Below are 54,968 nucleotides of genomic sequence, written 5' to 3' on the forward strand. Positions count from 1 at the left end.
CGCCAGGAATGGCATGCTCAGCAGCCCCAGCACTAACAGGACCCCCAGCCAGCGCAGAGGCCGCGGCGCGCGCTGCGCCAGCGTTAAGGTAATGGGTTGGCTCATCAGTCAATCACCCTCCCTTTCAACGCGAACAGGCCCTGCGGGCGTTTCTGAATAAACAGAATAATCATCACCAGGATCAGGATCTTGCCCAGCACCGCGCCCATCTGAGGTTCAAGAATTTTGTTGAAAATGCCCAGCCCAAAGGCTGCCGCCACGCTGCCGGCCAGCTGGCCGACGCCGCCCAGGACCACCACCAGGAACGAGTCGATGATATAGCCCTGACCCAGCTCCGGGCCGACGTTGCCAAGCTGCGACAGCGCCACGCCGCCCAGCCCGGCAATACCGGAGCCAAGACCAAAGGCCAGCATATCCACCCGCCCGGTAGGCACGCCGCAGCAGGCGGCCATCGCCCGGTTCTGCGTCACGGCGCGGACGTTCATTCCGAGGCGGGTGCGGTTCAGGATGAGCCAGGTGAAGCACAGCACCAGCAGGACGAACGCCAGCACCGCCAGCCGGTTCCACGGCAGGATCAGGTTCGGCAGGACCTGCACGCCGCCGGAGAGCCAGGCGGGGTTCGCCACCTCCACGTTCTGGGCGCCGAACAGCATCCGCACCAGTTGAATAAGCATCAGGCTGATCCCCCAGGTGGCGAGCAGCGTCTCCAGCGGCCGACCATACAGATGACGAATAATGGTGCGCTCGAGCGCCATGCCGATCCCGGCGGTGACCAGGAAGGCCACCGGCAGCGCGACCAGCGGATAAAAGGCCAGCCACTGCGGCGCGAGCTGCGCCAGGACCTGCTGTACCAGCCAGCAGCTGTAGGCGCCGATCATCAGCATCTCGCCATGGGCCATGTTAATCACCCCCAGCAGGCCGTAGGTGATCGCCAGCCCCAGCGCGGCCAGCAGCAGCACCGAGCCCAGCGACAGCCCCATAAAGGCCTGGCCCAGCAGATCGCCGAGCAGCAGACGATGTTTGATCTTTTGCAGGCTGTCGCTGGCCGCCTCGCGCACCGCCGCATCCGGCTCATGCTTGGCATCGGTAAAGGGGATCAGCAGCGCCTGGGTTTCCGGGTCTGCGGAATGGCCGAGCAGCGTCACCGCGGCCAGCCGCGCGCTGGCCTCAGGCTGAGTCAACTGCAGGCGCGCCAGCGCCACCTCCAGCAGGCCCCGCACATTATCATCGCTTTCCGCCTTCAGCCGCTGCCGCAGCAGGGCGGCCATGGCCGGGGTCGCTTCCCGCTGCAGGGTGCGCGCCGCGGACGCTCGATCTGTGACGTTGTCACTTAAAATAAGATGGCTGGCCAGCGCGCCGGCAGCCAGATTGCGCAGGCGGTTGGTCAGACGGACCGGCCGGGTGTCGCCCTGCGGCGCGGCGGCGGCGCCCAGCGGTTGTAAGCCGCCCTGTCGGGCGCGGAAGGCATGTTTTCCGTCGTCCATCACCAGGCTCTCGCTGGTTAACGCCCGCAGCAACGGCAGGCGATCCGCCTGCGGCGCTGCCGCCCACTGGGTCAACAGCTGCGCCTGCTGGCTGCGGCTGGCGGCGACGAAATCATCCGCCTCCGCGGCCTGCGCCCGCCATGGCAGCAAGCTCAGCAGCAGCGCCAACACACTCATGAGACGCAATGCGTTCATGTCGTTCTCCTCTGGTCAGCGGCCGACGGGCGCGACGCTCCCGCCCCGTCGGCCCTGGCGCTTACTGGCTGACGGTTTTCACCGGATGGTCAGGTTTCTTATCATTACCGGGGATCCACGGACTCCACGGCTGCGCGCGGACGGGCTCATCGGTCTGCCAGACCACATTGAACTGGCCGTTGCCTTCGATTTCACCGATCATCACCGGCTTATGCAGATGGTGGTTGGTGGCATCCATCGTCAGGGTAAAACCGGACGGCGCTTTAAAGGTTTGCCCGGCCATGGCGTCGCGCACTTTGTCCACGTCGGTGGTGCCGGCTTTGGTCACCGCCTGCGCCCACATATGCAGACCCACCCAGGTCGCCTCCATCGGGTCGTTGGTCACCACCGTATCGGCATTCGGCAGCTTGTGCGCTTTGGCGTAAGCGCGATAGTCGGCGACAAAGGCTTTATTGGTCGGGTTATCCACCGACTCAAAGTAGTTCCATGCCGCGAGGTTGCCGACCAGCGGTTTGGTATCGATACCGCGCAGCTCCTCTTCCCCCACCGAGAAGGCCACCACCGGCACGTCGGTCGCTTTCAGACCCTGGTTAGCCAGCTCTTTGTAGAAAGGCACGTTGGAATCGCCGTTGATGGTGGAGACCACCGCCGTTTTGCCGCCGGCGGAGAATTTTTTGATATTGGCGACGATGGTCTGGTAATCGCTATAGCCGAACGGGGTGTAGACTTCTTCGATATCTTTGTCCTGGATCCCTTTGGCATGCAGGAAGGCGCGAAGGATCTTGTTGGTGGTGCGCGGATAGACGTAGTCGGTTCCCAGCAGGAAGAAGCGTTTGGCGCCGCCGCCGTCCTCGCTCAGCAGGTATTCCACCGCCGGGATGGCCTGCTGGTTAGGCGCCGCGCCGGTATAGAAGACGTTGGGGGACATCTCTTCCCCTTCGTACTGTACCGGGTAGAACAGCAGGCCGTTCAGCTCCTCAAACACCGGTAGCACCGATTTACGCGAGACCGAGGTCCAGCAGCCGAACACCACCGCCACCTTGTCCTGGGCCAGCAGCTGGCGCGCCTTCTCGGCGAACAGCGGCCAGTTGGAGGCCGGGTCGACCACTACCGGCTCCAGCTTTTTGCCCAGCACCCCGCCTTTGGCGTTGATGTCGTCGATGGCCATCAGGGCGACGTCCTTCAGCGGCGTTTCGGAAATCGCCATCGTCCCGGAGAGCGAATGCATAATCCCGACTTTAATGGTGTCGGCGGCATAGGCCTGGAATGAGAGACCCATAGCCATTACAGAGGCGGAGAGTGCAAAAGCTTTTAATAACGTTCTTCGTTGCATGATTCACTCCTGAGTAGCGCAAAAATAAAGAATTAACAGCTAACCAGAGGTGATAAGGCAAAAACGGTGCCAGGTTGTGAGAACAGCGGGATGCGGCGCAGGCGGAGGGCGGAGACGAAGGAGATGGCAGCGTTGCCTCATCACGGTGCAACGCTGCGCTAAGAAAGGCATTACCAGACGTCGGCGGCGATGGCGGTCACAAGGCGAACTTTTTGCCACTGCTGGTCTTCGCTGAGGGCGTTACCCTCTTCCGTGGAGGCGAAACCGCACTGCGGACTCAGGCAGATCTGCTCAAGCGGAACATACTGCGCCGCCTCGGCGAGACGCGCTTTGACCCCCTGCGGGTTCTCCAGCTCGCCGTTTTTGGTGGTGATCAACCCGAGGACCACCTGCTGATGGCCGGGACGAATAAAGCGCAGCGGCGCGAAATCCCCGGAGCGGTCGTTGTCATATTCGAGGAAGAAGGCATCGACATTGACGCCGCCAAACAGCACCTCGGCCACCGGCTCATAACCGCCCTCCGAGATCCAGGTTGAGCGGAAATTACCCCGGCAGACGTGGAGGCCCACCGTCAGATCGGCCGGTTTGCCCTCCAGCGCCTGGTTCAGCACCCGGGCATAAATGCGCGCCAGCGCATCCGGATCGTCGCCGCGCTCGCGCACCTGCTGACGCTGGGCATCGGAGCACAGATAGGCCCAGACGGTATCGTCCAGCTGCAGATAGCGACAGCCGGCGTCATAAAAGGCGCGGATCGCATCGCGCCAGGTGGTGGCCAGGTCGTCGAAGTAGTCGCTGAGATCCGGGTAAACGGTGGCATCAATATCTTTCCGACCGCCGCGGAAGTGCAGCACGCTCGGGCTGGGAATGGTCATCTTCGGCTGCGCGTCGCCGCTGATGCTTTTCAGATAGCGGAAATCCTCCAGCATCGGGTGGTCGCCGAACGCCAGCTTGCCGGTAACGCGCACGCCGTGGGCTTTGGTCTGCACGCCGTTGAACTGGATCCCCTGCTCGGCATCGTAACGCTCAACGCCCTGCAGGCCGTCGAAGAAATCGAAATGCCACCATGCGCGACGAAACTCGCCGTCGGTGACCACGTGCAGGCCGCAGTCGCACTGCTGCTGGACCAGATGACGGATAGCGTTATTCTCAATTTCGCGCAGCTGACCGGCGTCGATCAGCCCCTCCGCCAGCTGCTGACGCGCCTGTTTGATACTGTCCGGACGCAAAAAACTGCCGACGATGTCTGCGCGGAACGGGGCCTGTTGACGTTGCATGCTGTCTCCTTAGCGGTGGGCGCGTTAGTTGCCCACCGTGATAGTTCATTATTTGAATTTTTAGACTTCTGGATGGCTATATGTCCAGATACTGGCATGCAGGTCGACGGGCCGCAAACGAGAATATTTCATGGTACATGAAATATATTCACTTACCGGCGACAAACGCATAACCTTCATCTTCCCAGCCGGTGATCCCGCCGAGCATCATTTTCACCGGCCGCCCCAGTTCGGCCAGCTTCAGCGCGGCAACGTCGGCACCGTTGCAGTGCGGCCCGGCGCAATAGACCACAAACAGGGTCTCCGCCGGCCAGGCCGCCATTCTCTCGGCGCTGATCTGGCTGTGCGGAAGATGCAGCGCGCCGGGCAGGTGACGCCTGGCGAAGGCCTCCTCGCTGCCGACCACGTGCAGCAGGACAAAGTCGACCTCGCCGGCACGCTGGGCGCTGTGCACATCGGCGCAGTCGGTCTCGAGATGCAGCTTATGGCGGAACCAGCGGATAGCCTCGGCGGAGGTGGCGGGGGTAAATTGGCTTACTACACTCATGGCGTCTTCTCCTTGTCTGTGATAACACTACTTTACTGACGCCCATCACCCTTATCTGCCGGCAACCATGACAGAAAACGCTAACATCCTGACAACCCCTTCGGTGACACCGTCACCTCACCGCGTGGTAGCCCTCGCCTACGATGGCCTGTGCACGTTTGAGTTTGGCGTGGCCGTGGAGATCTTCGGCCTGCCGCGCCCGGAAATGGGCGAGCGCTGGTACCAGTTCGCCGTCGCCGCCGTCGATGAAGGGCCTCTGAGAGCCACCGGCGGGGTCCGCCTGATGACCGACGGCGGCCCTGAGCTTCTCGCCCAGGCGCAGACCATCGTGGTCCCGGGCTGGCGCGGCATCGACGCCCCGGTCCCCGAAGCGCTGTGCGCCGCCCTGGCCGCCGCTCACGCCCGCGGATGCCGAATAATCTCCATCTGTTCCGGAGTGTTCGTTCTCGCCGCCGCCGGGCTGCTCAATGGCCGCCAGGCGACAACCCACTGGCGCTACACCGCGGCGCTGCAGTCCCGTTTTCCGCAGATCCAGGTGGTGGAGGATGTCCTTTACGTAGGCGATGATTTGCTGATGACGTCCGCCGGCAGCGCGGCGGGGATCGATCTCTGTCTGCATCTGGTGCGCGAGGATTTCGGCAGCGAGGCAGCGAATGTGGTCGCTCGCCGCCTGGTGGTCTCTCCCCATCGCGATGGCGGTCAGGCGCAGCAGGTCCTGCGTCCGGTGGCCCGCAGCCGGGAGAGCCTGCGCCTTGGCCAGCTGTTTGATTATCTGCACCAGCATCTCGCCGCCAGCCACACCGTCGCCTCCCTCGCGCAGCGCGCCGGCATGGGGACGCGCACCTTTTTGCGCCGCTTTGAAGAGGCCACTGGTAAAACCCCCGCACGCTGGCTGCTGGAGGAGCGTCTGCTGCGCGCCCGTCAGCACCTGACGGAGAGCGCGATGGGCATCGACCAGATCGCTGAGCGCTGCGGATTTGCCAGCGCTGGCACCCTGCGCCACCATTTTCGCCTGCGCTTCGCGCTAAGCCCGCTGCAGTACCGTAAACAGTTTGCTACTTCTCCGATTGCAAAATCCTCGCAGCCACGGACAATAGACGGCCACAGTAAACCGGTCGCCAGGATAGTCGATGATGAAGAAAGAGTGTCGGGTAGTGATCTATAAAGAGGGCCTGCTGGGCAGCCTGTTTTTTGGCGAAGCCAAAGCCGACCCTGACAAAATGAGCCAGTTTCTCAGCAGCTATACCCGCGAGGGCTGGGAGGTAAAAACCATGTCGGTGGAGCGCCGCCGTACCGCCCTGTTCTGGTCGCGGGAAGCGTATCTGTTTGTGCTTGAAAGGCCCCTGTAACGGCGCCTGCGCCTGGTTTACACGCTTAAGCCAGGCGTTGCCCGGCATCCGCGCTCAGGGCTGGCGAATATAGCCCTGCTCGTGCATTTTGCGCATGCCCTCATCGCCAGCGCAGACCATCCCGGTGGTCAGCATGGCAAAACCAAAACGCTGATAGAACGCGATTTTATCGGCCACCGCATAGATAAAGATTTTGCCAAAGGGCAGCAGCTGCTCCTGGACCGCCAGCATCAGCTGTTGTCCGTAACCCTGCCCCTGTCGGTCGGGGACGATCGCCACATCCGATAAGTAGCTGCTCCAGGTGCAGTCGCTGATGGCGCGCGCCACGGCAATCAGCTGACCGTTCTCATAGCCGAACCAGCAGAAGGTGCTCTGGCGAAACGCCTGCTCCAGTTGCTGAACATCACGTTCATTCAGCCCGGCCTCGGCGACGATGGTCCGCACCCGCCGCCAGTCTACCCGCGCCATCGCCTCTTTGCCCTCAATCACCATCATGACCTTGTCTCCCGCCGTGTTCGGCATCTATCCCGGAAGAAAGATGTAGCATGCCGCCGCCGGGGATGCCAGGCGAAAAATCCAACGAAAGAACGCGGAAAACGGGGGTGAGGCAAAAAAAAACCGCCATGTGACTGGCGGTAAATCAATGCTTGCATGGATAGATTGTATTTTGCATTTTTCGCAGGCAGAGGATCCTGACCTCTCTACGTTTGATCCCGAGGATAGCATGGTCAACCTCAATAAATCCTCAACGGCCTGCGGCTAAAGCTTCTCCACCAACGCTTTCAGCTGCGCCAGGGTCTGCTGCCGGTCCTCCGCGGCGGCGAGCGGCCACGCCGACTGGCGCACGATGAGCCGGGTCGGCAGCAGCTCGCGGATCCGCATCTGCGGGGCCGCCATCAGAGCAATCAGCCGCTCCACGGCTCGTTTGCCCAGCAGATCAAAGTCCTGCGCCACCGTGGTGAGCGGCGGCTGAAAGTAGAGACTGTCGGCGGTGTCGTCATAGCCGGTCACCGATACCGCCTGGCTGCCGCTGCGATTGAGCTGGGCCAGCGCGCTGAGTACCCCGAGCGCCATCTGATCGTTGGCCACCACAATGGCGCTGATCCGCGGCTGGAGGTGCAGCAGTTCGAAGGTTTTCTGCCAGCCGCTGGCGGCGCTCCAGTCACCGAACACCGTGGTTGAACGGGCAATGTTCAGGCTGTGCAGCGCCTCGCGCCAGCTGGCGAGACGCAGTCGGGCGGAAACCGAACTTTCCGGCCCCGCCAGCAGGCCGAATTCGCGATGCCCGAGCTCCCACAGATGGCGCACGCAGGCTCCGCAGCCGTCGCGATGGTCGAAGCGCACGCAGCAGACATCGGCCTCCGGGGAGACGTCAAGAAACAGGCAGGCCATATCCGGGTTCTCTTTAACCAGCCGCTCGGCGGTGGCGCTCTCCAGCGGCAGGCTGACGATCACCCCGCGAATATGCTGGGCGCGCAGTTCGTCCAGCCGGGCCTGCAGCGCGGCGAAGTCGGCCTGCGCTGGCATCGCTATCGCCACCTCCAGCTGGTGCAGGCTGGCATGGCTCTTTACCGCGGCGGCGATCTGCGAGGGGGCATGCAGGGTCAACGAGGCGGTAATCAGCCCAATGGAGGGCGCCGCTTTGCCGGCGAGCAGCTGCGCCGAGCGGTTAGGCACGTAGTGCAGCGTCTGCATTGCGCGGATCACCTGCTCGCGGGTGCGGGCTGACACCACTTCCGGACGGTTCAGGACCCGGGAGACCGTCTGTTGGGAGACGCCCGCCGCGCGGGCGACATCCTCCAGGGTTGCGGTACGACGCGGCATAGTTTCTCCTCATCGACAAAATGTCGTGCGCTAACATTTTATGTTTAACGCACGACAAAAAACAGCGTATTACCCCCGCTTTCGTGATCGTCTGTTAATTTCATTTCCGCCGTCGTTGCTGGAAAAAACAAATTACCCGATAACGTTCTTCATCCTGTTTAGCGATCGACATTTTTTGACTTACCGGGGATTACTATGCCAATAAGCGATACCAGTCGCCGCCACGCGCCTGACTTCCACGCCGTCCTCGCCCGCGAAGACTGGCAGAACCAGACCATTACCCATCTCAACCGCCTGCCGGCCCATCCTGCGTTCGCCAGCTGGCGCGATGAGCTTGCCGCCCGCGATAATCATCCTTCGCCCCATCGTCGTCAGCTGGACGGCGAGTGGCAATTTGCTTACGCCCGCAGCCCGTTTGCCGTCGATGCGCAGTGGCTGACGCAGGACCTGCCGGGCAGCCGCGGCACGCCGGTGCCCTCTAACTGGCAGATGGAGGGCTATGACGCGCCGATCTACACTAACGTCCGCTACCCCATCGACACCACCCCGCCGCGGGTGCCGGAGGATAACCCAACCGGCTGTTACTCCCTGCACGTTGCGATCGATGACGCCTGGCGCGCGGACGGGCAGACGCAGATTATTTTCGACGGCGTTAACTCGGCCTTTCATCTCTGGTGCAACGGCGCCTGGGTCGGTTACTCCCAGGATAGCCGCCTGCCGGCGGCGTTCGATCTCAGCCCTTTTCTGCGTCCGGGCGACAACCGCCTGTGCGTGATGGTCATGCGCTGGAGCGCCGGCAGCTGGCTGGAAGACCAGGATATGTGGCGGATGAGCGGTATTTTCCGCTCGGTGTGGCTGCTGAATAAGCCGCACCAGCGGCTGAGCGACGTCCAGCTGACGCCGACCCTTGACGCCCTCTGCCGCGACGGCACTCTGCAGGTCCAGGCGACCGTCGAGGCGACAGAGGCGGCGCTTGCCGGGCTCAGCGTCGGGGTTAGCCTGTGGCGCGGCGAGCAGCCTGTCGTTGCCCACCGTCAGCCGTTAGGCACCCCGACGGTGGATGAGCGCGGCCGTTACGCCGAACGGGTCGATTTCTCCCTGGCGGTGGCAGCGCCGGCGCACTGGAGCGCGGAAACCCCGGATTGCTACCGGGCGGTGGTCACCCTGTGGCGCGGCGAGGCATTGCTGGAGGCAGAGGCGTGGGATATCGGTTTTCGCCGCATCGAGATCGCCGACGGCCTGCTGCGCCTTAACGGCAAACCGCTGCTGATCCGCGGCGTTAACCGCCATGAACACCACCATTTACGCGGTCAGGTGGTCAGCGAGGCGGATATGGTGCAGGACATTCTGTTGATGAAGCAGAACAACTTTAACGCCGTCCGCTGCTCGCACTACCCCAACGCCCCGCGCTGGTATGAGCTGTGCAACCGCTACGGTCTGTACGTGGTCGATGAAGCCAATATTGAAACCCACGGCATGGTGCCGATGAATCGGCTGTCAGACGATCCGGCGTGGCTGCCAGCCTTCAGCGCCCGCGTCACCCGGATGGTACAGAGCAACCGCAACCATCCGTGCATTATCATCTGGTCGCTGGGCAACGAATCCGGCGGCGGCGGCAACCACGAAGCGCTGTACCACTGGCTGAAGCGTAACGACCCGACCCGTCCGGTGCAGTACGAGGGCGGCGGCGCGGATACCACCGCCACCGATATTATCTGTCCGATGTACGCCCGCGTCGAACGCGACCAGCCGATCCCGGCGGTACCGAAGTGGGGGATCAAAAAATGGATCAGCCTGCCCGGCGAGCAGCGGCCGCTGATCCTCTGCGAGTACGCCCACGCGATGGGCAACAGCCTCGGCAACTTCGCCGATTACTGGCAGGCCTTCCGCGAGTATCCGCGGCTGCAGGGCGGGTTTATCTGGGACTGGGCCGACCAGGCGATCCGCAAAATCTTTGACGACGGCAGCGTCGGCTGGGCCTACGGCGGCGACTTTGGCGATAAGCCGAACGATCGCCAGTTCTGTATGAACGGCCTGGTGTTCCCCGATCGCACGCCGCATCCGTCGCTGGTCGAGGCGAAGCACGCCCAGCAGTATTTCCAGTTCGCCCTGCTGTCGACTTCGCCGCTGCGGGTGCGCATCGCCAGCGAATACCTGTTCCGCCAGACCGATAACGAAGCGCTGCGCTGGCAGGTGCAGGCGGCCGGTGAAACCCTGTACCACGGCAACCTGACGCTGGCGCTCCCTCCTGAGGGCAGCGACGAGATAACGCTGCTCGACAGTCTGATCCTGCCGCCAGGCGCCCGCGCCGTGTGGCTGACGCTGGAGGTGGTCCAGCCCCAGGCGACAGCCTGGTCCCCGGCGGATCATCGCGTCGCCTGGCAGCAATATCCCCTGCCGGCGCCGCTGGCGCTGCCTGCGCCCACGGTGCCAGCCGGCGCCCCGGATCTTATCGTCAGCGATGAGGCCTGGCAGATCCGCGCCGGCACGCAGTGCTGGACCGTCGATCGCCGGACCGGTTTGCTGAGTGGCTGGTCGGTTGCCGGTCAGGAGCAGCTGCTGACCCCCCTGCGGGATCAGTTTATCCGTGCGCCGCTCGACAACGACATCGGGGTCAGCGAAGTGGAGCGCATCGACCCCAACGCCTGGGTGGAGCGCTGGAAAAGCGCCGGCCTGTTCGACCTTGAGGCGCGCTGCGTGCAGTGCGACGCCCAGCGTCTGGCGAATGAGACCCTTGTCGACAGCCGCTGGCACTACCTGCGCGGCAACGAGGTGGTGATTGTCAGCCACTGGCGTCTGCGCTTTACCGCGGACGGAACGGTGCGGCTGGCGGTGGACGGCGAGCGCGCGGAAACGCTGCCGCCGCTGCCGCGGGTCGGGCTGCACTTCCAGGTGGCGGATCAGCAGGCGCCGGTGAGCTGGCTGGGGCTGGGGCCGCATGAGAACTACCCCGACCGGCGGAGCAGCGCCTGCTTCGCCCGCTGGGAGCAGCCGCTGGCGGCGATGACCACCCCCTACATCTTCCCGACGGAAAACGGCCTGCGCTGTGATACTCAGGCGCTGGACTGGGGACGCTGGCACGTCAGCGGTCATTTCCACTTCTCCGTTCTGCCGTGGAGCACCCGTCAGCTGATGGAGACCGACCACTGGCACAAGATGCAGGCCGAAGACGGCGTGTGGATCACCCTTGACGGCCTGCATATGGGGGTGGGAGGCGATGACTCCTGGACCCCAAGCGTGCTGCCGCAGTGGCTCCTGACCCAAACGCGCTGGCAGTACGAGGTCTCATTGCGTTGCCTTTAATCCGTGGGGGCGGCAGCCCCCACCCTACAAACAGAATAACAAGGGATCATGGTGATGAAATTCTCTGAACTGGCGCCGCGAGAACGGCATAATTTTGTCTATTTCCTGCTGTTCTTTTTCTTTTACTATTTCATTATGTCGGCCTATTTCCCGTTTTTCCCGGTGTGGCTGGCGGACGTTAACCATTTAACCAAAACGGAAACCGGGATCGTCTTCTCCTCCATCTCGTTGTTCGCGATTATTTTTCAGCCGGTATTTGGTTTAATGTCGGATAAGCTCGGCCTGCGCAAACATCTGCTGTGGACTATTACGGTGCTGTTAATTCTGTTCGCGCCGTTCTTTATTTTCGTTTTCTCCCCGCTGCTGCAGATGAATATTATCGCCGGTTCGCTGGTGGGCGGGATCTACCTGGGGATTGTTTTCTCCAGCGGCTCCGGGGCGGTGGAAGCCTATATCGAGCGCGTCAGCCGGGCAAACCGCTTTGAATATGGCAAAGTGCGGGTCGCTGGCTGCGTCGGCTGGGCGCTGTGCGCCTCGATAACCGGCGTGCTGTTCGGCATCGACCCCAATATTACCTTCTGGATCGCCTCCGGCTTTGCGCTGGTGCTGGGTCTTCTGCTCTGGCTGTCGCGTCCGGAAAGCAGCAACAGCGCCCAGGTTATCGAGGCGCTCGGGGCCAATCGCCAGGCCTTTTCGCTGCGCACGGCGGCAGAGCTGCTGCGTATGCCGCGCTTCTGGGGCTTTATCGTCTATGTGGTGGGGGTCGCCAGCGTCTACGACGTGTTTGACCAGCAATTTGCTAACTTTTTCAAAAGCTTCTTCGCCAGTCCGCAGCGCGGTACCGAAGTGTTTGGCTTCGTCACCACCGGTGGCGAGCTGCTCAATGCCGTGATCATGTTCTGCGCCCCGGCCATCGTTAACCGTATCGGGGCCAAAAACGCCCTGCTGACCGCGGGGATGATCATGTCGGTGCGTATTCTCGGGTCGTCTTTTGCCTCATCGGCGGTGGAGGTGGTGATCCTCAAGATGCTGCATATGTTTGAGATCCCCTTCCTGCTGGTCGGGACCTTTAAATATATCTCCTCCGCCTTTAACCCGCGGCTCTCAGCCACCCTGTTTCTGATCGGCTTTAACCTGTCGAAACAGCTCTCAGGGGTGGTACTTTCCGCCTGGGTGGGCCGGATGTACGACACCGTCGGCTTCCATCAGGCCTATCTGATCCTCGGCTGCATCACCCTGAGCTTTACCCTGCTCTCGTTCATCACCTTACGCGGCGGCAAAAGCCTGCTGCCGGCAGCGGAGACGCAGACCCCCGCCTGACCGGGCGCGCCCGTCAGGGATGACGGGGTTCACTCCACAATGCGCGTCTCTCCGCCGCTATTCTCCAGCGCATAGCGCTGGCAGGCAGCCCCGGCGGCGATAAGATCCGCCAGCTCTGCCGAGTGGCTGGTCAGCCAGATCTGGCTGTAGCGGGAGGCCTCGACGATCAGCCTGGCCAGCGCCGGGAGCATGTCGCGATGCAGGCTGTTTTCCGGTTCATTGATCGCTAGAAAGGCCGGCGGGCGCGGGCTGAGCAGCGCGACGGCGAGGCAGAGAAAACGCAGCGTGCCGTCGGACATCTCCGCCGCCAGCAGCGGGCGGCGGATCCCCTCCCGGCGCATTTTCAGCGCGAAACGCGAGTGCTCGTTCTCAGAGTAAAACTGGCAGCCGGGAAAGGCGTCGGCGAGGATCTCGTGCAAAATCTCCTCCGCGCCGATCTCGACAATGGTCTGAAAGGCGGCCGCCAGATTATGGCCGTCGCTGTCGAGCACCGGCGAACGGTAGCCGACGGCCGGCTGGCGCAGCGGTGAGTGGCGGCCGATAGCGAATTCATGGTAAAACCGCCAGCGGCGCAGGGTCTCGCGCACCCGCGACACCTCAGGAAAACGGTGCGGCTCGCCAAGCTGACCGAACACCGACTCGTTTTCATAAATACTCTCGGTGAAGGTGCTTTTCTCCCCGGCGACATCGACGAGGAACGCCGCCTGATTCTTACGCTGCAGTACGCGGGAGGAAGGCCGACGGGAATAGCCCGCCAGCCAGATGTTCTCTTCTTTGACGATAGGATCGAGCATGAACTGCGTCGGATAGGGCAATTTTTCCGGGAAACCAACCTGCAGTTCATAATCAAAGCTCTCCGTCCGACAGGCGATTTGCAGCCGGCGGGGATGGCGATCGAGGGGAGAACGATCTCCGGACCACATCATATTTTCAAGGCCCCCCTCTTCGCTGATAAATCCCGACAGCCTGCCGTCGGCAGCCGCGGTCAACAGATGGATAGCGTTGTAAATATTGGATTTGCCGCAGCCGTTAGGGCCGAAGACAATGTTCAGCGGCCCCAGCTCCAGCGCGATATCCCTGACTGAGCGAAAGTTTTGAATACGGATGTACTGAATCATGATGCTTCCTGGCCCGGAGAGAGAAGGCTGCCACAGTAGCAAAGCCGCGGCAGGGATACTATCGCCCCCTCTCTTCGACCGGGTTTAACAAAACATTTTTTTCATTCCGCGGGTCAGCGCCACCCGCGTCAGCTTGTCGCTATCCTGATGGGCGTCACTGAAAACGCCAAAGAAATAGCGTTCATCGTCAATGGTTTGACTCACGATACGATAGCTGAGCGGCTGGCCGGACGGCGCACCGTATTGCGCAGGGGTCACTGAGACCTCGGTCGCATCGTCGGCGACGCTGACCAGCAGTCCATCCGCCTTACCGCCCACCAGCATGACCTTAATTATCGGGTGCACCAGTTCCTCCCGGGATGGCATAGATCATTGGCAAACCGCGCAGCGCGGCGGGCGTATCGTCAGCAAACAGCGGCGCCAGCCAGAGTGCGGTCTTAAGTACTTTCTTATAGTTCATTGCGGCCTTGAGTCAAAAAATAGCGTGCTTAGGCTGAGCTAAATATTGATTATTCGAAATAAAAGATGACAAATGATGAAGGAAAAAAGAGGAATTGTGAATCAGCAAAACGCCAGGTTATTCTATTTTATCACTCCTCTACTCGCCTTTAATGGCCCTGATTCAAGGAAGTATTGCGGTTATGCGTTATGTTCGCCTGTGCCTTATCTCCCTGATTGCCGCCCTGCCACTGGCGGTATTCGCCAGCCCTCCGCCGCTTGAGCAAATTACACGCAGCGAAAGTCAGCTGGCGGGCCGCGTGGGCTATGTTGAAATGGATCTGGTCAGCGGCCGCACGCTGGCCGCCTGGCGCGCCAATGAGCGCTTTCCGCTGATGAGCACCTTTAAAGTGCTGCTCTGCGGCGCGGTGCTGGCCCGGGTGGATGCCGGAGACGAACAGCTGGATCGGCGGATCCGCTACCGCCAGCAGGATCTGGTGGACTACTCCCCGGTCAGCGAAAAACACCTTGCCGACGGGATGACCGTTGGCGAACTCTGCGCCGCCGCCATCACCATGAGCGACAACAGCGCCGGCAATCTGCTGTTGAAGAGCGTTGGCGGCCCCGCTGGATTGACCGCTTTTCTGCGCCAGATCGGTGACAACGTCACCCGCCTTGACCGCTGGGAAACGGAGCTCAATGAAGCGCTTCCCGGCGACGTGCGCGACACCACCACCCCAGCCAGCATGGCCGCCACCCTGCGCAAGCTGCTAACCAGCCACACTCTGAGCGCCCGTTCGCAGCAGCAGCTGCTGCAGTGGATGGTGGACGACCAGGTAGCCGGTCCGCTGATCCGCGCCGTGCTGCCGGCGGGCTGGTTTATCGCCGATAAAACCGGGGCCGGCGAGCGGGGCTCACGTGGCATTGTCGCCCTGCTCGGCCCGAACGGCAAAGCGGAGCGCATCGTGGTGATCTATCTGCGGGATACGCCGGCGACCATGGCCGAGCGTAACCAGCAGATCGCCAGAATAGGCGCGGCGCTGATCGAGCACTGGCAGCGCTAGCCCGGTGAAGGCCGCATGCCTTACCCGGCGCGCAGCACCTCGCAAGCGTGCCGGGCGATATGTGTGGCGGCAGCATCGGAGAGATGCCGGTCGGTAATGATGGTGGTAAAGCGGGTCAAGGGTAACGCCATAAACGTGGCCACCTGATTGTATTTCGAACTGTCGCACAGCAGGATGCTTCTGGCGCTGACCTGGCTGACGGTCTCCTTGACGGTGACCTTGTTCTCATCAGGGGTGAAAATCCCGCGGCTGTCCCAGCCGCTGGCGGAGATAAAGGCCGTATCGATAGCCAGGTGGCGCAAGGTCCGCGCCGCCGACTCGCCGACGCAGGAGCGGTTCTCCCGGCACAGGGTGCCGCCGGTGTGGATCACGCCGCACTGGCTGGCATCGATCAGCAGCTGGGTTATCTCAAAATCGTTGGTGACCACCTGCAGGTCGTCCCGGTCGAGGATCGCCCGCGCCAGCGCCAGGGTGGTGGTGCCGGCATCGAGATAGATGCAGCTGTTTTTGGCGATGTGACTGGCCGCCAGCGCGCCGATGGCCTGTTTCTCTTCACTCTGTAGAGTGCTTTTCACCAGATGACTGGGCTCTGCGGCCAGGCGGCTGACGGCGCGCACGCCGCCCGAGACGCTGACCAGCAGCCCCTGTTCTTCCAGCTTACTGACGTCGCGACGGATAGTCATATGGGACACGCCGAGGATCTCCGTCAGCTCATTAATGCTCACCGCCCCACGCTGCTCCACCAGGGCTAAAATACGCTGATGACGTTCTATTGGAATCACCGCTCTCCCCTTACCATTTTTTCACACCAGAGCTTACCACTCACGCCGGGAACCTGAAGATCCCCTGTGCTGTTATCGCTGCTTGACCGCTGTTTTTACGCTATTTTAGGGCAAGAATCGCCGTCGCGCAGCCACTTTCCGTCTGTGAATTTTTTATATTCATGTGGGTTATTCGTGATAACTCTCACATAATTTCACATGACAACGCTTTATTCTATCATTAAATCACATTAATTAACGAATATTCACAAGGAGACCGGCATGACTGCACACACTAACGTCTGCGTGATTGGACTGGGTTCGATGGGCATGGGCGCCGCCCGCGCCTGCCTGCAGGCGGGCCTGAACACCTGGGGGGTGGACATCAATCCCGACAACTGCCGCGCGCTGCTGGAGGCGGGCGCCAAAGGCGCAGGCCCCAGCGCGGTGCCTTTCGCCGCTGAGCTGGAGGCGGTCGTGCTGCTGGTGGTCAATGCCGCCCAGGTTCGGGGGATCCTGTTCGGCGAAAGCGGCCTCGCCGGCCATCTGAAGCCGGGTACCGCGGTGATGGTGTCGTCAACCATCGCCTCCGCCGATGCCCAGGCGATTGCCGCGGCGCTGGCGGAATACCAGCTATTGATGCTCGACGCGCCGGTATCGGGCGGCGCGGTGAAAGCGGCCGCCGGCGACATGACGGTGATGGCCTCCGGGAGCGATGCCGTCTTCGCCCGCCTCGCGCCAGTGCTGGACGCGGTGGCCGGCAAAGTCTATCGCATCGGGAGCGACATTGGCCTCGGTTCGACGGTAAAAATCATCCATCAGCTGCTGGCCGGGGTGCATATCGCCGTCGCCGCCGAAGCGATGGCCCTCGCCGCCCGCGCCGGCATCCCGCTGGAAACGATGTACGACGTGGTGACCCACGCGGCGGGTAATTCGTGGATGTTTGAGAATCGTATGCAGCACGTTCTGGATGGCGATTACTCGCCAAAATCCGCCGTCGATATTTTTGTCAAAGATCTCGGCCTGGTGAATGACACCGCCCGGGCGCTGACCTTCCCGCTGCCGCTCGCCACCACCGCGCTGAATATGTTCACCTCCGCCAGCAACGCCGGATTCGGCCGGGAAGATGACAGCGCGGTGATCAAGATCTTCAACGGCATTACCCTGCCGGGCCATAAACAGTGAGGAGAGACAAGATGCAGCTTGGTGTCATTGCCGATGACTTTACCGGCGCCACGGATATTGCCAGCTTCCTCGTACGCAATGGCATGCCGACGGTGCAGCTAAACGGCGTACCGCCCCACGAACTGCCGCTGACCAGCGAAGCGGTGGTGATCAGCCTGAAAACGCGCTCCTGCCCGGTGGAAACCGCCGTCAGCCAGTCGCTGGCGACCCTGCGCTGGCTGCAGGCCCGGGGCTGTCAGCAATTTTATTTTAAGTATTGTTCCACGTTCGACAGCACCGCGCAGGGCAACATTGGCCCGGTACTGGATGCTCTACTGGCAGAGCTGGGCGAGACCCGGACGGTGATTTCCCCGGCGCTGCCGGTAAACGGCCGCACGGTCTATCAGGGGTATCTGTTTGTCGGCCAGCAGTTACTGAATGAGTCCGGGATGCGCCACCATCCGGTGACGCCGATGGAGGATGCCCACCTGGGCCGCTTAATCGAGCGCCAGGGCGGCGGAAAAGCGGCGCTGATCGCCTGGCCGATTATCGATCAGGGGCCGGAGGCGGTCGCTGCCGCGCTGGCGGCAATCAGCGACCCGGCGGTGCGCTATGTGGTGCTCGACGCCCTCAGTGAACAGCATTTGCTGACCCAGGGGGCGGCGCTGCGGGAAATGAAGCTGGTCTCCGGCGGCTCTGGTCTCGCCATCGGCCTCGCCCGCGACTGGGCGCAGCGCCACGGAACCCAGGGTGAAGGATCCCAGGCGGGCATGCCGCTGCCCGGCCCGGCGGTAGTGCTCTCGGGCTCCTGTTCGCTGATGACCAACAGCCAGGTGGCGGCCTATCGTGAACAGGCTCCCGCCCGCGCCGTCGACTTAAGCGCCTGCTTTACCGATCTGGAGGGCTATGCCGGGACGCTGGCGGCCTGGGTGGACGCAAACCGCGATTCGCCGCTGGCGCCGATGGTCTATGCCACGACTGAGCCGCAAACGCTGCAGCGGATCCAGGCGCAGTATGGCGACAAGGCCAGCAGCGAACGGATCGAACAGCTGTTCGCCGCCCTCGCCGCCGCGCTGAAGGAGAAAGGATTCACCCGGTTTATTGTGGCCGGAGGGGAAACGTCGAGCATCGTGGCGCAGACGCTGGGGGTCGAGGCGTTCCATATCGGGCCGACGATCTCCCCTGGGGTTCCCTGGGTGCGTGACACCCGCCAGCCGCTCTCCCTGGCGCTGAAGTCAGGTAATTTCGGCGATATCCAGTTCTTTGCCCGTGCCCAGCAGGAGTTTTGTCATGACTGAGCAACAGCTGCGAGATGAGATGGTGCAGATTGGCGCCTCGTTGTTTAACCGCGGTTATGCCACCGGCTCCGCCGGCAATCTGTCGCTCCTGCTGCCGGACGGCAACCTGCTGGCGACGCCGACCGGCTCCTGCCTGGGCGAGCTGCAGGCCCAGCGGTTGTCGGTGGTCACCCTGCAAGGCGAATGGATCGCCGGCGACAAACCGTCGAAAGAGATCGCTTTTCACCGGGCGGTCTATTTGCATAACCCGGCCTGCAAGGCGATCGTCCACTTGCATAGCCACTATCTGACCGCGCTCTCCTGCCTGCAGGGGCTCGATCCGCAGAATTGCATTCGCCCCTTTACTCCCTACGTGGTGATGCGGGTCGGCGACGTCCCGGTGGTTCCCTACTACCGACCGGGCGACGACCGCATTGCCGAGGCGCTGGCCGGCCTGGCGCCGCGCTATAACGCCTTTTTACTGGCCAACCATGGTCCGGTGGTCACTGGCTCATCGCTGCGCGAAGCCACCAATAATACCGAAGAGCTGGAAGAGACCGCGCGGCTGATGTTTACCCTCGGCAATCGCGAGATCCGTTACCTGACCGCTGACGAAGTGGATGAACTGAGATAAAACCATGCCAAAATTCGCTGCAAATTTATCCATGCTGTTTACCGAACTGCCGTTCCTGGACCGCTTTGCCGCCGCCGCCCGCGCCGGTTTCGAAGCCGTGGAGTTTCTGTTCCCCTATGAGTATGCCGCCGGGGAAATTAAACAGCGCCTGCAGGAAAACCAGCTGCAGCTGGTGCTGTTCAATACCCCGCCCGGCGACGTTAACGCCGGGGAATGGGGACTCGCCGCCCTACCGGGCAGGAGCGCTGAGGCCCGGGGTGATATCGAGCTGGCGCTGGAGTATGCCTGCCAGCTGGATTGTCCGCAGGTGCATATTATGGCCGGCGTGGTGCAGCCGGGGATGGATCGCGCGGCCTGCGAGGCGGAGCTTTTCGATAACCTGCGCTACGCCGCTGAGCGCTTTGCCCGCCACGGCAAGCGGGCGCTTATTGAAGCCCTGAATCCGCAGACCAAACCGGGCTATTTCTACCACAGTCAATATCAGACGCTGGAGATAGCGCAGCGGGTCGACCGGCCAAACATCGCCGTGCAGTTAGATCTGTTTCATGCGCAGAAAGTGGACGGCAATTTAAGCCATCTTATTACCGAGTATGCCGGTCAGTACCGCCATATTCAGATAGCCTCCCTGCCCGACCGCCATGAACCGGACGAGGGCGAGATTAATTATTCATGGATCTATGCGTTGCTGAATAACGTCGGCTATGACGGTTGGATCGGCTGCGAATATATCCCCAGGGCGGATACCCTTTCCGGACTGGAATGGTTCTCGCCCTACCGGAAAAAATAAAGCGCGGTTCTAAAAATATAACTCTCTGTACACCTGTTAATACCCGAGGCAAAACTATGTCGACATCGGCGCTGTTACTTATTGCGTTAGCCAGCGTAGTGCTGTTGCTCCTGCTGGTGATCAAAGCGAAAGCGCATCCTTTTGTGGCACTCCTGATCGTCAGCCTGCTGGTGGCGTTCGCCACCGGCATTCCGACGGATAAAATCATTACCACCATTGAAAAAGGCATGGGCGGCCTGCTCGGCCACATCGCCAGCATAATTATTTTGGGATCAATGCTGGGGGTGCTTATTGAAATATCCGGCGGCGCCGAATCGCTGGCGAAAACGCTGACCGGCGTGCTGGGTTCTAAACGGACTATTGCCGCCTTAACCATCGTGGCTTTTATTCTCGGCACGCCAGTCTTCTTTGAAGTCGGCTTTATTATCATCATTCCGTTAATTTACGGCTTCAGTAAAGTTGCCCATCTGTCGCCGCTGAAATTTGGCCTGCCGATGGCCGGAGTGATGTTAACCGTCCATGTGGCGTTGCCAACCCACCCTGGCGCGGCGGCTGCGGCAGGTATTCTGCATAGCGATGTCGGCTGGTTGATGCTGGCGGGAATTGGAGTGTCGATCGTCGTGGGTATCGTGGGCTATTTTGTCGCCCGGTCTATCAATCAGCGCCATTATCATCTGTCGATTAACGTGCTGGAACAGCAGCAAACGGCCGAGGTGCCCGACCTCTCCGTCAACGCCCAGCAGACCCGACTGGCGCCGCCGAATGCGCTGGTTATCGGCGGGCTGATCGTGGTGCCCATCGTGCTGATTGTTTCCGGAACGCTGTGTCAGGCCCTGCTGCTGCCGGATAACGCGATTCGCCAGCTGATGACCGTCATTGGCACCCCGCCCGTCGCCCTGCTGATCTCCCTGGGGCTGGCCAGCTGGACGCTGGGCATCCGGCGGGGAATGAACCTGAAAAAGCTGGGAGAAGTCACCGGCAGCGCGATCCCCTCCTCGGCGGACGTGATCCTCGTCGCCGGCGCCGGCGGCGCCTTTGGCGGGGTGCTGGTCGCCTCCGGCATCGGCAATGCCTTAGCCGAGGCGCTGGAGACGATTCATCTGCCGCTGATGCCCGCCGCTTTCCTGCTGTCGCTGGTGCTTCGGGCCTCGCAGGGCTCGGCCACCGTGGCGATCCTTACCACCTCCGGCCTGTTGTCACAGGCGGTCGTCGGGCTGGAGCCGCTGCAGCTGGTGCTGGTGACGCTGGCGACCTGTTTCGGCTCGCTCGGGTTATCGCACGTTAACGACGCCGGGTTCTGGGTGGTCACGCGCTATCTCGGGCTCTCGGTGCCGGACGGACTCAAAACCTGGACCGTACTGACCACCATCATGGGGGTGACGGGCTTCCTGATCACCTGGCTGCTGTGGTTTGTACTGTAATATTCACCCGGGTGGCTCCGGCCACCTTATCGTGTCCCCTTCGCGGGGACTAACTCATTATCGCTGCCCGGCAGCTGGCCTCCCGCTGACAGCGTCACCGGTATAAAATAGCGTACGTGATAGCGCTTCTCCTCTGCCTCTCCTCCTTCCGCATGACGGGTCATGAAGCATTCAATGTCATGCCCATCCCGACGGCTTACCCCCAGCGTTGGCAACTGATTCAGATAGAGATCGCTGGACAAACGGGCATAGCGTGACCAGCTGCCGTAGAATTCAACCCCCACATACAGCCCCGACCGGGTGGTCAACGCGGACGACGGCTTTCGCGCCTCGTGACAACCGACGAAGGCGTTAACCTCGACGTTAAGCTCATTTTGACTCGCTGCGGCGTAATCGGAGAGTATGGAAAGCGAACCGCCTCCAGCGGCGAAAAAACGGTCAACCTTTTGCCTGATTGCCGTCTTGGCGGTACTTTGCAACACCATATCCGACAGGCGCAGTTCATACTTCATCGGGTAGCCATAATAGACCCGCTCCGGCAGGGAACAGATCCGAGCCAAAGGCAGGCTCTCATCATCCGTGGGGAATTTTTTTAACAGTTTTGCCGTGTCCCAGTGCGCTGCGCAGCGGTACTCCCGTGGCGAAAGCGAGAAACGTTTCTTAAACTCCCGGGAGAAGGTCTGCGGCGAATCGTAACTTAACTGCCAGGCTATGGCGGCGATCGGTTGCCGCGTTAAACGCAGACTGACCGCTGCGATGGTCAGCCGCCGCAGGCGAATATACTGCCCGATGGGTAACCGGCCATATTGATAAAACACCTCGTATACAAACCGACGCGAATAGCCCATATACTGCGCCAGGTCATCGATCGCCGGGTTACAGTAGATATTATCCTCCAGCCACGCCAGCATTTTTAAATAGAGCATCTGCTTCATAAGTACCACATACTTCCTGTAATCTAATCCCCCGCTAATTTTAGCAACAGATACTGGTTACCACTAAGCTTTTTATGCATCGCAAAAATAAAAAATTATTAAAGTGCTTAAAACGCCATCTAATATAGGCTTATCATTTTGTTTATTAGGAACTTTCGCATACCAACACACCGTTATCTCACTTTTCCTGGCAGATATTGCATTAATGAAAAACATCCCTTAGATTACCCCAGCTAAAAAAGGCCTGCGCATCACCATTATATTCTTTAATTTATTCTGACACTTTTTTTCATACCCCACAGGGAAGTTATATGACGAATTTTTTGATCAATATAAAAAATCACTATTTGCGAGTCGCTATTGCGGAGCTGGTGGATGAAGCGATGAAGACCTACGGGGGATCAGCCTATCAGTTTTCTGAACAATGGGACCTGGAGTCGATAGCGCAATCTCAGGTGTTCTTCACGGAAATGGTGGCGGGAGAATGGTACCTGTGTCATGACCTGTTTCAGCATGCCCCAGAGCAATACACGCTTTTTATTTTCCAGGACAATGAACAAGCTACCGTCGAAGAGGGCTTACCCAACTGTCTGCGGCAGGCGGTGTTTATCCCTCCCCATGCTCCCGTTCAGCGTCTTAAAGATGAGATAGTCAGCGCGATTCAGCGCCCCTTGCCTCCTCAGCATGACCCGTCCTTCAATCGACTGCGGCGTTGCATCAATTGCGCCTGCAAGTCGGTCAGCGATGCGCAAACCAAAGTCATTTACGCGTTCAGTATTGGTCTGAGTCCGCATGAAGTCGCGGCGGCGCTAAAAATTAGCCACAAAACCATTCATTCACATAAAAAGAATATTATGAGCAAGTTCAATTTGCACAGCCGCCAGCAATTTAACAACCTCGTAAAACTACTCGCCAGACGTTAATACAATCGTCATTATATTACTTCTGCAGATTATCTTCTGGAACGGAAGACGTAGCGTCTTTTGCGTCTTTCCTGAATATAAGAAAGACCACTCCATAAAGAAATGACGGGACAAAAAATCAGACACAAAATAATAAATAAGTCGCTCATATCAGACCTGAAAAAAGGAATTAAACTTACGTTGATAATATGGATTTGCTTTTAATCAGGCAAGACCAGCGTCTCTTTTTGAGAGCGGGTAATATAATTGCAGGATAATTCCTGGTGGCGAATGTTAACCGATAATTTAAGACGGTGGATCAATACCGCAGGCGGAATGAGCGGCCTGTTTCCCCCTTTTGCATTGTAAATGAGAAAAAGATAGCTAAACCTCAGATTCCCTGTAGAGTGAAGGTAATCACAAAGTGAAGCTCCCGTTCCGCGTAGCGGACATCACGGTTGGTTAAATGTCATAAAAAAACCGCCTCCTTCTCCGAGGGCCTGGCCATACCTCCCTCAATACGCGCTGTGCGGACCATCACGCGCTGCCGCAGCGACCGGAATGATAATGCTAACCACCCTGATATACCGCAGCCAGGTTAATCCTGCCCGCCCGCCCACCGATCTCGACGCTTTAATTCATCGCGCCAGTGGGAAAAATATGCCTCTTGGCATCACTGGTATTCTGCTGTTTAACGGCCTGCAGTTCTTCCAGGTGCTGGAGGGAAGCGAGGAAGATCTTGAGTCGTTATTCCACGAGATACAGAGCGATCCGCGCCATCGCGACGTGGTGGAACTGATGCGCGACTATTCGGCCTACCGTCGTTTTCACGACACCGGAATGCGCCTGCTGGATCTTCGTCTTTTCGAAGCCGACAGCGCGCTGGAGGAGCTCCTGCGCTTTAGCTCGTTTGGGGTCACCGAGCCGGTCAACGACCGGATGTTCCGCCTGATTAGCGCCTTTATCGCCGACGGTGGGCGCTATTGTCTGCCCGAGCCGCTGCAGCCTTCTCGCTGGACGATGATGCCTGCCCCGGCCACTGCCACCGCGCGCCACCTGCCCGATCAACCTTGCCAGTTTGCCCTGCAGGCCATCGTCGAGCCGGCCAAAAAGCGGGTCTCTTCCTTTGAAGCGCTGATCCGCAGCCCCACCGGCGGATCTCCTGTAGAGATGTTTGCCGCCATCCCGGCGGAGGATCGCTACCGGTTCGACCTCGAGAGCAAAGCGTATGCCTTCTCTCTCGCCGGTCAGTTACCGCTTGGTAAACACCAGCTGGCCATTAACCTGCTGCCCGGTTCGCTGTATAACCACCCTGACGCCGTAGACTGGCTGATGAACAGCCTGCTGGCGGCCGGCCTCCGACCGGACCAGGTGCTGATAGAGGTTACCGAAACGGAGGTGATCACCTGCTTTGACCAGTTCCGCAAGGTGCTCAAAGCGCTGCGCGTCGCGGGCATGAAGCTGGCCATCGACGACTTTGGCGCGGGTTACTCCGGCCTGTCGTTACTGACCCGCTTTCAGCCCGATAAAATCAAAGTGGATGCAGAGCTGGTGCGCAATATTCATATCAGCGGCGCCAAGCAGGCGATTGTCGCCTCGGTCGTGCGCTGCTGCGAGGATATGGGCATCACGGTGGTGGCGGAAGGCGTCGAAACCCTGGAAGAGTGGTGCTGGCTGCAGTCGGTGGGCATTCGCCTGTTTCAGGGGTTCCTTTTCTCCCGACCGTGCCTGAACGGCATCAGGGAAATTTGCTGGCCGATAGCGCGTCAGGCCACGGATCTGTAAGGCCGCGGTAGTCGGCAGCGTCACTGCCAGTGGGGGAGCTTTTCGCCCAGCGCCGCCAGAGCGAAGCGTACTGCTTTCGCCACCACTGTCTCGCAGTCGCCGGTAAAGCGCAGCCGTTGAGTTTCGATCTGGCCGCGAAAGTTCCAGGCAAACCATACCGTGCCGGCGGGGGTTCCATCCTCTCCCCCCTCCGGTCCCGCATAGCCGCTGATGGCAATGGCGATGTCGGCCCCGGCTATCGCCAGCATACCGCTGGACATCTCCTTCACGCACGCTTCGCTGACAGCGCTGTGTTCCGCCAGGGTTTCCGCGCGCACCTGCAGCACATTGCGCTTGGCTTCATCGCTGAAGGTGACCACGCCGGTATCATAAAAGGCCGCGGTATCAGCCTGAGCACAGAGCGCTGCCGCCAGATTGCCGCCGGTGCAGGATTCCGCAGTGGTGAGCCGCCAGCCGCGCGCGATAAGCGCCCGGGCCACCTCGACCGTCAGTTGATGAGTATGTTGTGCGTCTTTATCGATCTCGTCAGCCATTCTCACTCCTCGCCGAATTTGAAAAGTATCACCGCCTCACTACCCTGTTAACAGGATAGCATAGTGATTTCTCTCGTCGCCTGGAGGCCGTTTACGCCACCCTGAGTGGATAAAAAAAGGCCCGCAGCGCGGGCCTTGAAAGGAACTCCCTCGGCACAGAAGCGGAATCACACTTTGTGTTCGATCACCCGCCCCTGGTTCTCAATGGCAATTTTGCGCGGTTTTTCGCTCTCGGGGATCTCCTGATGGATAGCAATTTTTAAGATCCCGCTCTCCAGCTGCGCCTGATTAATCTGGGCGTGTTCGGGAAGCGAAAAACTAAGCTGGAAATCAGCCCGGCGAATGCCTTTATAAATCCAGCCCTGGCTGTTTCCGGAATGATTTTCGGTTTGCGCGCGTTTACCGGTAATATGCAGATTACCGCCTACGGTCTCTATTTCCAGTTCATCATCTTTCCAGCCAGGCACGCTGACGCTGAGCAGGAAATTACTGTCATCCACTTTCTGTAAATCGTAGGCTGGTAAGGTCCCCACCGGCGTATCGCCCGTTAACTGGCTGAAAAGACGGTCGATACGGTTAAAACGATCGGCAAAAAGGGAATCAGCAAATACCGGGAGTGCTGACAAGGTTTTGAGTGCCATAATTAACCTCCTGAATATCCATTCAAAAGCTCAACATGAAGGCAAGCATTGCTTGTCCGCTTTATAAAATAATAGCTAAAGCGCGTTTTTCAAGACCTGAAATAAAAAAATTTCTTCGTCAGTCACAGAAAGAAATAACCAGGTCAGGTGGGAAAGTGCCCCCCGCCAGACGGCGGGGGCTGGGGTGCTTCTGAGTCCCATAACTGATGCTGTTTAACATTCAATAAACAGAAGCGTCATGTATATATTACTTGTTCAAGGGGATGTCAACGCCCGAATCGCGCCCCCTCACCCGTCGCCCTGCAATAGCGCCACGAGAAATGCGGTTCTCCTGACGATCGTTTCGCCAACAGCGGCGGCCTCGACATCACTTTGTCCTCGCTGGCGCCAGCCGGAAGACCCTGGCGAAAATTTACGCCGTCAGGGAAGGAACCTTTCTCATCCCTCCGTGCCTAATAACCTGCATACGCACTTTCTGAGGCATCACTATGACCGGCATTTTTATCTCTACCACCCTGTTCGCCCTCTTCGCGTCGATGTTGATCGGTCTGGGGATGGTATGGAAAGGCATCTCCAACAACCCGGATAACTAATCCCTTTTGGACGCCGTTGCCATTCACCTGATGCAGCGGCGTGATAGCGCCCTCTACCGGCATCCGGTCAGGACCACTTCTGCTTCCGCTCAGGCATTATTGACAAGAGTATGCCCTAACCGAACCGTTTTTGAATAAATGATTCATGCACTAAATACATCACTTGAATTAATACATTCCAATCCAGAATTAATGTTTGTTATATGTACAATTTAAGCAGTTTGTGCCAAATCACCGGCTACATCAGGGCAAAAGCAAAAATCAAGACCTTGATTTATATGATTTTTCAAGTCTTTCCCAGATAAAGTCTCAAAAATGGATTTATTGATTTTATTAGCTATTAGAAATATCCTAATCCCATATACTGTAAATGCTCTCCCCCTTAAAAAATATTAATATTTTGACGATCGGCATTACTATGACTAATATTTTCATTAATACTGAAAACATATTTCTTAATCGAGGTGTTTGTGAACTTCTTATCGAGGTCGCAAAGGAAGAAAACATCTGTACACCTTTTTCCATTTTGCAATACTCACCAGATACTCTCGGTCAGATAGATATGCTGTTTACGGAAATGACGACCGGTGAACATTATCTATGCCACCCGGTTTTCAAAAAAATCCCCGAACACACATCTATTTTTATTTTCGTTCCTACCGATAGTGCTGTGCAAGTTGATCGGATACCGTTTTGTCTACGTGATGCTACTTTTATTAGTATCAACACCGGATTGCACCGTATAAAAAATCAGATTGCGAAACATCTGATGGAGTCAACAGCGTCGATTGCTAGTAGCCAGGTAAAAGACAGCAGACGCTGTGTAAAATGCCCTCGATTAACATTGACCAAATCACAACTTTATATTATCGATGCAATCAGAACGGGAATGAATAATCAGCAGATAGCGCAAGAACTAGGTATCAGCCATAAAACGGTCTTTTCCCATAAAATCAATATCATGAAAAAATTCCAAATAGCCACCAAACAAGAGTTGACGAAATTCTCATCCGTTGCTCTTGCGCTTTCCTCAGGAAGGATCGGTTAACGTCGAGTTTTGTTAAATCGCATCTTCATTTTTCTTCGATCTTTAACATAGGAGAGACCAAAAAATAATGATGTCAATAATAACACTACCGCCAGGGATAATAATAGCCAGTTACTCATAAACAACCTTTTCAAAGTAAAAGATGATTTTTAAATAATAAGGGGTAAAAGTTTTCAAACACAACCAAACACCAACCATTTCAGACAAAGGTAAAGCCACATACGATAATTCTGAAAAGCAATAAAAAGAGAAGAAGCCTTCTCTCTAGCCCCGGTTATTAGGGTAATAAAGATTACTCGTAAAGAGAAAAAGCCAGGTACCACACCGAACGGTTATTGCAGAGACGTCTGGCAATATGATGGCCTGAAATTATAGCCTCTCCCTGTGGAATGATTGTGGTTTTTGGTAAGGCGTCCCTTTTTTCTGCTGTTCTATACTTTTAGTCAGACATCTGGCTGGAGGTGGCGATGTGCGGACGTTTTGCGCAAGCACAGACGCGGGAAGCATACCTGGCGTTTCTCGCAGAAGAGGCCGAACGCGATATCCCCTGGGACCCGGAGCCCATTGGGCGGTATAACGTCGCGCCCGGAACAAAAGTGTTACTCCTGAGTGAAAGGAATGAGCAACTCCACCTCGACCCCGTTCACTGGGGCTATGCGCCGGGATGGTGGGATAAATCACCGCTGATTAATGCCCGGGTTGAAACCGCTGCCACCAGCAGGATGTTCAAACCGCTGTGGCAGCACGGGCGGGCGATCTGCTTCGCCGATGGCTGGTTTGAATGGAAAAAGGTCGGAGACAAAAAGCAGCCCTACTTCATCCAGCGGAAGGATGGCCAGCCGATATTTATGGCCGCTATTGGCAGCACCCCCTTCGAACGCGGGGACAGCGCCGAAGGATTTTTGCTGGTGACCGCTGCCGCCGATCGCGGTCTTGTCGATATACATGACCGCCGGCCGCTGGTCCTGACGCCGGAAGCCGCCCGGGAATGGATGAGGCAGGATCTCACCGGCGCGGATGCGGCGGAGATTGCCAGGGACGGAAGCGTCTCCGCCGACGATTTCACCTGGCACGCGGTATCGCGGGCGGTCGGCAATGTGAACAATCAGGGGCCAGCGTTAATTGAGCCAGTAGAATGAGCGCATAACTCTGTGCCGATCCCCCGCCAGATTCGCCGGCTGCGGTGCGATCCAGCCTTGCGAATAAGCCCCCGCGAGTTACCCCGACTGGCTTAACCACTCGCTTAAGGTCAACGAATAAAGCAGACTCGGCGGCGCATTTTCTATATCGGCAATCTCGTTGATGAACCTCAAGCCTGCTTTCTCGAGCACTTTTCGCGAAGCCAGGTGATTCGCCCTCACCACCGCTGAAATCTCCGTGAGTTTGATCGCCTCGAAGCCATATCTTACCGCCGAGGTCGCGAGGTCGGTGGCCAGCCCTTTTCCCCATGCCTCTGTTGCGAATCGATAGCCAAGATTGTTGAGAATGACATCGTTATAGCGGCGAATAGTTAAGCCACCAAAGCCAATGATTTTTTCCGGAGCATCACGCGCCGATATGGCCCAGTTGCCAAACCCGCGATCGTGCCAGTGGGCAAGCCAGCGCTGGAGAACCGTACTGGCATAGTCAATATCCGGGTAGGGTCCTGCGGGGTTAAAGGTATTGGTCGCCGGATCGCCATAGATTCGGTAAAGATCGGCGACATCTTCAGCCATGACAGGGCGAAGCCGCAGGCGATGAGTCTCAATATGCAAACGTATCTCCTTGACGAGTGAGGTGGCCCGCGACGCTTCGCGAACCCTCCCTGCCGTTGTGGATGCCTGGGACTCGTTCAAGCGGACCTGAGAAGCGCGATTAAACAGATACTTCCGGCAATAAAAATAGGATATGGTAATCCGGAAACGGGATCCCTTTTTATCGGCGCCACGCATATCGTTACCGAGTGAACACAGGACTGTAAATGATCGATGACATCCGCTACCTGATAGTCTTTGCCAAAATTGTCGAGAGCGGTTCTGTTTCAGGCGGCGCCGCGGCGTTAGGGTTGTCGACCGCAACAGCAAGCGCACATTTATCCAGGCTTGAGAAAAACCTTAACAGCGCTTTGCTCTACAGAAATACCCGAAAGCTTTCTCTAACACAAGATGGCGAAAGTGTGCTGGAGACCGCCAGGTCGATGCTCGAGCTCTATGAAAAAGGCGTCATTGAGTTTAAGCAACGTTCGGTATCCACAGCCGGTAAGCTGCGTATCTCCATACCTGCCGTTTTTTTAAACAGCCCATTCACTCACCATCTTGCAAATTTCATTAAAGAGAACCCGGATATTGCTCTGAGCATTTCTTATAGTGACCTGCGCGAGGACATTATTGCCGACAGTATTGATGTCGCCTTTCGCATTGGCGAGCTCCCCGATAGCGCTCTCAAGGCCCGGCACCTGTTTGTTCTGCCGCGAAAGCTAGTGGCAGCAAAGGGCTTTCTCCTGCGCTATCCCCCCATTGCTCATCCCGCTATGCTTGAATCAATGCCGTGGATTGGGCTGACGATGAGGGAGAATGTGCGCGAGTTCAGACATCGCAACGGCGAACGGGCGATAATAAAGTATACACCCGGCGTGTATGTCGATAGTGTTGAGGCCGCCTATGCCCTTGCCAGACAACAAATTGGCCTGGCCGCTCCGCCGCGTTTTCTCTGCGAAGAGGATATCCGCCGCGGCGACATGCAGGAACTACTTCCTGACTGGTCATTAGCCCCGCTAAAAGTGTATGCCCTATGGCCTGGCAATATTTCAGTTAGCGGCGCGGCCTATAAACTGATTAATTATATCTATAATGCCATTGAACATCAGCCGCTATGAATAGGTAATAGACTGCGAATACAGTATGTAACCCGCAGTCATGCACAATAATCCGCCCATCACCAGATTAAACAGGCGGATCTGTGCTCTGCTTTTGAGAATCGCTGACATTTTATCACCGAATATCGCCCAGGCCGCCAGGGACAGATAGCAGACAAAAAAGTAGATGATAATAAATAGCGATATACTCAGGCGCGACGAGGGTTCAGAAAACAAGGCGACGCCAGAGGCACAGGCAGCCCAGGCTTTAGGATTGAGCCATTGCATTAAAAAACCCTGCGCAAACCCCGGCGCCTGTGCTTTTTTCAGTGACCATTCCGGATGTGAAGTAGCAATTTTATAGCCCTGAAACAAGATAAATAACGAACCAACGATATTCAGATAGCTAAAAAACCAGGGGTGCGTTGCGATGGCCGCGTAGAGTCCAAAACTAATTAAAACCAGTAACAATGTAAAACCAATAGTGGCGCCCGAGACGAAAGAAAATGTTTTTCTGAATCCATGCGCAGCGCCGGAAGAGATAATAACCATATTAACCGGACCTGGCGAAAATGACAGGGCCAGCGCAAACATAAGCATAGTAACGATCAAAACCATTTATTTATCCGTTTTCCAGGGAGAGATATCGTGGCAGGTGGTTTTATTACCACCTGCATGACGTTATTGAAAGACTACCTCGATATCGCAACGGGATTAAGTGGCTTTTCTCTAAATGTGTATTTGATTATTTTCGTGCTATTTCTCCTGACCGGCGCCAGGCGCAATCTCCTGCGAGCAAAGCATGGCCAGTGAAAAGCGCCTGATAATGAAAACACCCAATCGATCGCTTCTCACCGCCCGATGGCCTATGCGCTCAACCCGCGATTTTTCAGCATCGGCTCAATCTTTGGATCGTGTCCGCGCCACTGGCGATAAAGTTCAGCTAAATCAGTGCTATTGCCGCGAGATAAAATCGCGTCGCGGAAGCGCTGACCGTTCTCACGGGTCAAACCGCCCTGCTCCACGAACCACTGATAGCCGTCGTCGGCCAGCATCTGGGTCCACAGATAGGCGTAATAACCTGCCGCATAGCCGCCGCCGAAGATATGGGAGAAGTAGCTGCTGCGATAGCGCGGAGGAACGGCCGCCAGATCGAGGTGTTCTTCCCGGAGCACCCTCTGCTCAAATGCATCCACCTCGTCCGGAAATGCGGTGGTCGACAGCGTGTGCCAGCGCATATCGAGCAGCGCGGCGGCTAGCAGCTCGCTCATGTCGTACCCTTTATTGAAGGTTGCCGCACGCAGCATATTGTCGCGCAGCGCCTCCGGCATCGGATCTCCGGAGCGATAGTGCTTCGCATAGTGGGCGAATACCTGCGGATGGCTGGCCCAGTGTTCGAAGATTTGCGACGGAAACTCGACAAAATCCCGCGGGGTATTGGTCCCGGAGAGGCTGGCATAGCGCTGGCTGGCGAACAGTCCGTGCAGGGCGTGGCCAAACTCATGGAACAGGGTGATCACCTCATCCCATGACAACAGCGCGCTCTGTCCGCTCTGCGGCCGGCTATAATTGCAGACGTTATAGATAACCGGGCGCTGCTCCCTCAGGGTCGACTGTTCGACAAACACGTCCATCCATGCGCCGCCGCTCTTTGAATCGCGCGCGAAATAATCACCGTAAAACAGCGCCATCCCTTCGCCATTGTGGTCGAAGATCTCCCAAACCCGCACATCCGGGTGGTACACCGGGATGTCAAAGCGTTCCACGAAGCGGAGCCCAAAGAGCTGTGATGCCGTCCAGAAGACGCCGTCCTGCAGCACGCGCTCGAGGGCAAAATAGGGTTTGAGCTGCGCGTCATCAATGGCATAGGCAGCCCGCCGCACCTGCTCGCTGTAGTATAGCCAGTCCCATGCCTGCGCGCGAAACTCCCCGCCTTCGTTGTTGATCACCTGCTGGATGTCCGCCAGCTCACGTTCCGCCCTCGCCCGCGCCGCCGGCGCAATCTGACGCATAAAGCCCAATGCCTCCGCCGGAGAAGCCGCCATCTGATCGGTCAGCGCCCAGCTGGCGTAATTTGTCGCCCCCAACAGTTCCGCCTGCTGCGCGCGGATCGCCACCAGCCGCAGCACCAGACTACGGGTATCATGCTCATCGCCCTGTTGATTGCGCGTCCAGCCGGCGGCGAAGAGATTCTCCCGCGTTTGCCGGTCGCGCAGCGCAAGCACCTGCGGCTGCTGGGTGGTGTTGGTCAGCGTCAGCAGCCAGCGATCGCCGAGCCCTTTTTCGCGCGCCGCGTCGGCCGCAGCCGCTATCTCCTCATCGGTCAGGCCATCCAGTTGATGCCGGTCATCGACCACCAGGCCACCGCTTTTCGCCGCCCCCAGCAGCCGCTGCTGGAACTGACTTTGCAAAGTGGCCGCTTCGGTGTTCAGGGCGCGCAGCACCGCCTTCTGCGCCGGGGCCAGCGTTGCCCCGGCGTGAACAAAGCGTTGCCATGTCAGGGTCAGAAGACGCCGGGATTCGTCGTCAAGCGAGAGCGTCTCGCGCTGCTCGTAGACGCTGTTCACCCGCTGGAATAAAGCCTCGTTGAGCCAGATGTCATTCCCCAGCCCGGCGAGCTCGCCGGAAAATTGTTCATCCAGTGATTGCAGATAAGGGTTGGTATGGGCGCTGGCCATGGCGAAAAAGACCCGCGTCACCCGCGCCAGCAGCTGTCCGCTCTGCTCCAGCGCCTCGAGCGTGTTGGCGAAACTGGCAGGCTGCGGATTGTCGATAATGGCGCGGATCTCCTCGCGCTGCTGCCGGACGCCCTCATCAAACGCCGGCCGATAGTGACTGTCTTCGATCAGATCAAACCGCGGCGCCTGGTAAGGCAACAGACTGACGCTAAAAAAGGGGTTTTGTTCGGACATCTTTCTCTCCTGTACAGGCTTATCCTGTAAGATTAGGCTTCTCCTTAAGGGGTCGCAATGATTTCCGTTACCGGTCGCCGCCTGTGCGTGCTATGGTATGAAAACACAAAAAGCGTTGAGGAACAGTAAGATGATTATCATGGTCACCGGCGCCACTGCCGGTTTTGGTGAAAGTATTACTCGCCGTTTTGTCGCTAACGGTCATAAAGTGATTGCGACCGGACGTCGCGAAGAGCGCCTGAAGACGCTGAAAGACGAGCTGGGCGATAATCTTTATATCGCGCAACTGGACGTTCGCAACCGCGCCGCTATTGAGACGCTGATTGCCGACCTGCCCGCCGAGTGGCAGGCAATCGATGTGCTGGTGAACAACGCGGGTCTGGCGCTCGGTCTGGAGCCGGCGCACCGCGCCAGCGTGGAAGACTGGGAAGATATGATCGACACCAATAATAAAGGGCTGGTGTACATGACCCGCGCCGTCCTGCCGGGCATGGTGGCGCGCAATCGCGGCCACATCATCAACATCGGCTCCACGGCAGGCTGCTGGCCTTACGCCGGCGGTAACGTCTATGGGGCGACCAAAGCCTTCGTCCGTCAGTTCAGCCTCAATCTTCGCACCGACCTGCACGGCACCGCGGTGCGCGTCACCGACATCGAGCCGGGTCTGGTGGGCGGCACCGAGTTCTCGAACGTCCGCTTTAAAGGCGATGACGCCAAAGCCGGTAAAACCTATGAGAACACCGAAGCCCTGACGCCGGAAGATGTGACCGAGGCGGTCTGGTGGGTGGCCACCCTGCCGAAACACGTCAACATCAACACCCTGGAGATGATGCCGGTGAGCCAGAGCTTTGCCGGACTCAGCGTTCACCGCCAAGGCTAACCGTCAGCCACCCGGCCTGCTGGCCGGGTATGGGCGGAACCGCAAAAAACGCGTAAAATAGTGCGCATAACCCCATAAAAAGTAACCATCAATGGCCGCAGAATCGCAACTGAATCCGACGCAACCCGTCAATCAGCAAATTTATCGCATCCTCCGCCGGGATATCGTTCACTGCCTGATCCCGCCTGGCACGCCGCTGTCGGAGAAAGAAGTCTCCGTGCGTTTTGCGGTATCTCGTCAGCCGGTGCGCGAGGCCTTTATTAAGCTGGCGGAGAATGGACTTATCCAGATCCGTCCCCAACGCGGCAGCTACGTCAACAAAATTTCCCTGTCTCAGGTGCGCAATGGTTGCTTTGTCCGCCAGGCGATTGAATGCGCGGTGGTCCGCCGTGCCGCTGGCATGATTAACGATGAGCAAGTCTATCAGCTGGAGCAGAATCTTCATCAGCAGCGTATTGCCGTCGACCGCCAGCAGTTAAACGACTTTTTCCTGCTTGATGATGAATTTCACCAGAAGTTGTCAGTTATTGCCGATTGTCAGCTGGCCTGGGATACGGTGGAAAACATCAAAGCCGCTATTGACCGCGTGCGCTACATGAGCCTCGACCATGTCTCCTCCCCGGAGATGCTGCTGCGCCAGCATCATGAAATTTTCACCGCGCTGGAAAAACGCGACGCCGAGGCGGTCGAGAAAGCCATGAGTATTCATTTGCATGAAATCAGCGAATCCGTGCTGTTGATCCGCCAGGAGAATCGCGACTGGTTTAGCGAAGAGTAAGGATCAGACGGCTGCGAAATAAGGCAGACGCAGCCGTCGTAATGGAAAGGATTATCTGACCACCAGCACCGGCGTTTTGGCGTAGCGCAAAATGGATTCGGCGTTGGAGCCCAGCAGATGGGTGGAGATCCCCGGTTTGCGGGAGCCAATCACTATCACATCGAACGCTTCGTTGTTACTGATAGCCAGAATTTCATCGCGCACGTTACCAAAGACGACCCGGGTATGGATCCGCGACATCGGTATGTCGAACAGTCGCGCCACCTCGCGCATCTTTTTCTCCGACTCTTCCTGCATATAGGCTTCGAATTTACGAATATCCGCCGTAAACCCGCGTAATAACGAACGACTGCTGTTCGGCAGAACGTTGAGCAAGGTGATTTCGCCATTTTCCGCCGACGCGAGAAATTCCGCGTGACGCACTGCCTTATCGCTTAAATCCATTTCAAAAACATCAACAGGCAATAAAATCTTTTTATACATGGCCCGCACTCCTTTTCCAGAGAAAGTGATTTTTCAATAACTTAACTATGCCATTTTTGCGGTGAATGACCAGCCTTTATTCGGAAAAATAACAGCTAATTATCTTTAGTAAATCAGGGAAATATAGAGTTATGTAAGGACATTGCGTTCGATCATATTTTTAGTCTGCTAAAAGCGATCGACAGCAAAAAAAGAAATATCAGCAGAACCGTGCGGAAACAGCAGAAGAGCCGGTGTCGACCCCATGACCGACACCGGGAATAAACGATTATTGCGCCTCAGCCCATGCGGCAACGGTGGCTTTGGCCCCCTGACGCTGCAGCGCAACATAGGCGCGGGTCACCGCCGAAACGAACCGCGCTTCCTGCGGCAGCTCACGGCCGAAGATGGCCTCAATGCCCAACAGCGCTTTGACGCGCGCTTCGCCATCGGCGCTGGCGGCTACCGCCTCCTTGATCACCGACAGCAGCGGATCGCAAATTTCGATCGCCTGGCCGGCGTCGTCAACACCGCCGACATAGCGCATCCAGCCCGCCACGCCCAGCGCCAGCAGCGTGAAGTCATGCTGGTGCGCCAGGTGCCAGCGTACCGAGTCCAGCATGCGCTGCGGCAGCTTCTGGCTACCGTCCATGGCAATCTGCCAGGTACGGTGTTTGAGCGCCGGATTGCAGTAGCGGTCAATCAGCAGACTGGCATAGTGTGACAGATCCACCCCCTGCACTTTCAAGGTCGGAGCCTGCTCGTCCAGCATCAGCGCCAGCGCCGCGCGGCGGTAGTTGTCATCCTGCATACAGTCGTTGATATGCTGATAACCGGCCAGATAGCCGAGATAGGCGAGGAACGAATGGCTGCCGTTGAGCATTCTCAGCTTCATCTCTTCGAAAGGCACCACATCGGCGACCAGCTCCGCCCCCGCTTTCTCCCACTGTGGACGTCCGGCGACAAAGTTATCCTCAATCACCCACTGGCGGAAAGGCTCGCAGGCCACGCCAGCCGGGTCGCGCACGCCGGTCAGCTGTTCAATTTTATCGAGGGTTTCCGCCGTCACCGCCGGGACAATACGGTCCACCATGGTCGACGGAAAGGTGACATTCTGTTCTATCCATGCGGCGAGGTCCGCGTCCAGCGCCCGGGCGTAGGCGCAGACGACGTTGCGCATCACATGACCGTTTTCCGGCATGTTATCGCAGGACATCACGGTAAAGGCCGACAGCCCAGCCTCCCGGCGACGCGCTAAGGCCGCCACCACCACGCCTACTGCCGATTTCGGCTGGCGCGGGTTAGCGAGATCGGCGGCGATCAGCGGGTGATCGAGCTGCAGCTCGCCGCTGGCTGGCGAATGGCAATAGCCTTTCTCGGTAATGGTCAGGGAGACAATGGTCACCTGTGGCTCACACATCGCCGAAAGCACGGCCTCGAGACCATCGACCTGGGCGTGCAGCGCCTGCTTCACCACCCCGACCACGCGCGCGGTCCACGCGTCGGCGGACATTTCTGCCACGGTGTACAGCAGATCCTGCTGCCGGAGATCGGCGATCTGCTGCTCGCCGCCAATCAGGTTGACTTCAGTGTAGCCCCAGTCGCTGCCGTGCTCGCTGACCAGTATATCGGCGTAGACCGCCTGATGGGCGCGGTGGAACGCGCCAAAACCCAGATGGACGATACGGGGGACCAGCGCGCGGCGATCGTAGTCCGGCTGTATGGCGTTAGCGGTTAAGAGGGTGTTTTCCATGATGACTCTCGTTGTTATGTGGCTCATCAACCATTCTCTGGGAGAACTCTCGAGGAGAATGCCTTTGTGCCTCAACCATCTCACGCAATTGGTATAACATCTTTGATTTCTGTCAACTACCATACAAGAAGCTTTTGGCGGGTTGTGGTCGCTGGCGAGCGATCACAAAATCTCTGGGATGGCAGGATAAAATCCGCCGCGAAGCGGTAAGAGAAGATGGAACATGGCGCAGGCCGCGCCTCCCTGCGGGCCTGTGGCTTCCTGGTCGGTTAATCGATGCGGGCTTTGACGATAAAGAAGTAGCACAGCGCCCCGGCGAAGGTCACCCCGGCGGCGATCACCAGCGCCAGATTGAAAGAATGGGTGGTATCCACGACCCAGCCGGTGACTATCGGCGCGAAGGAGGCAAACACAAAGCTGCCAAAGTTCTGGATCGCCGCCACTGACGCCACTTTATGCTCTGCCACCAGCACCTGTACCAATCCCCAGGCCGAGGTGCCAGCGAAATGGACGCAGAACAGCGCCATAGAGATAAATGCCACCGCCTGGGTCGGCGTGGACGATTGCACCACCAGCAGCGTTCCCAGCGCCGACAGCACCAGACCGGCAACGATTGCCGTTTTGCGGGTTTTCGCCAGATCGTAGCCTCTGCGCGCCAGGGCGTCGACCACCAGACCATTGACCCACATCCCCACCGCCGCGGCGAGGAACGGGATCGCCGCCACCCAGCCGGTGCGCGCCAGGCTTAACCCCTGCTGAGCCTGCAAATAGCCGGGCAGCCAGGCGATATACAGCCAGCCGGTATAGTTCACCCCGGAGAAGCCGAGGATCATCCCCCAGGTAGTACGCCGTTTAAACAGCGCCAGCCATTCGCTCAGTTTCAGCGCCGGCCGGGCCGCCTCCTCGCTGGCCAGATAGCGTTGCTCCTCTTCCTGGAGAGTGAATTGCCGCCGGTTACGGTATCCCACATACCAGCACAGGCCGACCAGAATTCCGGCCAAACCAATCACCACAAACATTGTCCGCCAGCCCCAGGCCAGCTGCATGATGACCAGGGCCGGCGGGGCAATGGCTTGCCCCAGCACCGTCGAGGAGTTAAATATCCCCACCGCCGTGCCGCGCTCTCTTTGCGCATACCAGTCGTTGATCGATTTCACCCCGGCGGGCATAAACGGCGCTTCACCGATCCCGAGGCCAATGCGCAGCAGAATAAAATGCGAGAATGAATTGACCATCCCGGTCAGGGCCTGCATCGCAGACCAGAATATCAGCCCGGCGCCTAGCACAACCCGCGGTCCGAGGCGATCCAGCAAAATGCCCGAGGGCAGTTGCGCGAAGCCATAGGAGAGCGAAAAAGCGGAGAGCAGCACCCCGAACTCGGTGGCGCTCAGACCCAGATCGGCGCGTATCGCCTCCCCGGCGACGCTCAGGGAAGAGCGGTCAAGAAAGTTAACGATCCCGGCGATAAACAGCAGCGTCAGGGTGATCTTCTGCACCCGACGGATGCGCAGCGGCGTCGCGCCCGCCTGTGGGGCAAATGTCTCAATAGCCATCGTGATTCCTTACAGAGTCATAACCCAATATGATGTCTGATAAGTAAGGCAACAGGTCGACTACCATACAAGAATTAGGGTTTAAAAAAGTGGCAGGGATCACATAAGACGGGTTTACGCTCGTCCCCAGCCCGCCACGATGATCAGCATGCCGCACAGGGCGATGGCCGCGCCCGCCCAGTCATAATGGGTTAATTTGACCCCATCAACGACCCGCAGCCAGAGCAATGCCGTACAAACGTAGACGCCACCGTAGGCGGCATATACCCGCCCGCTGGCGGTCGGATGGAGCGTCAGGAGCCAGACGAACAGCCCCAGCGCCAGGCCGGCGGGGATCAGCAGCAGCGGCGTGGCCCCGCGCTTTAACCATAGCCACGGCAGATAGCAGCCGACGATTTCACACAGGGCGGTGGCAAAGAACAGCAGCGTTGTTTTGAGCATTAAAAGATTCGTAAAAGAGACAAAGCGTTGAACTATTCTACGCGATAATAGCCCTTTCCCTACGCTGTTTCGTCGGCTATGCCCGGCAAAAGAGCTGTAGTAAACTTAACCTGAGGGTTAACCCATCACTTAAAGGAAATCGTGATGAACATGACACTGAACAAACGCTGGTGCCTGACCGCCATTCTGGCGTTAAGCGCCGTCGTCTATACCTCCAGCTCGTTCGCGGCCACCGACCGGCTGGTGATTGAGTCCGGCGACAGCGCGCAAAGCCGTCAGCAGGCGTCGATGGAAAAAGAGCAATGGAACGATACCCGCAGCCTGCGCCAGAAGGTGAACAAACGGGCGGAAAAAGAGTGGGACAAAACCGATGTCGCCTTTGACGCGCAGGATAACTGCCAGAAGAGCGCCAACGTCAATGCCTACTGGGAACCAAACACCCTGCGCTGCCTTGACCGCCGCACCGGCCGGGCGATCAATCCCTGAGCACGCTGGCGCCTGCGGGCGCCGCCTTTCAGTCCCCTCTTTTCCGCTTTGACCACAGGAATTCCCATGACCGACGCGCTACACGTCAGACTCCGCCCCCTTGAGCGCGAAGATTTGCGCTTTGTTCACCAGCTCGACAACAACGCCAGCGTGATGCGCTACTGGTTTGAAGAGCCCTATGAAGCGTTCGTTGAGCTTTCCGATCTGTACGACAAGCATATTCACGATCAAAGCGAGCGTCGCTTTGTGATCGAATGCAATGGCGATAAAGCCGGACTGGTGGAGCTGGTGGAAATCAACCATGTGCACCGCCGGGCCGAATTTCAGATCATCATCTCACCCGACTTCCAGGGAAAAGGGCTCGCCACCCGCGCCGCGCGGCTGGCGATGGACTATGGCTTTACCGTGCTCAATCTGTATAAGCTGTATCTGATTGTGGATAAAGAGAATGAAAAAGCGATCCATATTTACCGCAAGCTCGGCTTTATGGTCGAGGGTGAACTGATCCATGAATTTTTCATTAACGGCGAGTACCGCAACACCATCCGCATGTGTCTGTTTCAGCATCAGTATCTGGCGGAACACAAAACGCCGGGCCCGTCTCTGCTGAAGCCGACGGCTCAGTAATAATCAATGCGGTTTTTAATCGTGTAGTGGCGGGTCAGCGGCGGCTGGACGCTTTCATCGATCACCTGCAGCTCACAGCTCAGCGGATTGTCATGGCGATCGTAGTCGCAGGTCTGGCGCACCGTGCCCAGCGTGCGGTCGTTGAAGGTGCTGATGGCGGTATAGTCCATTTTCTTGCGCGGATCCTTCGACGGCGTGGAGGCGACGGTAAATCGCTCCTCTTTGGCGGTGGTGGTTTTCCCCAGCGGATAGCCATCGCTGTCGTAACGGTAGGTGGCGGTAGTCTCTTTGCCGCGGGCGCTGATAATAAAGCCGTTATCATCCGTTTCCCAGCTCACGCCGGTGGCGGGCATCTCCGCCATCTGACATTTCCCCTGCAGACGCAGCCGCTTCTCATGGGTGCGGCCATCGACGTAATAGTTGGCGTCCAGCAGCAGCGTGGCGCCGGTGTTATTCTCCACATCCTCCAGCGTCAGCAGATCGAAACATCCCTCTTTTGACAGCTGCGCGCTCACCTTCTTGACCACCACATCGTGTTCGTCCAGTAACGTCTGGCTAAAATCCTTCACCGGACCGCGCAGCGGATCGAACTCAAACTCATTGGAAAAACTCGCCATCTCCGGGGTGAAGGCTTCCGGGGCGCTTTCGCGGTCGCACGCCGTCAGCAGCAGCGCGGTCGGGATTAGCCAATACAGTCTTTTCACAGATGATTCCTTTTGTGTACATCCAATCATATTAGCAAATACAATTGTTTACACCAGTTCTGCTATGCTTAAATCTGGATACCATCGATAAGGAGCGTAAGATGAAACTATCCCTCTGGACAGGCGCCGCGCTGCTGCTGTGCTCCACGACCGTGCTGGCGGCCCCCGACTCCTGTGAACGGGTCAAAAATGATATTCAACAGAAGATCATTAACAATGGCGTACCGGAAACGGCCTTCAGTCTGGCCATCGTGCCAAACGACCAGGCGGACCAGCCCGGCGCTCAGGTGGTGGGTCATTGCGCCAACGATACCTTCAAAATCACCTACACCCGTAACAGCGACAGTCCCGCCGAAAACGACGCTCAGTAAGCCCGCCTCGCTTTCAAACGAAAGATCTTATCCCTGCATTGACCAGGGATAAGATCTGCCGGCTACCCATAACGTATTATCGCTCACCCCGACGTCTGTTAATGACGCGGCGGCCCTTCTCCGCCCAGCATAACTATCATGGAGTGAGCAATGTCGAATCAGGAATCTTCCGGCGGCGTCACCCGACGCGCGCTACTTAAATCCACAGCCCTCGGTTCTCTGGCGCTGGCCGCCGGCGGGCTTCCCCTGCCCTTTACGCTGCGCAACGTCGCGGCGGCGGTCCAGCAGGCTGCCGGCGACAACACCCGGATTGTCTGGGGCGCCTGTTCGGTCAACTGCGGCAGCCGCTGCGCCCTGCGGCTGCACGTGCGTGATGATGAAGTGGTCTACGTGGAAACGGATAACACCGGCGACGACCGCTACGGCGATCATCAGGTCCGCGCCTGCCTGCGCGGGCGTTCGATTCGCCGGCGCATCAACCACCCGGATCGCCTTAACTATCCTATGAAGCGCGTCGGCAAACGCGGAGAAGGCAAATTTGAGCGTATCAGCTGGCAGGAAGCGCTGGATACCCTTGCTGACCGTCTGAAACGCGTCGTCGCGCAATATGGCAACGAAGCCGTGTACATTAACTACTCATCAGGAATCGTCCGCGGGAACATGACCCGCTCCTCGCCTTCCGCTTCGCCGGTGGCGCGGCTGATGAACTGCTACGGCGGCTCGCTTAACCAGTACGGTACCTACAGCACCGCGCAGATCGCCTGCGCCATGCCCTACACCTACGGCAGTAACGACGGCAACAGCACTTCGGATATTGAAAACAGTAAGCTGGTGGTGATGTTCGGCAACAACCCGGCGGAAACCCGCATGAGCGGCGGCGGCATTACCTGGTATCTGGAACAGGCCCGCGAGCGCTCCAACGCGCGGATGATCGTTATCGATCCGCGGTACACCGATACCGCCGCCGGTCGCGAAGATGAATGGATCCCCATTCGCCCCGGCACAGACGCCGCGCTGGTCGCCGGTATCGCCTGGGTGTTGATTAACGAAAATCTGGTGGATCAGCCGTTCCTTGATAAATACTGCGTCGGCTACGATGAGAAGACGCTGCCGGCCGGGGCGCCGGCAAATGGCCACTATAAAGCCTATATCCTCGGCGAGGGCGACGACGGCGTCGCCAAAACGCCGCAGTGGGCTTCGCGTATCACCGGCATCCCCGCCGATCGCATCATTAAGCTGGCGCGCGACATCGGCATGAGCAAACCGGCCTACATCTGCCAGGGCTGGGGGCCGCAGCGCCAGGCCAACGGCGAACTCTCCGCCCGGGCGATCGCCATGCTGCCGATCTTAACCGGCAACGTCGGCATCAACGGCGGCAACAGCGGCGCCCGCGAATCGACCTACACCATCACCATCGAGCGTCTGCCGGTGCTGGAAAACCCGGTGAAAACCGCCATCTCCTGCTTCACCTGGACCGACGCCATCGCTCGAGGCCCGGAGATGACCGCCACCCGCGACGGCGTGCGCGGCAAAGAGAAGCTGGATGTGCCGATCAAGTTCCTGTGGAACTACGCGGGCAATACTCTCATCAACCAGCACTCCGACATCAATAAGACCCACGATATCCTGCAGGACGAAAGCAAGTGCGAAACCATCGTGGTCATCGACAACTTTATGACCTCGTCGGCGAAATACGACGACCTGCTGCTGCCCGACCTGATGACCGTTGAGCAGGAAGATATTATTCCCAACGATTACGCCGGCAATATGGGCTATCTGATTTTCATCCAGCCCGCCACCTCGGCGAAATTTGAACGCAAACCGATTTACTGGATCTTAAGCGAAGTGGCGAAACGGCTCGGCGACGATGTCTACCAGCGTTTTACCGAGGGACGCACTCAGGCGCAGTGGCTGCAGCATCTGTACGCCAAAATGGTGGCGAAAGATCCGGCGCTGCCGGCCTACGATGAGCTGAAGCGAATGGGCATCTACAAACGCAAGGACCCGAACGGCCACTTCGTCGCCTATCGCGACTTCCGCCGCGATCCTGAAGCGCATCCGCTCAAAACCCCGTCCGGCAAAATTGAGATCTACTCCAGCCGGCTCGCCGAGATTGCCGCCCGCTGGCAGCTGGAGAAAGACGAAGTCATCAGCCCGCTGCCGGTCTATGCCTCCACATTTGAAGGCTGGGACGATCCGCTGCGCAGCCAGTATCCGCTGCAGCTGTTTGGATTTCACTATAAGGCGCGCACCCATTCCAGCTACGGCAACGTGGACGTGCTGCAGGCCGCCTGCCGTCAGGAAGTGTGGATCAACCCGCTGGACGCGGAAAAACGCGGGATTAAAAACGGCGATCTGGTGCGGGTGTTCAACCAGCGCGGCGAAGTCCGGCTGCCGGCGAAAGTGACGCCACGCATCATGCCGGGCGTGTCGGCGATGGGCCAGGGCGCGTGGCACGACGCCAATATGGCCGGGGACCGGGTTGACCATGGCGCCTGCATGAATACCCTGACCACCCATCGCCCCTCGCCGCTGGCGAAAGGGAATCCGCAGCATACCAACCTGGTCGACATCGAGAAGGTTTAAGGAGTAAACCATGAGCACGCAATATGGATTCTTTATCGACTCCGCTCGCTGTACCGGGTGCAAAACCTGCGAGCTGGCCTGTAAGGACTATAAGAACCTGACTCCGGAAGTCAGCTTCCGTCGCATCTATGAGTACGCCGGCGGCGACTGGCAGGAGGACAACGGCGTCTGGCAGCAGAACGTGTTCGCCTATTACCTTTCCATCGCCTGTAACCACTGCGCCGATCCGGCCTGCACCAAAGTCTGCCCGAGCGGGGCGATGCACAAGCGAGAAGACGGTTTTGTGGTGGTGGATGAAGAGGTGTGCATCGGCTGCCGCTACTGTCATATGGCCTGCCCGTACGGCGCGCCGCAATACAACGCCGACAAAGGCCATATGACCAAGTGCGACGGCTGTTATCAGCGCGTCGCCGAAGGGAAAAAGCCGATCTGCGTCGAGTCCTGCCCGCTGCGGGCGCTCGATTTCGGCCCCATTGCCGAACTGCGCGCTAAGCACGGCCAGCTGGCGGCGGTGGCCCCGCTGCCCTCGGCGCACTTCACTCAGCCGAGCATCGCGATCAAACCTAACCGCAACGCCCGGCCGTGTGGCGATACCACCGGTTATCTGGCAAATCCGAAGGAGGTGTGAGATGGGAAGCGGATGGCAGGAATGGCCGCTGGTGCTGTTTACGGTACTGGGGCAATGCGTGGTCGGCGCGACCCTCGTCAGCGGTCTGGTCTGGCTGGCGCTGGCTGACCAGCGCGAAGCGCGGCAGCGGCTGGTGCGCAGCATGTTTTATATCTGGCTGCTGATGGGGATCGGTTTTCTCGCCTCAGTGATGCATCTCGGTTCGCCGCTGCGGGCGTTTAACTCGCTGAACCGCGTCGGGGCCTCGGCGCTGAGCAACGAAATCGCCAGCGGCGCCTTGTTTTTCGTCGTGGGCGGATTCTGGTGGCTGCTGGCCGTGCTGGAAAAAATGCCTGCGGCGCTGGGGAAAGTCTGGCTGGCGATCGCCCTGCTGTTGGGGCTGGTGTTTGTGCTGGCGATGACCCGGGTTTATCAAATCGATACCGTGCCGACATGGTACACTGGCTACACCACCAGCGCCTTCTTCCTGACGGTACTCCTCAGCGGGCCGCTGTTCGCCGCCCTGCTGCTGCGTATGGCGAAAGTCGACGTTAACGTCTGGTTTATTGCCGGGCTGAGCGTGGCCGCGCTGGTCATCAGCGCCGCGATTATCGTGATGCAAAGCGCCGGGCTCGGCGCCATTCACAGCGCCGTTCAGCAGGCGGCCACCCTGCTGCCGGATTACGGCAGACTGCAGGCCTTACGTCTGATCCTGCTGGCGCTGGGACTTGGCTGCTGGCTGTGTCCGCTGATCCGCCGTCAGCCGCCGCGCGCTGCGGGGCTGTTGGCCGGTCTGTTGCTGGTCCTGATCGCGGAATGTATTGGCCGCGGCCTGTTTTATGGGCTCCATATGACCGTCGGTATGGCGGTTGCCCGTTAATGAGACGGCGCGCCGGCGCGCGCCGCAGAAAGGAATAAGTGATGATGCCGTTCCCTCACCGCGACGCTGTCGCCTTAAGCGCCCGTACCCTGGGCGCGTTGTTCTCTTATGCGCCGAATAGCCCGCAAATCGCGCCGCTGGTGGCCGCCTTCCAGGACGGCAGCTGGCAGCAACAGTGGCCCTTCCCGGTTGCCGCCCCGCTGGCATCGGGGTTTGCCGCGTCGGTTGAAGAGTCGTTGCCGGAAGCCTGGCAGCGCCTGTTTATCGGACCGTGGGCCCTGCCGGCGCCGCCATGGGGATCCGTCTGGCTGGATAAAGAGTCGGTGCTGTTCGGCGAATCCACACTGGCCCTGCGCGAATGGATGCGCGCGAACGGCATCGCACTGGACGCCGAACGCAACGAGCCGGAAGACCATTTCGGCACCCTGCTGCTGCTGGCGGCGTGGCTGTGCGAAACGGAACAGGAGGCGTTGTTTGCCCAGCTGCTGGCCTGGCATCTGCTGCCGTGGTCCGGGCGCTTCCTGAGCGTCTTTGTCGAACATGCCGCCCACCCCTTCTACCAGGCGCTGGGCCAGCTGGCGCAGGCGACCCTGGCGCAGTGGCAGGCAGGTCTGCCCCTCGCGGTGGCGGAAAAGCCGCTCTATCGCTAATCCCTTTGCCGCGCCGGGAGTCGGCGCGGTTTCCTTGCTGGCTTCGCTCTCCGTAACCCGCACTTATCGCTTTTGCATATAAGTCTATTCCCTATCACAATAAGGCCATGTTTTCCCAATCTCGCTGTGACCGATGCATCGTCTTCATCCCTATCCTGATGTGCAGGTGATGTTTCGTCGCCTGCTGATCGCCACGCTGATTGGCCTTCTCGCCGCCCTGGCGGTGGCCCTGTTTCGCCATGCCATGGTGGTGCTGGAAACGCTGTTTCTCGGTAACGACAGCGGGAGCCTGGTCAACGCCGCGCAGTCGCTGCCGGCGTGGCGACGGCTGATTACCCCGGCGCTGGGGGGACTGGCGGCAGGGGCACTTCTCTGGCTGTGGCAACGACGCCGCGTTGCCCGCCCGCACGCCGCCACCGATTATATGGAAGCCCTGGAGACCGGAGACGGTTGCTTCGATACGCCGGCAAGCCTGGTGAAGTCGCTGGCCTCGCTGCTGGTGGTGGTCACCGGCAGCGCGATTGGCCGGGAAGGCGCCATGATCCTGCTGGCCGCGCTGGCGGCCTCGCTGTTCGCCCGCCGCTTCACGCCGCAGGCCGAATGGAAACTGTGGGTCGCCTGCGGCGCCGCCGCCGGGATGGCCAGCGCCTATCATGCTCCACTGGCCGGCAGCCTGTTTATCGCTGAAATTCTGTTTGGCACGCTGATGCTGGCCTCGCTTGGGCCGGTAGTGATCTCGGCGGTGATCGCCCTGCTGCTGACCCAGTTTCTCAACGGCGGCGCCGCGCCGTTGTACCATGTCGTCCTGCAGCAGGATCTCAGCGCGCTGCACTATGGCCTGATGCTCGCCACCGGACTGCTGGCCGGACTGTGCGGGCCGCTGTTTATCTGGCTGATGGAATACAGCCACCGCGGGTTCGTCAGGCTGAAACTGGCGCCGCCGTGGCAGCTGGCGCTGGGCGGTCTGATCGTCGGCGGCTTATCGCTCATCACGCCGGCGGTGTGGGGCAACGGCTACAGCGTGGTGCAAAGCTATCTGCTGCTGCCGCCGCCCGGCGCGCTGCTGGTGGCGGTATTCCTGTGCAAACTGCTGGCGGTGCTGGCCAGCAGTGGCTCCGGCGCGCCGGGCGGGGTGTTTACCCCCACGCTGTTTGTTGGCCTGGCGATGGGCATGCTATTGGCCCGCTTCAGCGGGCTGTGGCTACCGGGGGAGCAGGAGATGGCTATGATGATGGGACTGACCGGCATGGCGGCGTTTCTTGCCGCCACTACCCATGCGCCAATCATGTCGACTCTGATGATTTGTGAGATGACCGGGCAGTATGTGCTGCTGCCCGGCCTGCTGATCACCTGCGTGGTGGCGTCGGTGCTGTCGCGGACGTTACGCCGGGATTCGATCTATCGCCATCACGTTGCCGAGCATGTCTAAGTCGACGTAGCGGCTTAGCTCACGCTGTTCGGCGCGCGGCAGATACGGCAGCTCGCCAATGAGCGGCGCCGGCAGCTTTTTGCTGAGCACATCGATGATTTCGGCGTAGTGCGCCAGACCGGGGTTGATGCGGTTGGCCACCCAGCCGATCAGCGGCAGCCCGTCATTGGCGATCGCCTGGGCCGTCAGCAGCGCATGGTTGATGCACCCTTCCTGGATCCCCACCACCATCAGCACCGGGAGCTGCTCCTGTACCACCCATTCGGAGAGCGGTCGCAGGTCGTTCATCAGGCTGCGCCAGCCGCCGGTGCCTTCAACCACCACGTGTTCAACCTGCCCGGCCAGCCGCTGCAAACCATCCGACAGCAGACCGTAGTTGATCGGGCAGCTGTGCGCCACGCTGCTTTCGTCTTCGCTTAAGGCGATGGGATTGACAGCCTCATAGGGTAACGCCAGCGTGGAGACGCTCTGCAGCACCAGCGCGTCTTTATTACGCAAACCGTCCGGCGTCTCTTTGCTGCCCTTCGCCACAGGCTTGTACCCGGCCACGCTTTTGCCTCTGGCAGCAAGTGCCTGCAACAGCGCACGGGAAACCACTGTCTTCCCGACAGAGGTGTCTGTACCTGTAATAAAGAAACGCTTAAACATCACTAACCCCACAGTTTTGTCGATGAAATATACGGGAGAGAAATAATCAACAGTGGGCAAAGTCTACGTGAAGCCGCTGGGGGTCAGCTTGAGATAGCGCAATTTTTGGTGTGACTATGAAAAAATGTTAACCCTGTAACAGTCGTATGAGTAAGGATCCGTTATAGAGCGCATCCTTGACCAGCGCCGCGCCAGCCATCGTTCCGCGGTTGGAGAACTGGGTGCTTTCAACCGCGATATGCTGGCTGTAGGCCGGGAGTGATTGTTGCCGAATGCAGCTGGAAATTGCCGGAAAAAGAATGTCTGCCGCCAGGTTAAACGGCGAGCCGATCAGGATTTTCTGCGGGTTAAACAGATTGACCATGATCGCCAGAATGCGACCGACGTGATGACCGACGCCGCTAATAATGTCCCGGGCCAGCAGGTCGCCCTGCAGCGCCGCCTGGCACAGCCACTCCACGCTCAGCGGACGCTGATGCAGCAGCGAGCTCATCGACTGCGCCATCCGCATCTGCGCCAGCTCCAGCACGCTCTCCACGCTGGCGATCGTTTCCAGACAGCCATGGTTGCCGCAGTAGCAGCGTTTGCCGTAGGGGTCGACCTGGGTATGACCGATCTCCACGAGGCTGCTGCTGCCGGCGTGCAGCAGACGTCCGTCGGTGATAACCCCGGCGCCGACGTTATGATCGATCACCACCTGGATGACGTCCCGGGCGCCGCGCGAGGCGCCAAATAGCGATTCCGCCATGGTCCAGGCGCTAATGTCATGCTGAATATAGACCGGCACCCCGGTATGGTTGGCCAGCGTTTCGCCCAACGGGACGTCTTTGACCTCTTCATAAAACGGCATGCGATGAATAATGCCGTTTTCGGTATCAATGATACCCGGCATCGTTATGGCGATGGAGGTGAGGCGTTCCAGCTTCTTCTGGTGGCGAATAAAGAAGCGATCGATATGGTCGATAATCCGCGTCAGAAACGGCGAGCTGTCGGTAAGGGCCAGCTCCAGCTGCTCCTCCACCACCAGCTGGCTGCTTAAATCGCGCAGCGAAAGGTGGATCTCGCCGCGGCTGATGCGCACCGCCAGATAGTGCCAGGCCTCGGTTTCCACCATCAGACCCACCGCCGGGCGCCCGCGGCTGCCGGGCTCCTGAATCTCGGTCTCCTGCACCAGATGCGCTTCCAGCATCTCGCGGACAATTTTGGTGATGCTGGCGGGCGCCAGTTGCGCAAATCGGGAGAGGTCGATACGCGATACCGGGCCGAGCTGATCAATCAGGCGATAGACGGCGCCCGCATTGGTCTGCTTAATTTGATCGATATGGCCTGGTTGACTATCCGCTACCACCATTGACTCCCTTTATTTTCGCGCTTCGAAATAAACTTTCGGCTATGGTGAAGCACTTCGATGGTGAACGTCAAATTTTTGCTTAGCCTTGTGATTTACCGCACATTTCCAGCCCCTTTTTGCCTCAATTGCGCTCGTTTTTCCAGGCCAGCAGCGTGTCACGAAAGCGTTTTGCCAGCGCCCCCTGCTCATGGTGTTTCGACCACACCAGCCACATCTCCGACACCGCATCCTGTTCGTCAATCGGCAGCCAGCGCATTTCGCTGAGCTGCACGCGCTGAAAGGAGGCCGGCAGGATCGACACCCCCAGCCCGGCGGCCACCAGGCCAATAATGGTCATCGCCTCCCCCACCTCCTGGGCAATCACCGGCGTATGACCGTAGCGGCGCAGCAGGCCAAGGATATCGTCATACAGGCCGGTACCGACGTGCGGGTCGAAAAAGACGAACGGCTCCCGCGCCAGCGCCGCCAGGCTGACCGAGGGCTGGCGGGCCAGCGGATGGTCCGCCGGGACCATCGCCAGCAGCGGCTCGCGCAGCACTCGCTGCCACGCCAGGGTGTCCGGCAGTTGGGTATTGCGCAACAGGCCGAGGTCGAGGGCTCCCTCGCTCAGCGGGACAATCTGTTCGCGGGTATTGGTCTCGCGGGTGAGAATATGCACATCCGGGTAGCGCTGACGAAACAGGGACAGCGTATCGGATACCGCCTTGATAAAAGGGGCCGAGGAGGTAAAGCCGATACGCAGTTCGCCCGTTTCCCCATGGTGCAGACGGGCGGCGCGGGCGGCCGCGTCCTCCACCTGGGCGAGAATTTGTCGACTGTCGGCGAGAAACTGTTTCCCCGCCGCCGTCAGGCTGACGCTGCGGTTGGTGCGGGCGAACAGGCGGGCGCCGGTCTGCTGCTCGAGGATCTGAATTTGCTGGCTTAACGGCGGTTGAGAGATGTTCAGTCGCGCCGCGGCGCGGCCAAAATGCAGCTCCTCGGCGACGGCGACAAAGTAGCGCAAATGACGCAACTCGATATTCATATTTAAAACGTCTTATTTGAGATTATTAATATATTAGACAGAATATTTACATTTTCATACCCTAAAAATGTGAGCTGAATGGTCACAACACTCTGTTGGTAAGCAGCAACTTCTACCCAAGGAATTCTCTGTGAGTCGTACAACAACCGTTGACACCGTGCCGGCGGGCGAGGTCAGCGTCGCTGGTGCATCCCGCCCGGATCCGTTTATTAAGCGCGGCACCCCGCAGTTTATGCGCGTCACGCTCGCGCTATTCTCCGCCGGTCTGGCCACCTTCGCCCTGCTCTACTGCGTACAGCCGATCCTGCCGGTGCTGTCGAACGAGTTCGGCGTATCGCCGGCCAGCAGCAGTATTTCTCTCTCCATTTCCACGGCGATGCTGGCGGTGGGCCTGCTGTTTACCGGCCCGCTGTCGGACGCCATAGGCCGCAAGCCGGTGATGGTCACCGCGCTGCTGCTGGCCGCCTGCTGCTCGCTGTTGTCGACCATGATGACCAGCTGGCACGGCATCCTGATTATGCGCGCCCTGATTGGCCTGTCGCTGAGCGGCGTGGCGGCGGTCGGTATGACCTACCTGAGCGAGGAGATCCACCCCAGCTTTGTGGCCTTCTCTATGGGACTCTATATCAGCGGCAACTCCATCGGCGGCATGAGCGGCCGCTTGCTCACCGGGGTCTTTACCGATTTTTTCGGCTGGCGCGTGGCGCTGGCGGTGATCAGCGGCTTCGCCCTGGCCGCGGCGATTATGTTCTGGCGAATCCTGCCCGAGTCGCGCCATTTCCGCCCGACCTCGCTGCGGCCAAAAACGCTGCTGATTAATTTCCGCCTGCACTGGCGCGATCGCGGCCTGCCGCTGCTATTCGTCGAGGGTTTCCTGCTGATGGGGGCCTTTGTCACCCTGTTTAACTACATTGGCTACCGTCTGATGATGTCGCCGTGGTCGTTAAGCCAGGCGGTGGTGGGTCTGCTGTCGGTGGCGTATCTCACCGGGACCTGGAGCTCGCCGAAAGCGGGCGCCATGACCGTACGCTACGGCCGCGGTCCGGTGATGCTCGGCTTTACCGGCGTGATGCTCTGCGGCCTGCTGATGACGCTCTTTTCTTCCCTGTGGCTTATTTTCCTCGGCATGTTGCTGTTCTCCGCCGGCTTCTTCGCCGCGCACTCCGTCGCCAGCAGCTGGATTGGCCCGCGCGCGCGCCGCGCCCGCGGTCAGGCGTCATCGCTGTATCTGTTCAGCTATTATCTTGGCTCAAGCCTGGCGGGGACATTAGGCGGGGTGTTCTGGCATCGCTACGGCTGGAACGGCGTCGGCGGATTTATCGCGCTGCTGCTCCTTGCCGCGCTGTTGACCGGCACTTGCCTGTATCGGCGACTCAAATAATCGCGCGTGACGTGGCCTGCGGGCCACGTTTCACCACATGCCCATGATAGATGACAAGCCCATCAGCTCTCTGACGGCATCAACGGACAGTAAGGCAATAAACAGCCAGGTGAACGGATTCATAAACCACCCCCGAACCTCCAGACTTGCGTTATCGATCACAGTTTAGTCACGATGCGTTACCGATTTCTGCAATACTGCTCACAGAGCCACGCTTTTTTTCCTGCTATCACGCGGCTAATGCTTTACCCCGCCCTCTGCGCGCCACGCTCGACCCGCCAGGCGTATCAGGATAGTGTAGAGGCATACCGATAATCTGTTCATTCACCTGTCACGGACCGAACGCTACTATGACTGAAAATACGCCTTATCAGCAGCTTACCCGCACCTTTCAGCGCCTGTCGCGCTTTTCGCATCTCTCCGCCATCGCCGGCTGGGATATGTTCGCCATGATGCCTCCGGGCGGTAGCGCCGCCCGCGGCGAAGCGCTGGCGGAACTCGGCGTGCTACAGCATCAGATCCTGACCGATAAAAAAGTGGGCCAATGGCTGCAGGCGGCCCGCCAGCAGGATCTCAACGACCTCGAACAGGCCAACCTGCGGGAAATGCAGCGCCAGTACGATCAGGCGGCGCTGCTGCCGGAGAGCCTGGTGGAGGCCAAATCGCTGGCCGGTAGCCGTTGCGAACATGCCTGGCGCAGTCAGCGGCCGGCTAATGACTGGGCTGGCTTTGCCGATAATTTGCGCGAGGTGGTCAGGCTGAGCCGCGAGGAAGCGCAGATCCGCGCCGACGCCCGGGGCGGCTCACGCTATGACGCGCTGCTGGATATTTTCGAACCGGATATGACCAGCGCCCGGCTGGACAGCCTGTTTGCCGATCTCAAGTCCTGGCTGCCTTCCCTGCTGCGACAAGCGGTCGATAAGCAGGCGACGCGAACCTTGATCGCCCCGCAGGGGCCGTTCCCGATCCCTGAGCAGCGCGAACTGGGTCTGCAGGCGATGCGCATCCTCGGCTTTGACTTTGACGGCGGGCGTCTGGACATCAGCGCCCACCCGTTTTGCGGCGGCGTCCCTCAGGATGTGCGCATCACCACCCGCTACAACGAAAACGACCTGCTCAGCGCTCTGTTCGGCGTGATCCACGAGACCGGCCACGCCCGCTATGAGCAGAATCTGCCTCGCCCGTGGGTCGACCAGCCGGTAGGACTGGCCCGCTCTACTGCTATCCATGAGTCGCAGAGCCTGTTCTTCGAAATGCAGCTGGGACGCAGCGAGCGCTTCCTGAAACGCCTGCTGCCGGCGGTGCGCGAACGCTTTGGCGATCGGCCGGCCTTTAGCGAGGAGAATTTCATCGCCTGGAACCAGCGGGTGAAACCAGGCTTTATTCGCGTTGATGCCGATGAGGTCAGCTATCCGGCGCATGTGATCCTGCGCTATGAAATTGAACGCGCGCTGATCGACGGCGAGATAGAGGTGGAAGATATTCCGTCGCTGTGGGATGAGAAAATGCAGCACTGGCTGGGACTGTCGACCACCGGCAACTACCGGGACGGCTGTATGCAGGATATTCACTGGACCGACGGCGGCTTCGGCTACTTCCCTTCCTACACGCTGGGGGCGATGTATGCCGCGCAGCTGATGGCCGCCGCCCGTCGCGCGCTGCCGACGTTAGACCGCGATATCGCGGAAGGGGATTTCAGCGCCCTGTTTGACTGGCTGCGGCAGAATATCTGGCAGCATGGCAGCCGCTTCACCACCTCGCAGCTGATCCAGCAGGCCACCGGCGAGGATCTTAACAGCCGCTACTTCCGCGACCACCTTACCGCCCGCTATCTGTGATCGTCCGCGCCGGGCTGCCCGGCGCGTCCTTCCACTCCCCGCCTTGTACATTCGGTTACACGCCGATACCAAACACTCACGGAAAGCCCGAAAAGACAAGCATATAGTGATTTCACCGGCCCCGCAGTGGGGTTGAAATTAAGAAAACTTTTCGAGGATATCAGAATGAAAAAAGTATTAGCTCTGGTCGTTGCCGCTGCTATGGGTCTCTCTTCCGCCGCTTTCGCTGCTGACGCAGTAAGCACCACTCAGGCGCCAGCTGCTACCCACAGCACTGCTGCCAAGACCACCCATCACAAAAAACACCATAAAGTCGCGGCCAAACCAGCTGCAGAGCAGAAAGCTCAGGCTGCCAAAAAACACAAGAAAGCAGAAGCTAAACCAGCCGCTGCCCAGAAAGCCCAGGCCGCTAAAAAACACAAAAAAGCAGACGCCAAACCCGCCGCTCCGCAGAAAGCCCAGGCCGCTAAAAAGCACCACAAAGCTGCCGCTAAACCGGTAGCCCAGAAAGCTCAGGCAGCGAAAAAACACCACAAAACCACCAAACACCAGGCCGCTAAACCTGCTGCACAGCCGGCAGCCTAATTCCTCCCGGTGAACCAACCTTCTTAAATAATCGGCGCTGCTTCAGCGCCGTTTTTTCTGGAGAGCACTATGCTGCGGCGTTATCGTTTTGAGCTCATCCTGATCCTGTTAATCATTTGCGCAGTAGTTGCGACCCGCTTTTTCCTCTATTAATCATTTCGCCTTTCTCTCCCGTTTTGCCGCCTGGCTCAGACTTCCCGCAAGGTGAATGTCGCGCAAATATTGTTGCCCACCCTTATCACTCTCTTTACCCTGCCGCTGCCAGCGGCGCAAATCATGCCCGGCGCCCGAAGACGCCAGACACGTTAGCAATAAACCATCGCGCGCCTGGCCCCCACACGGCGGCCAGACTCATCACAACGCACGTACCGCTTCCATCACCAGATAGCCGGTTGCGCCCCAGATGGCCACCGAGACCAGGGAAACATAGACCAGTGCGCGAATACCTTTTTTAGACAT

At 58.9% G+C, this 54,968-nt stretch carries 59 protein-coding genes (1 of these 59 cut by a window edge); 30 read left to right on the top strand and 29 right to left on the bottom strand.

What is annotated here, in order from left to right; genetic code table 11:
- From urtC to L2I46_RS06855, 5 genes are all read right to left on the bottom strand, one after another.
- Positions 1-105, bottom strand: partial view of an urea ABC transporter permease subunit UrtC gene (urtC, locus tag L2I46_RS06835; protein WP_101861573.1) — the 5' portion only. The gene continues 969 nt to the left of window position 1, outside the view; only the first 105 of its 1,074 coding nucleotides appear in the window; its start codon is at positions 103-105; its stop codon lies off the left edge, out of view.
- Positions 105-1,679, bottom strand: coding sequence for an urea ABC transporter permease subunit UrtB (urtB, locus tag L2I46_RS06840; protein ID WP_101861572.1), 1,575 nt, complete (start codon positions 1,677-1,679; stop codon positions 105-107). Before urtB ends, urtC begins: the two co-directional genes overlap by 1 nt.
- 61 nt (positions 1,680-1,740) lie before the next feature.
- A complete protein-coding gene (gene urtA, locus L2I46_RS06845; protein WP_004205981.1) occupies positions 1,741-3,012 on the bottom strand; it encodes an urea ABC transporter substrate-binding protein in 1,272 nt (423 codons plus the stop codon).
- A 170-nt stretch (positions 3,013-3,182) separates the two neighbouring features.
- Entirely contained in the window at positions 3,183-4,286 is a 1,104-nt protein-coding gene (locus L2I46_RS06850; RefSeq protein ID WP_004205982.1) for a cobalamin-independent methionine synthase II family protein, read from the bottom strand.
- Positions 4,287-4,434: 148 nt separating this feature from the next.
- On the bottom strand, positions 4,435-4,833 hold the full coding sequence (locus L2I46_RS06855; protein ID WP_023289613.1) for a rhodanese-like domain-containing protein: 399 nt from the start codon (positions 4,831-4,833) through the stop codon (positions 4,435-4,437).
- 67 nt (positions 4,834-4,900) lie between these two features.
- Between L2I46_RS06855 and ftrA the strand changes: the two genes are divergently transcribed.
- Both ftrA and L2I46_RS06865 read left to right on the top strand, forming a co-directional pair.
- Positions 4,901-5,998, top strand: coding sequence for a transcriptional regulator FtrA (ftrA, locus tag L2I46_RS06860; RefSeq protein ID WP_236947653.1), 1,098 nt, complete (start codon positions 4,901-4,903; stop codon positions 5,996-5,998).
- On the top strand, positions 5,967-6,182 hold the full coding sequence (locus L2I46_RS06865) for a DUF4177 domain-containing protein (protein WP_004205985.1): 216 nt from the start codon (positions 5,967-5,969) through the stop codon (positions 6,180-6,182). The genes ftrA and L2I46_RS06865 overlap by 32 nt, the downstream gene beginning before the upstream one ends.
- 54 nt (positions 6,183-6,236) lie before the next feature.
- On the opposite strand, the gene L2I46_RS06870 is transcribed toward L2I46_RS06865, so the two are convergent.
- Positions 6,237-6,677 (bottom strand): GNAT family N-acetyltransferase, encoded by a 441-nt coding sequence (locus L2I46_RS06870; protein WP_236947654.1) that lies wholly within the window; start codon positions 6,675-6,677, stop codon positions 6,237-6,239.
- Positions 6,678-6,941: 264 nt separating this feature from the next.
- On the bottom strand, positions 6,942-8,006 hold the full coding sequence (locus L2I46_RS06875) for a LacI family DNA-binding transcriptional regulator (protein WP_065806123.1): 1,065 nt from the start codon (positions 8,004-8,006) through the stop codon (positions 6,942-6,944).
- Positions 8,007-8,201: 195 nt separating this feature from the next.
- Between L2I46_RS06875 and L2I46_RS06880 the strand changes: the two genes are divergently transcribed.
- Positions 8,202-11,309, top strand: coding sequence for a beta-galactosidase (locus tag L2I46_RS06880; protein ID WP_236947655.1), 3,108 nt, complete (start codon positions 8,202-8,204; stop codon positions 11,307-11,309).
- A gap of 54 nt (positions 11,310-11,363) precedes the next feature.
- A complete protein-coding gene (locus tag L2I46_RS06885) occupies positions 11,364-12,629 on the top strand; it encodes an MFS transporter (RefSeq protein WP_023289608.1) in 1,266 nt (421 codons plus the stop codon).
- Between the two features lie 29 nt (positions 12,630-12,658).
- Here the strand turns inward: L2I46_RS06885 and L2I46_RS06890 are convergent, their stop codons facing one another.
- From L2I46_RS06890 to L2I46_RS29515, 3 genes are all read right to left on the bottom strand, one after another.
- Positions 12,659-13,747: an AAA family ATPase gene (locus tag L2I46_RS06890; protein ID WP_072420238.1), complete on the bottom strand. Its 1,089-nt coding sequence runs from the start codon at positions 13,745-13,747 to the stop codon at positions 12,659-12,661.
- Positions 13,748-13,831: 84 nt separating this feature from the next.
- Positions 13,832-14,092, bottom strand: a complete 261-nt coding sequence (locus tag L2I46_RS06895) for a hypothetical protein (protein WP_004205993.1) — start codon at positions 14,090-14,092, stop codon at positions 13,832-13,834.
- The gene (locus L2I46_RS29515) at positions 14,076-14,207 is read right to left on the bottom strand and encodes a hypothetical protein (protein ID WP_023289606.1); all 132 of its coding nucleotides are present in this window, start codon (positions 14,205-14,207) and stop codon (positions 14,076-14,078) included. The genes L2I46_RS06895 and L2I46_RS29515 overlap by 17 nt, the downstream gene beginning before the upstream one ends.
- 181 nt (positions 14,208-14,388) lie before the next feature.
- Between L2I46_RS29515 and blaOKP the strand changes: the two genes are divergently transcribed.
- Positions 14,389-15,249: an OKP family broad-spectrum class A beta-lactamase gene (gene blaOKP, locus L2I46_RS06900; RefSeq protein ID WP_236947656.1), complete on the top strand. Its 861-nt coding sequence runs from the start codon at positions 14,389-14,391 to the stop codon at positions 15,247-15,249.
- A gap of 20 nt (positions 15,250-15,269) precedes the next feature.
- Here the strand turns inward: blaOKP and L2I46_RS06905 are convergent, their stop codons facing one another.
- The gene (locus tag L2I46_RS06905; protein ID WP_023289604.1) at positions 15,270-16,031 is read right to left on the bottom strand and encodes a DeoR/GlpR family DNA-binding transcription regulator; all 762 of its coding nucleotides are present in this window, start codon (positions 16,029-16,031) and stop codon (positions 15,270-15,272) included.
- A 261-nt stretch (positions 16,032-16,292) separates the two neighbouring features.
- On the opposite strand from L2I46_RS06905, the gene ltnD reads away from it, so the two are divergent.
- From ltnD to L2I46_RS06930, 5 genes are read left to right on the top strand one after another with little or no spacing between them, the layout of a single operon-like run.
- On the top strand, positions 16,293-17,195 hold the full coding sequence (gene ltnD, locus L2I46_RS06910) for an L-threonate dehydrogenase (RefSeq protein WP_236947658.1): 903 nt from the start codon (positions 16,293-16,295) through the stop codon (positions 17,193-17,195).
- Between the two features lie 11 nt (positions 17,196-17,206).
- Positions 17,207-18,472 carry a 3-oxo-tetronate kinase gene (gene otnK, locus L2I46_RS06915; protein WP_101861566.1) on the top strand — a complete coding sequence of 422 codons (1,266 nt, stop codon included), beginning with the start codon at positions 17,207-17,209 and terminating at the stop codon, positions 18,470-18,472.
- Positions 18,465-19,085: a 3-oxo-tetronate 4-phosphate decarboxylase gene (gene otnC, locus L2I46_RS06920; RefSeq protein ID WP_023289601.1), complete on the top strand. Its 621-nt coding sequence runs from the start codon at positions 18,465-18,467 to the stop codon at positions 19,083-19,085. Before otnK ends, otnC begins: the two co-directional genes overlap by 8 nt.
- 4 nt (positions 19,086-19,089) lie before the next feature.
- Positions 19,090-19,872, top strand: coding sequence for an HPr family phosphocarrier protein (locus L2I46_RS06925; RefSeq protein ID WP_236947660.1), 783 nt, complete (start codon positions 19,090-19,092; stop codon positions 19,870-19,872).
- A 56-nt stretch (positions 19,873-19,928) separates the two neighbouring features.
- Positions 19,929-21,293 carry a GntP family transporter gene (locus L2I46_RS06930; protein WP_102004045.1) on the top strand — a complete coding sequence of 455 codons (1,365 nt, stop codon included), beginning with the start codon at positions 19,929-19,931 and terminating at the stop codon, positions 21,291-21,293.
- 26 nt (positions 21,294-21,319) lie between these two features.
- Here L2I46_RS06930 and L2I46_RS06935 read toward each other — a convergent pair whose 3' ends face one another.
- On the bottom strand, positions 21,320-22,228 hold the full coding sequence (locus L2I46_RS06935) for a helix-turn-helix domain-containing protein (RefSeq protein WP_110211298.1): 909 nt from the start codon (positions 22,226-22,228) through the stop codon (positions 21,320-21,322).
- 311 nt (positions 22,229-22,539) lie between these two features.
- Between L2I46_RS06935 and kbvR the strand changes: the two genes are divergently transcribed.
- Complete coding sequence (kbvR, locus tag L2I46_RS06940; RefSeq protein WP_032452751.1) at positions 22,540-23,151, top strand: LuxR family transcriptional regulator KbvR; 612 nt, start codon at positions 22,540-22,542, stop codon at positions 23,149-23,151.
- Positions 23,152-23,180: 29 nt separating this feature from the next.
- Here kbvR and L2I46_RS29520 read toward each other — a convergent pair whose 3' ends face one another.
- Positions 23,181-23,300: a small membrane protein gene (locus tag L2I46_RS29520; protein ID WP_137910593.1), complete on the bottom strand. Its 120-nt coding sequence runs from the start codon at positions 23,298-23,300 to the stop codon at positions 23,181-23,183.
- A 397-nt stretch (positions 23,301-23,697) separates the two neighbouring features.
- Here L2I46_RS29520 and L2I46_RS06945 point away from each other — a divergent pair, with 397 nt between their 5' ends.
- Entirely contained in the window at positions 23,698-24,915 is a 1,218-nt protein-coding gene (locus tag L2I46_RS06945) for a diguanylate phosphodiesterase (protein WP_236947662.1), read from the top strand.
- Between the two features lie 20 nt (positions 24,916-24,935).
- Here the strand turns inward: L2I46_RS06945 and L2I46_RS06950 are convergent, their stop codons facing one another.
- The 3 genes from L2I46_RS06950 to L2I46_RS29600 all read right to left on the bottom strand — a co-directional run bounded on the left by L2I46_RS06950 (position 24,936) and on the right by L2I46_RS29600 (position 26,627).
- Positions 24,936-25,448 carry a 2-oxo-tetronate isomerase gene (locus L2I46_RS06950; protein WP_236947664.1) on the bottom strand — a complete coding sequence of 171 codons (513 nt, stop codon included), beginning with the start codon at positions 25,446-25,448 and terminating at the stop codon, positions 24,936-24,938.
- Positions 25,449-25,615: 167 nt separating this feature from the next.
- Entirely contained in the window at positions 25,616-26,089 is a 474-nt protein-coding gene (locus L2I46_RS06955) for an Hsp20 family protein (protein ID WP_023289594.1), read from the bottom strand.
- Positions 26,090-26,501: 412 nt separating this feature from the next.
- Positions 26,502-26,627 (bottom strand): hypothetical protein, encoded by a 126-nt coding sequence (locus L2I46_RS29600; RefSeq protein WP_369821819.1) that lies wholly within the window; start codon positions 26,625-26,627, stop codon positions 26,502-26,504.
- On the opposite strand from L2I46_RS29600, the gene L2I46_RS29710 reads away from it, so the two are divergent.
- On the top strand, positions 26,578-26,682 hold the full coding sequence (locus L2I46_RS29710; RefSeq protein ID WP_022065603.1) for a YnaM/YnfT family protein: 105 nt from the start codon (positions 26,578-26,580) through the stop codon (positions 26,680-26,682). The genes L2I46_RS29600 and L2I46_RS29710 overlap by 50 nt on opposite strands.
- Positions 26,683-27,094: 412 nt before the next feature.
- Entirely contained in the window at positions 27,095-27,730 is a 636-nt protein-coding gene (locus L2I46_RS06965) for a helix-turn-helix transcriptional regulator (RefSeq protein ID WP_176221049.1), read from the top strand.
- Here the strand turns inward: L2I46_RS06965 and L2I46_RS29715 are convergent.
- On the bottom strand, positions 27,727-27,849 hold the full coding sequence (locus L2I46_RS29715; protein WP_032452749.1) for a small membrane protein: 123 nt from the start codon (positions 27,847-27,849) through the stop codon (positions 27,727-27,729). The two genes, L2I46_RS06965 and L2I46_RS29715, sit on opposite strands and share 4 nt — an antisense overlap.
- Positions 27,850-28,197: 348 nt before the next feature.
- On the opposite strand from L2I46_RS29715, the gene L2I46_RS06970 reads away from it, so the two are divergent.
- Positions 28,198-28,869: an SOS response-associated peptidase gene (locus L2I46_RS06970; RefSeq protein WP_085550829.1), complete on the top strand. Its 672-nt coding sequence runs from the start codon at positions 28,198-28,200 to the stop codon at positions 28,867-28,869.
- A 78-nt stretch (positions 28,870-28,947) separates the two neighbouring features.
- Here the strand turns inward: L2I46_RS06970 and L2I46_RS06975 are convergent, their stop codons facing one another.
- The gene (locus L2I46_RS06975; protein ID WP_023289592.1) at positions 28,948-29,484 is read right to left on the bottom strand and encodes a GNAT family N-acetyltransferase; all 537 of its coding nucleotides are present in this window, start codon (positions 29,482-29,484) and stop codon (positions 28,948-28,950) included.
- Between the two features lie 206 nt (positions 29,485-29,690).
- On the opposite strand from L2I46_RS06975, the gene L2I46_RS06980 reads away from it, so the two are divergent.
- On the top strand, positions 29,691-30,584 hold the full coding sequence (locus tag L2I46_RS06980; RefSeq protein ID WP_236947666.1) for a LysR family transcriptional regulator: 894 nt from the start codon (positions 29,691-29,693) through the stop codon (positions 30,582-30,584).
- Here L2I46_RS06980 and L2I46_RS06985 read toward each other — a convergent pair.
- Entirely contained in the window at positions 30,579-31,181 is a 603-nt protein-coding gene (locus L2I46_RS06985) for a LysE family translocator (protein ID WP_110243839.1), read from the bottom strand. The genes L2I46_RS06980 and L2I46_RS06985 overlap by 6 nt on opposite strands.
- Positions 31,182-31,211: 30 nt before the next feature.
- Between L2I46_RS06985 and L2I46_RS06990 the strand changes: the two genes are divergently transcribed.
- On the top strand, positions 31,212-31,376 hold the full coding sequence (locus tag L2I46_RS06990; RefSeq protein ID WP_168381045.1) for a hypothetical protein: 165 nt from the start codon (positions 31,212-31,214) through the stop codon (positions 31,374-31,376).
- Between the two features lie 53 nt (positions 31,377-31,429).
- Here L2I46_RS06990 and dcp read toward each other — a convergent pair whose 3' ends face one another.
- Positions 31,430-33,475: a peptidyl-dipeptidase Dcp gene (gene dcp, locus L2I46_RS06995; protein WP_236947668.1), complete on the bottom strand. Its 2,046-nt coding sequence runs from the start codon at positions 33,473-33,475 to the stop codon at positions 31,430-31,432.
- Positions 33,476-33,605: 130 nt separating this feature from the next.
- Between dcp and ydfG the strand changes: the two genes are divergently transcribed.
- Both ydfG and L2I46_RS07005 read left to right on the top strand, forming a co-directional pair.
- Positions 33,606-34,355, top strand: coding sequence for a bifunctional NADP-dependent 3-hydroxy acid dehydrogenase/3-hydroxypropionate dehydrogenase YdfG (gene ydfG, locus L2I46_RS07000; protein WP_023289559.1), 750 nt, complete (start codon positions 33,606-33,608; stop codon positions 34,353-34,355).
- Between the two features lie 91 nt (positions 34,356-34,446).
- On the top strand, positions 34,447-35,133 hold the full coding sequence (locus tag L2I46_RS07005) for a GntR family transcriptional regulator (protein ID WP_004206025.1): 687 nt from the start codon (positions 34,447-34,449) through the stop codon (positions 35,131-35,133).
- Positions 35,134-35,184: 51 nt separating this feature from the next.
- Here L2I46_RS07005 and L2I46_RS07010 read toward each other — a convergent pair whose 3' ends face one another.
- From L2I46_RS07010 to L2I46_RS07025, 4 genes are all read right to left on the bottom strand, one after another.
- Entirely contained in the window at positions 35,185-35,616 is a 432-nt protein-coding gene (locus L2I46_RS07010; RefSeq protein ID WP_048334875.1) for a universal stress protein, read from the bottom strand.
- A gap of 268 nt (positions 35,617-35,884) precedes the next feature.
- Entirely contained in the window at positions 35,885-37,348 is a 1,464-nt protein-coding gene (locus L2I46_RS07015; RefSeq protein WP_065805621.1) for a mannitol dehydrogenase family protein, read from the bottom strand.
- Positions 37,349-37,617: 269 nt separating this feature from the next.
- Positions 37,618-38,901 (bottom strand): MFS transporter, encoded by a 1,284-nt coding sequence (locus tag L2I46_RS07020; protein ID WP_065805623.1) that lies wholly within the window; start codon positions 38,899-38,901, stop codon positions 37,618-37,620.
- A gap of 114 nt (positions 38,902-39,015) precedes the next feature.
- On the bottom strand, positions 39,016-39,378 hold the full coding sequence (locus L2I46_RS07025; RefSeq protein WP_072140454.1) for a YnfA family protein: 363 nt from the start codon (positions 39,376-39,378) through the stop codon (positions 39,016-39,018).
- 108 nt (positions 39,379-39,486) lie between these two features.
- On the opposite strand from L2I46_RS07025, the gene L2I46_RS07030 reads away from it, so the two are divergent.
- Together L2I46_RS07030 and speG are read left to right on the top strand one after the other, a co-directional pair.
- Positions 39,487-39,828, top strand: a complete 342-nt coding sequence (locus L2I46_RS07030; RefSeq protein WP_004206035.1) for a DUF1283 family protein — start codon at positions 39,487-39,489, stop codon at positions 39,826-39,828.
- 66 nt (positions 39,829-39,894) lie between these two features.
- A complete protein-coding gene (gene speG, locus L2I46_RS07035) occupies positions 39,895-40,455 on the top strand; it encodes a spermidine N1-acetyltransferase (RefSeq protein WP_004206037.1) in 561 nt (186 codons plus the stop codon).
- Here speG and L2I46_RS07040 read toward each other — a convergent pair.
- Positions 40,449-41,159 (bottom strand): YnfC family lipoprotein, encoded by a 711-nt coding sequence (locus L2I46_RS07040; protein ID WP_236947670.1) that lies wholly within the window; start codon positions 41,157-41,159, stop codon positions 40,449-40,451. The two genes, speG and L2I46_RS07040, sit on opposite strands and share 7 nt — an antisense overlap.
- Positions 41,160-41,260: 101 nt before the next feature.
- Between L2I46_RS07040 and L2I46_RS07045 the strand changes: the two genes are divergently transcribed.
- The 6 genes from L2I46_RS07045 (at position 41,261) to clcB (ending at position 47,682) form a co-directional block, all read left to right on the top strand.
- On the top strand, positions 41,261-41,530 hold the full coding sequence (locus L2I46_RS07045; protein WP_004206039.1) for a DUF1161 domain-containing protein: 270 nt from the start codon (positions 41,261-41,263) through the stop codon (positions 41,528-41,530).
- A gap of 150 nt (positions 41,531-41,680) precedes the next feature.
- A complete protein-coding gene (gene ynfE, locus L2I46_RS07050; protein ID WP_236947671.1) occupies positions 41,681-44,116 on the top strand; it encodes a selenate/tellurate reductase subunit YnfE in 2,436 nt (811 codons plus the stop codon).
- Positions 44,117-44,126: 10 nt separating this feature from the next.
- A complete protein-coding gene (locus L2I46_RS07055; RefSeq protein WP_032452738.1) occupies positions 44,127-44,744 on the top strand; it encodes a DMSO/selenate family reductase complex B subunit in 618 nt (205 codons plus the stop codon).
- A gap of 1 nt (position 44,745) precedes the next feature.
- Positions 44,746-45,603 carry a DmsC/YnfH family molybdoenzyme membrane anchor subunit gene (locus L2I46_RS07060; protein ID WP_117136708.1) on the top strand — a complete coding sequence of 286 codons (858 nt, stop codon included), beginning with the start codon at positions 44,746-44,748 and terminating at the stop codon, positions 45,601-45,603.
- A 41-nt stretch (positions 45,604-45,644) separates the two neighbouring features.
- Positions 45,645-46,253 carry a Tat proofreading chaperone DmsD gene (gene dmsD / locus L2I46_RS07065; RefSeq protein WP_023289550.1) on the top strand — a complete coding sequence of 203 codons (609 nt, stop codon included), beginning with the start codon at positions 45,645-45,647 and terminating at the stop codon, positions 46,251-46,253.
- Positions 46,254-46,386: 133 nt separating this feature from the next.
- Positions 46,387-47,682 carry a voltage-gated ClC-type chloride channel ClcB gene (clcB, locus tag L2I46_RS07070; protein WP_064154666.1) on the top strand — a complete coding sequence of 432 codons (1,296 nt, stop codon included), beginning with the start codon at positions 46,387-46,389 and terminating at the stop codon, positions 47,680-47,682.
- Here clcB and bioD read toward each other — a convergent pair.
- The 3 genes from bioD to L2I46_RS07085 all read right to left on the bottom strand — a co-directional run bounded on the left by bioD (position 47,635) and on the right by L2I46_RS07085 (position 50,705).
- Positions 47,635-48,330 carry a dethiobiotin synthase gene (gene bioD / locus L2I46_RS07075; protein ID WP_023289548.1) on the bottom strand — a complete coding sequence of 232 codons (696 nt, stop codon included), beginning with the start codon at positions 48,328-48,330 and terminating at the stop codon, positions 47,635-47,637. The genes clcB and bioD overlap by 48 nt on opposite strands.
- A gap of 127 nt (positions 48,331-48,457) precedes the next feature.
- A complete protein-coding gene (mlc, locus tag L2I46_RS07080; protein WP_032429145.1) occupies positions 48,458-49,678 on the bottom strand; it encodes a sugar metabolism global transcriptional regulator Mlc in 1,221 nt (406 codons plus the stop codon).
- A 124-nt stretch (positions 49,679-49,802) separates the two neighbouring features.
- Entirely contained in the window at positions 49,803-50,705 is a 903-nt protein-coding gene (locus tag L2I46_RS07085) for a LysR family transcriptional regulator (protein WP_023289546.1), read from the bottom strand.
- Positions 50,706-50,835: 130 nt separating this feature from the next.
- Between L2I46_RS07085 and L2I46_RS07090 the strand changes: the two genes are divergently transcribed.
- Complete coding sequence (locus L2I46_RS07090) at positions 50,836-52,086, top strand: MFS transporter (protein WP_023289545.1); 1,251 nt, start codon at positions 50,836-50,838, stop codon at positions 52,084-52,086.
- Between the two features lie 30 nt (positions 52,087-52,116).
- On the opposite strand, the gene L2I46_RS07095 is transcribed toward L2I46_RS07090, so the two are convergent.
- Positions 52,117-52,209 (bottom strand): KPN_01571 family protein, encoded by a 93-nt coding sequence (locus L2I46_RS07095; RefSeq protein ID WP_004206050.1) that lies wholly within the window; start codon positions 52,207-52,209, stop codon positions 52,117-52,119.
- Positions 52,210-52,436: 227 nt separating this feature from the next.
- Between L2I46_RS07095 and L2I46_RS07100 the strand changes: the two genes are divergently transcribed.
- Together L2I46_RS07100 and asr are read left to right on the top strand one after the other, a co-directional pair.
- Entirely contained in the window at positions 52,437-53,924 is a 1,488-nt protein-coding gene (locus L2I46_RS07100; protein ID WP_023289544.1) for a carboxypeptidase M32, read from the top strand.
- Positions 53,925-54,089: 165 nt separating this feature from the next.
- Positions 54,090-54,509, top strand: a complete 420-nt coding sequence (asr, locus tag L2I46_RS07105) for an acid resistance repetitive basic protein Asr (RefSeq protein WP_236947674.1) — start codon at positions 54,090-54,092, stop codon at positions 54,507-54,509.
- The last annotated feature ends 459 nt before the right edge of the window (positions 54,510-54,968 follow it).

The organism is Klebsiella sp. 2019SCSN059, assembly GCF_021739525.1.
GTDB lineage: Bacteria > Pseudomonadota > Gammaproteobacteria > Enterobacterales > Enterobacteriaceae > Klebsiella > Klebsiella quasipneumoniae.

What these genes read in the sequence shown, in the direction of transcription:
- urtB (WP_101861572.1), bottom strand. Translation starts at nt 1,679, where the DNA reads ATGAACGCATTGCGTCTCATGAGTGTGTTGGCGCTGCTGCTGAGCTTG.
- urtA (WP_004205981.1), bottom strand. Translation starts at nt 3,012, where the DNA reads ATGCAACGAAGAACGTTATTAAAAGCTTTTGCACTCTCCGCCTCTGTA.
- L2I46_RS06850 (WP_004205982.1), bottom strand. Translation starts at nt 4,286, where the DNA reads ATGCAACGTCAACAGGCCCCGTTCCGCGCAGACATCGTCGGCAGTTTT.
- L2I46_RS06855 (WP_023289613.1), bottom strand. Translation starts at nt 4,833, where the DNA reads ATGAGTGTAGTAAGCCAATTTACCCCCGCCACCTCCGCCGAGGCTATC.
- ftrA (WP_236947653.1), top strand. Translation starts at nt 4,901, where the DNA reads ATGACAGAAAACGCTAACATCCTGACAACCCCTTCGGTGACACCGTCA.
- L2I46_RS06865 (WP_004205985.1), top strand. Translation starts at nt 5,967, where the DNA reads ATGAAGAAAGAGTGTCGGGTAGTGATCTATAAAGAGGGCCTGCTGGGC.
- L2I46_RS06870 (WP_236947654.1), bottom strand. Translation starts at nt 6,677, where the DNA reads ATGATGGTGATTGAGGGCAAAGAGGCGATGGCGCGGGTAGACTGGCGG.
- L2I46_RS06875 (WP_065806123.1), bottom strand. Translation starts at nt 8,006, where the DNA reads ATGCCGCGTCGTACCGCAACCCTGGAGGATGTCGCCCGCGCGGCGGGC.
- L2I46_RS06880 (WP_236947655.1), top strand. Translation starts at nt 8,202, where the DNA reads ATGCCAATAAGCGATACCAGTCGCCGCCACGCGCCTGACTTCCACGCC.
- L2I46_RS06885 (WP_023289608.1), top strand. Translation starts at nt 11,364, where the DNA reads ATGAAATTCTCTGAACTGGCGCCGCGAGAACGGCATAATTTTGTCTAT.
- L2I46_RS06890 (WP_072420238.1), bottom strand. Translation starts at nt 13,747, where the DNA reads ATGATTCAGTACATCCGTATTCAAAACTTTCGCTCAGTCAGGGATATC.
- L2I46_RS29515 (WP_023289606.1), bottom strand. Translation starts at nt 14,207, where the DNA reads ATGAACTATAAGAAAGTACTTAAGACCGCACTCTGGCTGGCGCCGCTG.
- blaOKP (WP_236947656.1), top strand. Translation starts at nt 14,389, where the DNA reads ATGCGTTATGTTCGCCTGTGCCTTATCTCCCTGATTGCCGCCCTGCCA.
- ltnD (WP_236947658.1), top strand. Translation starts at nt 16,293, where the DNA reads ATGACTGCACACACTAACGTCTGCGTGATTGGACTGGGTTCGATGGGC.
- otnK (WP_101861566.1), top strand. Translation starts at nt 17,207, where the DNA reads ATGCAGCTTGGTGTCATTGCCGATGACTTTACCGGCGCCACGGATATT.
- otnC (WP_023289601.1), top strand. Translation starts at nt 18,465, where the DNA reads ATGACTGAGCAACAGCTGCGAGATGAGATGGTGCAGATTGGCGCCTCG.
- L2I46_RS06925 (WP_236947660.1), top strand. Translation starts at nt 19,090, where the DNA reads ATGCCAAAATTCGCTGCAAATTTATCCATGCTGTTTACCGAACTGCCG.
- L2I46_RS06930 (WP_102004045.1), top strand. Translation starts at nt 19,929, where the DNA reads ATGTCGACATCGGCGCTGTTACTTATTGCGTTAGCCAGCGTAGTGCTG.
- L2I46_RS06935 (WP_110211298.1), bottom strand. Translation starts at nt 22,228, where the DNA reads ATGAAGCAGATGCTCTATTTAAAAATGCTGGCGTGGCTGGAGGATAAT.
- kbvR (WP_032452751.1), top strand. Translation starts at nt 22,540, where the DNA reads ATGACGAATTTTTTGATCAATATAAAAAATCACTATTTGCGAGTCGCT.
- L2I46_RS29520 (WP_137910593.1), bottom strand. Translation starts at nt 23,300, where the DNA reads ATGAGCGACTTATTTATTATTTTGTGTCTGATTTTTTGTCCCGTCATT.
- L2I46_RS06945 (WP_236947662.1), top strand. Translation starts at nt 23,698, where the DNA reads ATGCTAACCACCCTGATATACCGCAGCCAGGTTAATCCTGCCCGCCCG.
- L2I46_RS06950 (WP_236947664.1), bottom strand. Translation starts at nt 25,448, where the DNA reads ATGGCTGACGAGATCGATAAAGACGCACAACATACTCATCAACTGACG.
- L2I46_RS06955 (WP_023289594.1), bottom strand. Translation starts at nt 26,089, where the DNA reads ATGGCACTCAAAACCTTGTCAGCACTCCCGGTATTTGCTGATTCCCTT.
- L2I46_RS29710 (WP_022065603.1), top strand. Translation starts at nt 26,578, where the DNA reads ATGACCGGCATTTTTATCTCTACCACCCTGTTCGCCCTCTTCGCGTCG.
- L2I46_RS29715 (WP_032452749.1), bottom strand. Translation starts at nt 27,849, where the DNA reads ATGAGTAACTGGCTATTATTATCCCTGGCGGTAGTGTTATTATTGACA.
- L2I46_RS06970 (WP_085550829.1), top strand. Translation starts at nt 28,198, where the DNA reads ATGTGCGGACGTTTTGCGCAAGCACAGACGCGGGAAGCATACCTGGCG.
- L2I46_RS06980 (WP_236947666.1), top strand. Translation starts at nt 29,691, where the DNA reads ATGATCGATGACATCCGCTACCTGATAGTCTTTGCCAAAATTGTCGAG.
- L2I46_RS06985 (WP_110243839.1), bottom strand. Translation starts at nt 31,181, where the DNA reads ATGGTTTTGATCGTTACTATGCTTATGTTTGCGCTGGCCCTGTCATTT.
- dcp (WP_236947668.1), bottom strand. Translation starts at nt 33,475, where the DNA reads ATGTCCGAACAAAACCCCTTTTTTAGCGTCAGTCTGTTGCCTTACCAG.
- ydfG (WP_023289559.1), top strand. Translation starts at nt 33,606, where the DNA reads ATGATTATCATGGTCACCGGCGCCACTGCCGGTTTTGGTGAAAGTATT.
- L2I46_RS07005 (WP_004206025.1), top strand. Translation starts at nt 34,447, where the DNA reads ATGGCCGCAGAATCGCAACTGAATCCGACGCAACCCGTCAATCAGCAA.
- L2I46_RS07010 (WP_048334875.1), bottom strand. Translation starts at nt 35,616, where the DNA reads ATGTATAAAAAGATTTTATTGCCTGTTGATGTTTTTGAAATGGATTTA.
- L2I46_RS07015 (WP_065805621.1), bottom strand. Translation starts at nt 37,348, where the DNA reads ATGGAAAACACCCTCTTAACCGCTAACGCCATACAGCCGGACTACGAT.
- L2I46_RS07020 (WP_065805623.1), bottom strand. Translation starts at nt 38,901, where the DNA reads ATGGCTATTGAGACATTTGCCCCACAGGCGGGCGCGACGCCGCTGCGC.
- L2I46_RS07030 (WP_004206035.1), top strand. Translation starts at nt 39,487, where the DNA reads ATGAACATGACACTGAACAAACGCTGGTGCCTGACCGCCATTCTGGCG.
- speG (WP_004206037.1), top strand. Translation starts at nt 39,895, where the DNA reads ATGACCGACGCGCTACACGTCAGACTCCGCCCCCTTGAGCGCGAAGAT.
- L2I46_RS07045 (WP_004206039.1), top strand. Translation starts at nt 41,261, where the DNA reads ATGAAACTATCCCTCTGGACAGGCGCCGCGCTGCTGCTGTGCTCCACG.
- ynfE (WP_236947671.1), top strand. Translation starts at nt 41,681, where the DNA reads ATGTCGAATCAGGAATCTTCCGGCGGCGTCACCCGACGCGCGCTACTT.
- L2I46_RS07055 (WP_032452738.1), top strand. Translation starts at nt 44,127, where the DNA reads ATGAGCACGCAATATGGATTCTTTATCGACTCCGCTCGCTGTACCGGG.
- L2I46_RS07060 (WP_117136708.1), top strand. Translation starts at nt 44,746, where the DNA reads ATGGGAAGCGGATGGCAGGAATGGCCGCTGGTGCTGTTTACGGTACTG.
- dmsD (WP_023289550.1), top strand. Translation starts at nt 45,645, where the DNA reads ATGATGCCGTTCCCTCACCGCGACGCTGTCGCCTTAAGCGCCCGTACC.
- clcB (WP_064154666.1), top strand. Translation starts at nt 46,387, where the DNA reads ATGCATCGTCTTCATCCCTATCCTGATGTGCAGGTGATGTTTCGTCGC.
- bioD (WP_023289548.1), bottom strand. Translation starts at nt 48,330, where the DNA reads ATGTTTAAGCGTTTCTTTATTACAGGTACAGACACCTCTGTCGGGAAG.
- L2I46_RS07085 (WP_023289546.1), bottom strand. Translation starts at nt 50,705, where the DNA reads ATGAATATCGAGTTGCGTCATTTGCGCTACTTTGTCGCCGTCGCCGAG.
- L2I46_RS07095 (WP_004206050.1), bottom strand. Translation starts at nt 52,209, where the DNA reads ATGAATCCGTTCACCTGGCTGTTTATTGCCTTACTGTCCGTTGATGCC.
- L2I46_RS07100 (WP_023289544.1), top strand. Translation starts at nt 52,437, where the DNA reads ATGACTGAAAATACGCCTTATCAGCAGCTTACCCGCACCTTTCAGCGC.
- asr (WP_236947674.1), top strand. Translation starts at nt 54,090, where the DNA reads ATGAAAAAAGTATTAGCTCTGGTCGTTGCCGCTGCTATGGGTCTCTCT.